General features: G+C 38.7%; 53 protein-coding genes. 25 read left to right on the plus strand and 28 right to left on the minus strand.

Annotated features, from left to right (window positions below):
- Positions 1-105 precede the first annotated feature (105 nt).
- The 4 genes from H6G68_RS15835 to H6G68_RS15850 all read right to left on the minus strand — a co-directional run bounded on the left by H6G68_RS15835 (position 106) and on the right by H6G68_RS15850 (position 6,115).
- Positions 106-1,872, minus strand: a complete 1,767-nt coding sequence (locus tag H6G68_RS15835; RefSeq protein ID WP_190907504.1) for a DEAD/DEAH box helicase — start codon at positions 1,870-1,872, stop codon at positions 106-108.
- On the minus strand, positions 1,865-3,181 hold the full coding sequence (locus H6G68_RS15840; RefSeq protein WP_190907505.1) for a hypothetical protein: 1,317 nt from the start codon (positions 3,179-3,181) through the stop codon (positions 1,865-1,867). Before H6G68_RS15840 ends, H6G68_RS15835 begins: the two co-directional genes overlap by 8 nt.
- A 15-nt stretch (positions 3,182-3,196) precedes the next feature.
- Complete coding sequence (locus H6G68_RS15845; protein WP_190907506.1) at positions 3,197-4,897, minus strand: hypothetical protein; 1,701 nt, start codon at positions 4,895-4,897, stop codon at positions 3,197-3,199.
- 441 nt (positions 4,898-5,338) lie between these two features.
- Complete coding sequence (locus tag H6G68_RS15850) at positions 5,339-6,115, minus strand: ABC transporter permease (RefSeq protein ID WP_190907507.1); 777 nt, start codon at positions 6,113-6,115, stop codon at positions 5,339-5,341.
- Between H6G68_RS15850 and H6G68_RS27645 the strand changes: the two genes are divergently transcribed.
- The gene (locus H6G68_RS27645) at positions 6,114-6,236 is read left to right on the plus strand and encodes a hypothetical protein (protein WP_277925533.1); all 123 of its coding nucleotides are present in this window, start codon (positions 6,114-6,116) and stop codon (positions 6,234-6,236) included. The genes H6G68_RS15850 and H6G68_RS27645 overlap by 2 nt on opposite strands.
- Positions 6,237-6,391: 155 nt before the next feature.
- The gene (locus tag H6G68_RS15855) at positions 6,392-7,540 is read left to right on the plus strand and encodes a DegT/DnrJ/EryC1/StrS family aminotransferase (protein ID WP_190907508.1); all 1,149 of its coding nucleotides are present in this window, start codon (positions 6,392-6,394) and stop codon (positions 7,538-7,540) included.
- A gap of 55 nt (positions 7,541-7,595) precedes the next feature.
- Here H6G68_RS15855 and H6G68_RS15860 read toward each other — a convergent pair whose 3' ends face one another.
- Complete coding sequence (locus tag H6G68_RS15860) at positions 7,596-8,342, minus strand: DUF561 domain-containing protein (RefSeq protein WP_190907509.1); 747 nt, start codon at positions 8,340-8,342, stop codon at positions 7,596-7,598.
- A 217-nt stretch (positions 8,343-8,559) separates the two neighbouring features.
- Here H6G68_RS15860 and H6G68_RS15865 point away from each other — a divergent pair, with 217 nt between their 5' ends.
- Positions 8,560-9,753, plus strand: coding sequence for a DUF4336 domain-containing protein (locus H6G68_RS15865; RefSeq protein WP_190907510.1), 1,194 nt, complete (start codon positions 8,560-8,562; stop codon positions 9,751-9,753).
- Between the two features lie 194 nt (positions 9,754-9,947).
- Here H6G68_RS15865 and mnmE read toward each other — a convergent pair whose 3' ends face one another.
- Entirely contained in the window at positions 9,948-11,360 is a 1,413-nt protein-coding gene (gene mnmE, locus H6G68_RS15870) for a tRNA uridine-5-carboxymethylaminomethyl(34) synthesis GTPase MnmE (protein ID WP_190907511.1), read from the minus strand.
- Positions 11,361-11,530: 170 nt separating this feature from the next.
- Between mnmE and H6G68_RS15875 the strand changes: the two genes are divergently transcribed.
- From H6G68_RS15875 to H6G68_RS15885, 3 genes are all read left to right on the plus strand, one after another.
- On the plus strand, positions 11,531-11,731 hold the full coding sequence (locus tag H6G68_RS15875; protein ID WP_190907512.1) for a hypothetical protein: 201 nt from the start codon (positions 11,531-11,533) through the stop codon (positions 11,729-11,731).
- A 210-nt stretch (positions 11,732-11,941) separates the two neighbouring features.
- Positions 11,942-13,030: an AAA family ATPase gene (locus H6G68_RS15880; protein ID WP_190907513.1), complete on the plus strand. Its 1,089-nt coding sequence runs from the start codon at positions 11,942-11,944 to the stop codon at positions 13,028-13,030.
- A complete protein-coding gene (locus H6G68_RS15885) occupies positions 13,023-13,709 on the plus strand; it encodes a DUF3226 domain-containing protein (protein ID WP_190907514.1) in 687 nt (228 codons plus the stop codon). Before H6G68_RS15880 ends, H6G68_RS15885 begins: the two co-directional genes overlap by 8 nt.
- 69 nt (positions 13,710-13,778) lie before the next feature.
- On the opposite strand, the gene H6G68_RS15890 is transcribed toward H6G68_RS15885, so the two are convergent.
- The 8 genes from H6G68_RS15890 to H6G68_RS15925 form a co-directional block, all read right to left on the minus strand.
- The gene (locus H6G68_RS15890) at positions 13,779-15,407 is read right to left on the minus strand and encodes a mucoidy inhibitor MuiA family protein (protein WP_190907515.1); all 1,629 of its coding nucleotides are present in this window, start codon (positions 15,405-15,407) and stop codon (positions 13,779-13,781) included.
- 156 nt (positions 15,408-15,563) lie between these two features.
- Positions 15,564-16,487 (minus strand): LysR family transcriptional regulator, encoded by a 924-nt coding sequence (locus H6G68_RS15895; RefSeq protein ID WP_190907516.1) that lies wholly within the window; start codon positions 16,485-16,487, stop codon positions 15,564-15,566.
- Between the two features lie 245 nt (positions 16,488-16,732).
- Entirely contained in the window at positions 16,733-17,527 is a 795-nt protein-coding gene (locus H6G68_RS15900) for a beta-carboxysome assembly protein CcmO (protein WP_190907573.1), read from the minus strand.
- Positions 17,528-17,579: 52 nt separating this feature from the next.
- Complete coding sequence (locus tag H6G68_RS15905) at positions 17,580-18,344, minus strand: beta-carboxysome scaffolding protein CcmN (RefSeq protein WP_190907517.1); 765 nt, start codon at positions 18,342-18,344, stop codon at positions 17,580-17,582.
- 247 nt (positions 18,345-18,591) lie between these two features.
- A complete protein-coding gene (locus H6G68_RS15910; RefSeq protein WP_190907518.1) occupies positions 18,592-20,253 on the minus strand; it encodes a beta-carboxysome scaffolding protein CcmM in 1,662 nt (553 codons plus the stop codon).
- 125 nt (positions 20,254-20,378) lie between these two features.
- A complete protein-coding gene (locus H6G68_RS15915; protein ID WP_071188696.1) occupies positions 20,379-20,681 on the minus strand; it encodes a beta-carboxysome shell vertex protein CcmL in 303 nt (100 codons plus the stop codon).
- A 6-nt stretch (positions 20,682-20,687) separates the two neighbouring features.
- Positions 20,688-21,032, minus strand: a complete 345-nt coding sequence (locus tag H6G68_RS15920; RefSeq protein ID WP_016950894.1) for a carbon dioxide-concentrating mechanism protein CcmK — start codon at positions 21,030-21,032, stop codon at positions 20,688-20,690.
- A 114-nt stretch (positions 21,033-21,146) separates the two neighbouring features.
- The gene (locus H6G68_RS15925; RefSeq protein ID WP_015209255.1) at positions 21,147-21,455 is read right to left on the minus strand and encodes a carbon dioxide-concentrating mechanism protein CcmK; all 309 of its coding nucleotides are present in this window, start codon (positions 21,453-21,455) and stop codon (positions 21,147-21,149) included.
- Between the two features lie 658 nt (positions 21,456-22,113).
- Between H6G68_RS15925 and H6G68_RS15930 the strand changes: the two genes are divergently transcribed.
- From H6G68_RS15930 to H6G68_RS15940, 3 genes are all read left to right on the plus strand, one after another.
- Positions 22,114-23,970: an NAD(P)H-quinone oxidoreductase subunit F gene (locus H6G68_RS15930; RefSeq protein ID WP_190907519.1), complete on the plus strand. Its 1,857-nt coding sequence runs from the start codon at positions 22,114-22,116 to the stop codon at positions 23,968-23,970.
- Positions 23,971-24,064: 94 nt separating this feature from the next.
- Positions 24,065-25,564 (plus strand): NADH-quinone oxidoreductase subunit M, encoded by a 1,500-nt coding sequence (locus H6G68_RS15935; RefSeq protein WP_190907520.1) that lies wholly within the window; start codon positions 24,065-24,067, stop codon positions 25,562-25,564.
- Positions 25,565-25,665: 101 nt separating this feature from the next.
- Positions 25,666-26,796 (plus strand): CO2 hydration protein, encoded by a 1,131-nt coding sequence (locus H6G68_RS15940; RefSeq protein WP_190907521.1) that lies wholly within the window; start codon positions 25,666-25,668, stop codon positions 26,794-26,796.
- 310 nt (positions 26,797-27,106) lie between these two features.
- On the opposite strand, the gene H6G68_RS15945 is transcribed toward H6G68_RS15940, so the two are convergent.
- The 3 genes from H6G68_RS15945 to H6G68_RS15955 all read right to left on the minus strand — a co-directional run bounded on the left by H6G68_RS15945 (position 27,107) and on the right by H6G68_RS15955 (position 30,532).
- Positions 27,107-28,174 carry a fatty acid desaturase gene (locus tag H6G68_RS15945; RefSeq protein ID WP_190907522.1) on the minus strand — a complete coding sequence of 356 codons (1,068 nt, stop codon included), beginning with the start codon at positions 28,172-28,174 and terminating at the stop codon, positions 27,107-27,109.
- 218 nt (positions 28,175-28,392) lie between these two features.
- The gene (locus H6G68_RS15950) at positions 28,393-29,445 is read right to left on the minus strand and encodes a fatty acid desaturase (protein ID WP_190907523.1); all 1,053 of its coding nucleotides are present in this window, start codon (positions 29,443-29,445) and stop codon (positions 28,393-28,395) included.
- 271 nt (positions 29,446-29,716) lie between these two features.
- A complete protein-coding gene (locus H6G68_RS15955) occupies positions 29,717-30,532 on the minus strand; it encodes an acyl-CoA desaturase (RefSeq protein ID WP_190907524.1) in 816 nt (271 codons plus the stop codon).
- An 88-nt stretch (positions 30,533-30,620) separates the two neighbouring features.
- Here H6G68_RS15955 and H6G68_RS15960 point away from each other — a divergent pair, with 88 nt between their 5' ends.
- Complete coding sequence (locus H6G68_RS15960; RefSeq protein ID WP_190907525.1) at positions 30,621-31,850, plus strand: methionine gamma-lyase family protein; 1,230 nt, start codon at positions 30,621-30,623, stop codon at positions 31,848-31,850.
- 41 nt (positions 31,851-31,891) lie between these two features.
- The gene (locus H6G68_RS15965; RefSeq protein ID WP_190711856.1) at positions 31,892-32,269 is read left to right on the plus strand and encodes a GxxExxY protein; all 378 of its coding nucleotides are present in this window, start codon (positions 31,892-31,894) and stop codon (positions 32,267-32,269) included.
- 35 nt (positions 32,270-32,304) lie between these two features.
- Here H6G68_RS15965 and H6G68_RS15970 read toward each other — a convergent pair whose 3' ends face one another.
- A complete protein-coding gene (locus H6G68_RS15970; RefSeq protein WP_190907526.1) occupies positions 32,305-33,498 on the minus strand; it encodes a Coenzyme F420 hydrogenase/dehydrogenase, beta subunit C-terminal domain in 1,194 nt (397 codons plus the stop codon).
- 234 nt (positions 33,499-33,732) lie between these two features.
- Here H6G68_RS15970 and tcmP point away from each other — a divergent pair, with 234 nt between their 5' ends.
- The 7 genes from tcmP (at position 33,733) to H6G68_RS16005 (ending at position 41,368) form a co-directional block, all read left to right on the plus strand.
- Positions 33,733-35,031, plus strand: coding sequence for a three-Cys-motif partner protein TcmP (gene tcmP, locus H6G68_RS15975; RefSeq protein ID WP_190907527.1), 1,299 nt, complete (start codon positions 33,733-33,735; stop codon positions 35,029-35,031).
- A gap of 44 nt (positions 35,032-35,075) precedes the next feature.
- Positions 35,076-36,020 carry an SPL family radical SAM protein gene (locus tag H6G68_RS15980; RefSeq protein ID WP_190907528.1) on the plus strand — a complete coding sequence of 315 codons (945 nt, stop codon included), beginning with the start codon at positions 35,076-35,078 and terminating at the stop codon, positions 36,018-36,020.
- A 204-nt stretch (positions 36,021-36,224) separates the two neighbouring features.
- Positions 36,225-36,470 (plus strand): UPF0175 family protein, encoded by a 246-nt coding sequence (locus H6G68_RS15985; protein ID WP_190907529.1) that lies wholly within the window; start codon positions 36,225-36,227, stop codon positions 36,468-36,470.
- Positions 36,467-36,964 carry a PIN domain-containing protein gene (locus H6G68_RS15990; protein WP_190907530.1) on the plus strand — a complete coding sequence of 166 codons (498 nt, stop codon included), beginning with the start codon at positions 36,467-36,469 and terminating at the stop codon, positions 36,962-36,964. Before H6G68_RS15985 ends, H6G68_RS15990 begins: the two co-directional genes overlap by 4 nt.
- Before the next feature lie 87 nt (positions 36,965-37,051).
- On the plus strand, positions 37,052-37,570 hold the full coding sequence (locus H6G68_RS15995) for a hypothetical protein (protein ID WP_190907531.1): 519 nt from the start codon (positions 37,052-37,054) through the stop codon (positions 37,568-37,570).
- A 203-nt stretch (positions 37,571-37,773) separates the two neighbouring features.
- On the plus strand, positions 37,774-39,489 hold the full coding sequence (locus tag H6G68_RS16000) for a DnaJ domain-containing protein (protein ID WP_190907532.1): 1,716 nt from the start codon (positions 37,774-37,776) through the stop codon (positions 39,487-39,489).
- Positions 39,490-39,919: 430 nt separating this feature from the next.
- The gene (locus H6G68_RS16005; protein WP_190907533.1) at positions 39,920-41,368 is read left to right on the plus strand and encodes a glycoside hydrolase 100 family protein; all 1,449 of its coding nucleotides are present in this window, start codon (positions 39,920-39,922) and stop codon (positions 41,366-41,368) included.
- Between the two features lie 54 nt (positions 41,369-41,422).
- On the opposite strand, the gene H6G68_RS16010 is transcribed toward H6G68_RS16005, so the two are convergent.
- Entirely contained in the window at positions 41,423-42,064 is a 642-nt protein-coding gene (locus H6G68_RS16010; protein WP_190907534.1) for a hypothetical protein, read from the minus strand.
- A 409-nt stretch (positions 42,065-42,473) separates the two neighbouring features.
- Here H6G68_RS16010 and H6G68_RS16015 point away from each other — a divergent pair, with 409 nt between their 5' ends.
- A complete protein-coding gene (locus tag H6G68_RS16015; protein ID WP_190907535.1) occupies positions 42,474-43,826 on the plus strand; it encodes a 16S rRNA (cytosine(967)-C(5))-methyltransferase in 1,353 nt (450 codons plus the stop codon).
- 57 nt (positions 43,827-43,883) lie between these two features.
- Positions 43,884-44,306: a tellurite resistance TerB family protein gene (locus tag H6G68_RS16020; protein ID WP_190907536.1), complete on the plus strand. Its 423-nt coding sequence runs from the start codon at positions 43,884-43,886 to the stop codon at positions 44,304-44,306.
- A gap of 72 nt (positions 44,307-44,378) precedes the next feature.
- Here the strand turns inward: H6G68_RS16020 and psb35 are convergent, their stop codons facing one another.
- Entirely contained in the window at positions 44,379-44,573 is a 195-nt protein-coding gene (gene psb35, locus H6G68_RS16025) for a photosystem II assembly protein Psb35 (protein ID WP_127054427.1), read from the minus strand.
- Between the two features lie 130 nt (positions 44,574-44,703).
- Positions 44,704-47,007: a transglycosylase domain-containing protein gene (locus H6G68_RS16030; protein WP_190907574.1), complete on the minus strand. Its 2,304-nt coding sequence runs from the start codon at positions 47,005-47,007 to the stop codon at positions 44,704-44,706.
- 346 nt (positions 47,008-47,353) lie between these two features.
- On the opposite strand from H6G68_RS16030, the gene folK reads away from it, so the two are divergent.
- Together folK and H6G68_RS16040 are read left to right on the plus strand one after the other, a co-directional pair.
- The gene (folK, locus tag H6G68_RS16035) at positions 47,354-47,887 is read left to right on the plus strand and encodes a 2-amino-4-hydroxy-6-hydroxymethyldihydropteridine diphosphokinase (RefSeq protein WP_190907575.1); all 534 of its coding nucleotides are present in this window, start codon (positions 47,354-47,356) and stop codon (positions 47,885-47,887) included.
- Between the two features lie 74 nt (positions 47,888-47,961).
- Complete coding sequence (locus H6G68_RS16040; RefSeq protein ID WP_190907537.1) at positions 47,962-48,510, plus strand: NUDIX hydrolase; 549 nt, start codon at positions 47,962-47,964, stop codon at positions 48,508-48,510.
- A 120-nt stretch (positions 48,511-48,630) separates the two neighbouring features.
- On the opposite strand, the gene H6G68_RS16045 is transcribed toward H6G68_RS16040, so the two are convergent.
- Positions 48,631-49,071, minus strand: a complete 441-nt coding sequence (locus tag H6G68_RS16045; protein WP_339327869.1) for an RrF2 family transcriptional regulator — start codon at positions 49,069-49,071, stop codon at positions 48,631-48,633.
- A 359-nt stretch (positions 49,072-49,430) separates the two neighbouring features.
- Between H6G68_RS16045 and H6G68_RS16050 the strand changes: the two genes are divergently transcribed.
- Positions 49,431-50,240 (plus strand): prohibitin family protein, encoded by an 810-nt coding sequence (locus tag H6G68_RS16050; RefSeq protein ID WP_190907538.1) that lies wholly within the window; start codon positions 49,431-49,433, stop codon positions 50,238-50,240.
- 82 nt (positions 50,241-50,322) lie between these two features.
- Here the strand turns inward: H6G68_RS16050 and H6G68_RS16055 are convergent, their stop codons facing one another.
- Positions 50,323-50,772 carry a DUF7980 family protein gene (locus H6G68_RS16055; protein WP_190907539.1) on the minus strand — a complete coding sequence of 150 codons (450 nt, stop codon included), beginning with the start codon at positions 50,770-50,772 and terminating at the stop codon, positions 50,323-50,325.
- A 322-nt stretch (positions 50,773-51,094) separates the two neighbouring features.
- On the opposite strand from H6G68_RS16055, the gene H6G68_RS27650 reads away from it, so the two are divergent.
- Positions 51,095-51,220 carry a hypothetical protein gene (locus H6G68_RS27650; protein WP_277925534.1) on the plus strand — a complete coding sequence of 42 codons (126 nt, stop codon included), beginning with the start codon at positions 51,095-51,097 and terminating at the stop codon, positions 51,218-51,220.
- Between the two features lie 36 nt (positions 51,221-51,256).
- Here H6G68_RS27650 and H6G68_RS16060 read toward each other — a convergent pair whose 3' ends face one another.
- The 4 genes from H6G68_RS16060 to H6G68_RS16075 form a co-directional block, all read right to left on the minus strand.
- Entirely contained in the window at positions 51,257-51,814 is a 558-nt protein-coding gene (locus H6G68_RS16060; protein ID WP_190907540.1) for a DUF1634 domain-containing protein, read from the minus strand.
- 2 nt (positions 51,815-51,816) lie between these two features.
- Positions 51,817-52,653 carry a sulfite exporter TauE/SafE family protein gene (locus tag H6G68_RS16065; protein WP_190907541.1) on the minus strand — a complete coding sequence of 279 codons (837 nt, stop codon included), beginning with the start codon at positions 52,651-52,653 and terminating at the stop codon, positions 51,817-51,819.
- Between the two features lie 406 nt (positions 52,654-53,059).
- On the minus strand, positions 53,060-53,698 hold the full coding sequence (locus tag H6G68_RS16070) for a cadmium resistance transporter (protein WP_190907542.1): 639 nt from the start codon (positions 53,696-53,698) through the stop codon (positions 53,060-53,062).
- Between the two features lie 95 nt (positions 53,699-53,793).
- Positions 53,794-55,254, minus strand: coding sequence for an APC family permease (locus H6G68_RS16075; protein WP_190907543.1), 1,461 nt, complete (start codon positions 55,252-55,254; stop codon positions 53,794-53,796).
- Between the two features lie 643 nt (positions 55,255-55,897).
- Between H6G68_RS16075 and H6G68_RS16080 the strand changes: the two genes are divergently transcribed.
- On the plus strand, positions 55,898-56,551 hold the full coding sequence (locus H6G68_RS16080) for a hypothetical protein (protein WP_190907544.1): 654 nt from the start codon (positions 55,898-55,900) through the stop codon (positions 56,549-56,551).
- Between the two features lie 187 nt (positions 56,552-56,738).
- Here the strand turns inward: H6G68_RS16080 and H6G68_RS16085 are convergent, their stop codons facing one another.
- On the minus strand, positions 56,739-57,503 hold the full coding sequence (locus H6G68_RS16085; RefSeq protein WP_190907545.1) for a phosphatase PAP2 family protein: 765 nt from the start codon (positions 57,501-57,503) through the stop codon (positions 56,739-56,741).
- Positions 57,504-57,671: the final 168 nt, after the last annotated feature.

A 57,671-nucleotide genomic window follows, 5' to 3' on the forward strand; every position in this document is an offset into this window, starting at 1 on the left:
GGCATCTCTAACGCTTATTTTAGCGTACCAGCCAGCTACCTTTGCATTGGGGCATCTCACTTTTAAAAGCAGTGGCAGTAACACTTTAGCTATTTCCGGAGATGTCTAATCAAGAACACGAGAACCACAACCACAAGTTAGACGATGTTTAGCATGAATAGCACCAATTGTTGGGGAATCATTTTGTCTTTTAGTGTGATCAACTTTTGTACAATTAGGATTACAACAAGCCCATAAACTTTGTAAATTATGAAAGAATAAATGTCCGCGCACAGGTTGGGGTGATCTACCATTGTCTAATTTAGACATTCCCAAAGCTAACAACAAACCCCGCATTGATTTATCACCACGTTGCGAATTTGGGAAAATTTGCTTTTGTAAATCTTCCACTTTTGTAGCGCGAACACTACCATTTACATTCTGACAAGCATCACGCAAAGCTTCACCAGCATCAATATTTTCTAAAGATTCTCCTAATTGTCTTTCTAAACTTAATGATGAAGAACTTACATAACCTAAATCATTGGTTAAAGTTGATATAGCATTTGCTACATTCTGATCATTTATATCAGGTTGTCCCATTGATTCCAAGGGATTTGATTGTACAGAATGAGCAAAATTAGCAAAAGCATCTTGATGATTTATCAAAGATTTTCTAGCATTTACCTTTGGTGGTTGTTGCGGTTGAGAGATAAAAGCAAATTGTTTTTCGTCGCGTCCAAAAAATTCTTGTAAAAACTTTTTACCTTCTGCATTTTCCTCTAAACTTGCAGTAGTTGTAATAATTCGCAATTTTGGTGAATCAGGTGTTAAACCCAACCGCGAAAATAGCAATCTTAAAATATAAGCAACTTCTGTTCCTGGTGTACCTCGATAAGCGTGTAATTCGTCAATAATTAAGAAAAATTGTCTTTCTGGATGATTAGGTTCTGCTAACCAATCTTTTGTCTTTTCAAAAATGTCTTGTTCAATGCTTCTCATTAACATAATATTCAGCATTGAATAGTTAGTAATTAAAAGATCTGGTGGAGTATCTTGCATATCCCAACGTGACCACATTTCTCCACCATCAACACGGGGAAAATAATAAGGTAAATCAGGATTCACAGATAAATTAGCTTTACTAATCTTGTTTTGCTGTTGTTCCCACTCTGCTAATTCTTGTCTGAGTTTTTGTAATTTTTGAGGAGTTTCATCACCTGGAATTGGTGTTTCTCCAGTATAACGACCAAAGGTAATCCGATTTTTACCTCTTTTTTGATCTAACCAATTATGTATTTCTGGTGCTTCTAAGGTTTTTCTCAATCGTCTTAATTGATCTTCTACTAATGCGTTAAGAGGATAAAGTATTAAACCCCGTAATGCTGGTTTACGAGTTATATGTTCCTTCCATTGAGATACTCGGTTATTGTTATTATGCCACCAATGATGATTATTTGGTTTAGGCTTACTAGGTGACCAAGTGCTAGATTCCCATGCTAAATGAGCAAGTAAAGGTAATAGAAAACACTCTGTTTTACCTGAACCTGTACCAGTTGTCACAACTAAATCTTTCTGGTTAATTAAAACTTCCTGTAAACTTTGCCATTGATGATCATAAAGTTCAATCCCATTATCAAATAGCATTTTTCCTAATTGTGCTAAATCATGATATTTACTAGGTAATTGTTTAGCAGCAGCTTGTAAATCTAATCCTGAAGAGGGATAAATGGGGACAGGTTCAATTAAAGGTGGTTGACTTAAAATCTCTGGTTTTTGTAATATCTCTTCTCTTTCCGCAGCTAAAGAACGATAACGCAAGGGAAAGGCACTTTTGATATACAAATTGTAAATATGGCTAAGTCTTTGATATGCTCCGATTACGTCATGCACAGCTTAATTCCTCCTGATAATTTGAATTAAAGTTTACATTAAGTTTTTCACTTAATAAATAGGCAATTTCCTCACAGATATTTTCATAAATTAGCCATGAATTTTGATAAGTGGGGAGTTTCCCAGATGCTAAAACTAAAGCACGTTCATAAATTTCTGGCCAACGTTGATTAATTGGAATTGCTAAACTTTTATTAGCAGTGTTGTAATAATATTGACAAGCAATTCCTTGAGAGTGTAAAGCCAAAAATCTTAAACCATACCAATCTCCTTGATGCCAAGTTTTAGTTTCTTGGTTATAAAAAAGGGTGTAACGAGGGTTGAGATTTTCATCGCACATTTGAAACATCCCTGTTTCATGAGGAGTACCACAACTTTCAAAATCATTACCGTTAAATTGTTTCCATTGCTGCATACTTGGTACAAGTTCTAAACGAGTTAAATTGTGTTGCCAAGTTGTAATTTCTGGCAAGATTCCAGCTAATTTTCGTGATGCTTCACCTGCGTTAATAATCGGTAATTTGTTGGTAATGATATCAGGATTATTAACTACTAAACGCAGACAAGCGGGTGCTTCTCCTCTAGGTTGATAAATAATATCAGTAATAATACCTGATGATTCTAGCTGATTAATTAAGTTGATATTACGTTGACCACATAAGATAAATTCTGGTTGTTCGGATTCTATTTTGACAATTGTTGTTGGTGCAGTTGACCATTTAGAACCGTTTGCAGAAGTTTCCAAATGTCCTAATAATCGCAATCTTCTTAAAATCCGTTTTGGTTCTTCTAGTTGGAGTGTCTGACAACTTTTTCTGAAGGTTTCCCATGTTCCATTACCAAGAATTGATAACCAATATAATAAGCGATTACTTTTTTCAGAGGTTTTCACCCAATCAGTATAATTAATTGATTGTAATGATGTTAATTCTAAGGGATTATCAACGGTAATTTTGACTTGTGGGTTGTAAGGAATATTTGTGGTGTAATTATAAACATCATGAGCTACACCCACCATTGATTTTATTTGTTCATAAGTAAAGATATTTTTACCAGGAACTGGACGCTGAAAAAAAGATAATGGCAATTGTAGTAAATTGGTTTTTACTTCTGATGATATTTCTCCCAATTGTTCACTTTCAATTGCTAGAAAAAAATAAAAGTTTTTACCCGGATTTTTCTCTACTCTCAAAAGTGGTATTGATTTACTGAGATTATGTCTTTGTACTTGCTCAGAAATCTGTTTAATCATTTCTTGTGGGTTTCCGCGATAACTAAATCCTGTATACCATCTTTGTACTTTTGGCATAATGCACCCTACCTTTTAAAGTTTTGATATATTTTCTTGAATAAGACTTCCACAAATGTTGTAATTAGAATTCAAATTTATTATCTGATATTCATAATGGTTTTCTAAATCAACATTTTGCCAAGCTACAATTTTTACTAATCTTTGAGTTGATTCACCAGCAACACTGGCTATAATCAGATAATCACCAGGATGAGAGAAATCAATCTTTAGAGAAATATTTGTTGTCTGAGTTTTTTCTAACACTTTGGAATTATCAGATAAGCGAATTACTTGTAAATCTACAGTTGGATAAAAACCAAAAACAGTAATTTCTGGACTATTATCTATTACCCAAGCACCCATTTTTGGTACTCGCAAACCACCCGATAAACTAATTGATAAACTGACACTTGGTTGCAAAGCATCTTTTAAACCTTGATTTTCTATAAAGACTCCATCCCAAGCTGGAGAAATCACCATACATTGTTGAATTTCTACCCAATCAGAATTAGTAGATAACGGTTCTGGTTCACCATTCCACTGTAATAAATTCTCATCTTTTAAACGTTGAATATCTGGCAATATTGCTTTTTTGGATAAGATGATAAACTCACTTCCTAATGATGGATTTTCCCAAGATGCGTAAACTCCCGATTCAGAATTTTCTGGATCAGATATTAATATCCAAAAATCACGATTTGGCAAAATTAAATAATCTAAATTATCAGGTTCAATAATTTGATATCTATTACCTTGTTCTAAGTCTTTTTCATTTACTTGAGAATCTAATGGAAAATACCATCCAGGACGCTCTTCCATTAGTTTCTGGTGATTATCACCTAATTTAACTGTAACTGAATCTAACTTTCTACCTCGTTGTTGTTTAGGATAAAGATAATAATCAACTTCTTCTAAAAATGGATCTTCTGTACGATATAAACCGCAAAAAATATGACTGCTAAAACTGCGATAATTGAATTTATCAGCAGATGGACATCCTTGAGATTGCCATTGTTCATAAATTTGATGTATGGCTTCTGTTACAACTTCATAGCGTTGCCTATTTTCGGTGAGTAATTTTTGTAAATGTTTGCTTAAATTGTTAATTTCTTTACGTATATAAACCGATAATGTTTGAGTATCCCATTGTCCTTTCCATTTTTTATCTTGAAATAATTGCCGTAATTTATCTTTATCAGTACGACGCAATAAACATTGAGAAATAGGATAATTAATATATTTAGTTGGTCCACCTTTTCCCTGCTGGGCTGAGGGTAAAAATCCCTGTTCCATTAACCAGAGATTCCATTCTTGCCATAAAGGTTCTTCTGCTTCTGAACCAACTTTCATTCCTGCTGGACGATGAAAACCAGGTAAGGTTAAAATTTCTCGTAAGCGTTGAAAATAATCTTTTTCTGAGATTTTTTCTTCTTCTCCCATGAGAGAAGCTGCAAGTACACTAGCACATAAAAAAGCTACTCCTTGAGGAAATCCTTGGGTATCTCTCCCTTTTAAGCGTTTTAAATCAACCTGTTCATCAACAATTACTTTTCTTCTAACTGCGCTGTTGAAGTCATCAATCAAGTTAGTATCTCTAAGTGATGAGTTTATGAAGTTGTAACCAATATGTTCAATGATGTACTCATCAACATTGAGGTAAACTTTTGTATTTCGTGGGACACCACTGATAAAGTAGTCAATTAATGCCTGATTCCAATCTGTATAAGTTGCCATTACGAGTAAATTGCTGTGCCTGTCAAATCGCTACACTGGGTAATCAGGTTTTCAATTTAGTGCTAAAAACTCTAAGCTTGCACCTGCTTCTTTTAAGCTGAAAAAGACTAGCTATGTGGTTTCTTGCTTAAGTATTATTGTTTGATTTAATATCTATTAAACCTGATATAAAAGAAAAAATACATACGTAATTCTACCGAAAATAAACTTTTGTTTGTCTGGACATATAGCTATAGCAACGGACAAGGCGCTTAGGACATTAACCAATGCTAAAACTTAGACAATAAACGGCTTCTAGCACTGTCACCTGCTATAGATGCTGGCTGGAGCTAGTTTTAAATTTAATTGTCATTAGTAGATAAGGTTTTAGCAGCAGTTAAAAAGCCACTTTTGATGAGGTGGAGTACTTTTAAAATAGTAAGTAATTAATCGAACATCTTCTTACCTCACCAACTGCATAGCATCATTAAAAAACTGACGACACAATCCTTTGGTAACTAAAAGTGTTGTCAGCAAATTTGCGAAAACAACCATAAACATAATCACAATTTCATAAGATACAGCCTCTAAAGCGGTGACTCCAGCTAATAATTGTCCACTGGTGAAAGCTGGTATTGTTACCATGCCTATTAGCATCATTTGATTCAGGGTAGGAAGCAATGCGGCTCTAATTGCATCTTTGCGGTATTGACTTACAGCTTGCTGGGGAGTAGCACCTAAACTTAAATGTGTTTCTATTTCTGTGGGAAATTGGTTAATAGCACTTACAAGCCTTTCTCCAGCTACTGCTGCGGCATTCATACCATTACCGAGCAAAATACCTGCTAAGGGAATGATATAACGTGGCTCGTACCATCTGTCTGGTTGGATAATCAAAAAGTTGGTGTAAAGCAATGTTAAGGCTGTACTGGCAAAAATTGCTCCCCAGACTAAAGGGAGTACGAGAGGAATTTTTTGGCTGATGCGATTTCGTGCGACAATCGCCGTAATTGTCAGCATGATTGTTAAAATCCCCAAAACAGCCCAAACGTTGTTTACAGCAAAGATGAAGTCTAAAACGTATCCTAAGACGATGAGTTGGAGGATGGTTCTACCGGTAGCTAAAGCTAAGTTTAACTCTAGTCCTAACTTTTCCCAGGCAGATAAACCAATAGCGATCGCTATTAATGCCACAGCTAAAGCTAAATCCACAATATCCAGTTTAATCAAATCCGGCATGGTTTCTCTACTTCCGGGGATTGTTTGCTTAAAACAGCCTACACAAGAACTATTCAAAATTCTAAATCGTCTGCATTTATCATGGCAGTTAGCAGTGATTTTGAATATTGAACAAATTTGAGAGGTTCCATCATTTATCTTCCGGTAAATTCAGTAAAAACCCTGAACAAATGAGTATTTTGAGCGATGGCGCTTTTCAGGCTTTTGGGAAAAATTTAATTAGCTAACAGCGCCCGTAAAAGTGTATCTTTTGTATCTGCATTAAAATAAAAACTTATGATCCAAAGCGTAAATTCCATCCCTGCCTTTGATATCAAGCAGCAATATGCCACCATTGAGGCAGAAGTGAGTACTGCTGTTTTAGAAGTTCTGACTTCTGGGCGTTATATTGGTGGGCCGGTTGTTGAAGGTTTTGAGCGCCAGTTTGCTGCTTATCATGGGGTAAGTGAATGTGTAGCTTGTAATTCTGGTACTGACGCGCTTTATCTGGCGCTACGGGTTCTAGAAATTGGTGCAGGTGATGAAGTTATTACCACACCTTTCACCTTTTTTGCAACGACGGAAGTCATCAGTGCAGTGGGTGCAAAACCGGTTTTTGTGGATATTGATGCAACTACGTTTAATTTAGATGTAGAGCAAGTTGCAGCTGCAATTACACCCAAAACCAAAGCTATTATGCCAGTTCACTTGTTCGGACTACCTGTGGATATGACAGGATTAATGGCGATCGCACAGGCTCACAATTTAGCAGTAATTGAAGATTGCGCGCAAGCCACAGGTGCAACTTGGGATGAGCAAAAAGTTGGCAGCATTGGACACATTGGCTGTTTTAGTTTCTACCCAACCAAGAATCTGGGTGGTTGTGGTGATGGTGGAGCAATTACAACTAATGATAGTGCGATCGCAGCCAAGTTGAGAGTATTACGGGAACATGGCAGTAAAGAAAGATATATTCACGAAGAAATCGGTGTGAATAGCCGATTAGACTCTATCCAAGCTGTAATTCTGCAAATCAAACTGCGCTATTTAGATACTTGGAACAAACAACGACAACAAATCGCAGCTTATTATTATCAATTCCTCAGTCAAATTCCCGGTATCGTCGCACCCCAAGAATTACTAGGAGGAGTAGGTGTCTGGAATCAATACACCATTCGTATTTCTGGTGAAGGCAGAAATGGTGCAAGTGCTAAATATCGGGACTGGGTACGGAGTCAATTACAAGATAAAGGAGTAAGCTCCATGCTTTACTATCCTCGTCCTTTACATTTACAGCCAGTTTATGAAAATTTAGGCTATCAACCCGGACAATTGCCCATATCTGAGCAAGCCTGTCATGAAGTCATATCTCTGCCTATGTTCCCAGAACTGAGACAAGAACAGCAAGATCAGGTGATTTATGCTTTGAAGGATTGTTTATCTTAAGATGTGGGGCGGGGAATTTAGGAATTTAGGGCGGGGAAGCCCCGCCCCTACCAATCTATGCAAATGTACGCACGTTTGCGGTTGCTAGAGCTTCCACCAAGCCACGGACTGCGGCAATCATAGCAATATCGCTATTAAGTTGGTTGATAGCAGAACCGACACCAACACCTGCCGCACCAGCTGCGATCGCTAAAGGTGCAGTAACATTAGAAATGCCAGAAGCACATAATACAGGCACGGAAACCACACGGGAAATTTCATAAGCCGCAGCCAAAGTAGGAGCAGCCTTTTCAATTAATCCCAAAGTACCACCGTGAGAGGGTTGACTGCTAGTACCGCCTTCGGTTTGGATGATATCAGCACCAGCTTTTACCAATTCTTCAGCTAGTTGTACCTGTTGGTCTAATTCCAGGATGTGAGGAACGGTAACAGATAGGGTAATTTCAGGTAACAAGGCGCGGGTTTGGCGAGTTAGGGCTAAAACTTCCTCAGCTTCAAATCTACGACCTTGAGCGTAAAAAGAATCGAAATTACCGATTTCAATCAAATCAGCACCAGCAGCTACCGCTTGAACAAATTTTTCAGGTTCTACAGCTGAAACACAAACTGGTAAACTTGTTAAACTTTTAGCTAATTTAACCAAAGCTGCATCAGCAGCAATATCTACAAAAGTTGCACCACCCAACTCAGCCGCTTTCACAGTAGCAGCAACACTTTCAGCGTTGAAATTATTCAAACCGCTAATTACTTTCAGGACACTGCGGTTAGCAAAGGCACGTTGCAAATTAGAATGCATAGTCATAATTCTTGTTTTGAGCCTATTGAGGTAGGAATATTTTTACACTACATAGATACTAGATGCTAGTACCGCAGAATGAAATTAAAAATTAAAAATTAAAAACTTAGCCTTCTGCACTAAATCAGCGTTACTATGATGCCCATCCTAGACAACTCAAAATTTTTCAGAAATGATTTAGGATTTCTGTAGAAATGGGAAAGACACATTTGATTAAACAACAATGAACGCCCAGGAAAGCATAAATCAGCGAGATTGGTCATGGCCTTTTTGGCCTGTACTACCACTTTATCCCTACGGTAAACGACGAACAGTTCGACGGGAAATAGTTAAGGATAGCGTTTGGACATTTGACCAATTACAAGGCATCCTCTATACCATCGTACCAATTCGCATGACCGTCATCAAGCTGCAAGCAGGAGGTCTTTTAGTCTATGCACCTGTCGCACCCACAGGAGAATGTATTCGTTTGGTTCAAGAGTTGGCAGCAAGGCATGGTGAAGTTAAATATATTCTCCTACCTACCAGTTCTGGTTTAGAGCATAAAATCTTTGTTGGCCCCTTTGCCAGAAAATTTCCCCAAGCTGTAGTTTATGTTGCACCTCATCAGTGGAGTTTCCCATTTAATTTACCACTGAGTTGGCTTGGCTTTCCTCAAAAACGAACTTTAGAACTAACGGAAAATATTCATCAAAATCCTTTTGGTGATGAATTTGAATATAAAATTTTAGATATAAATTTAGGAAAGGGTGCTTTTGTGGAAGTGGCATTATTTCACAAACCATCGCGCACTCTCTTGTTAACAGATACTATAGTTTCAGTCAAAGAAGAACCACCAGAAATTTTACAATTAGAACCATATCCTTTATTATTTCACGCCAGAGAACATGGACAAGAGATTATAGAAGATAATCAAAAAAATCGTCGTCAAGGATGGCAGAAAATATCTTTGTTTGCAATTTATTTTCGTCCCAGTGCTTTAGAAATTATGGGAATGAGAGAAATGTGGAAAGATGCTAAAAAAGCTCCAGACCATTCTTCCAAAGCTTATTTTGGTTTATTTCCTTTTCGCTGGCGAAATAATTGGCAACAGTCTTTTGATGCGTTGTGTGGAAATGGTCGCCCTTTTGTCGCACCGATTTTACAAATTCTCATTCTTCCCCAAGCACCAAAACAAGTATTAGACTGGGCTGATAAAGTTGCAATTTGGGATTTTGAGCAAATTGTTGCTTGTCATTTTCATTCACCAATTAAAGCTAGTCCTATTCAATTCCGTCAAGCATTTACTTTTTTAGAAAAAGAACCATTATTAAATGATGATTATCCTTTATTGGTTGAAGATTTGCGATTTATTCATGAACTAGAAGCGGGTTTGGTGAAGCGTGGTATTGCGACACCTGTTAAGGATAAGGTTTAATTGACAGAATCAGGATTTCCAGGATTAAGACTGGGATTTGATCACAAATTACCTATTACCCATTACCAGCCTCAACTAGATGCAAAGCCTGTCTCCGAGGCTCGAAAACATTGATTTTATATTAGTCCACGCAGGTGGACTTAGTTTTTATAGCCGCGACTTCTAGTCGTTCGGAATTGGTGCAAAATGTCAGTTTATTTCCCAATACAAAACCTACTAAAAATCCGATCTAAAACTGATTCCGTCACCTCTTCCCCAGTAATTTCTCCCAATGCATAAATCGCTCCTCTTAAATCAATTGTCCAAAAATCTAAGGGTAACTGTTCGATAATTGTTATTTGCACTTGTTCCAAATCAAGCTTCGCTTTTGTTAAGGCTGCGGCTTGTCTTTGATTAATTGCTAAATCCATATCAGCAGCTTGCACCTTTCCCGCTTGGACTATTTCTAAAATCGCAGTTTCTAAACCATCAATTCCTTGATTTTGCGCTGCTGCGGTTTTTACAACTTGGTTAATACTTGTTGGATATTTCAAGTGTAGAGACTTTGCATGCAACGTCTCTACATTATGTGTTTCTACAAGATCAATTTTATTAATTACCAAAATCACCGGACGGTGTTTTACTTGTTCATAAATTTCTTGATCTGCTTCTGTCCAACCTGCGGAAGCGTCAATAGTCAATAATACTAAATCAGCAGCACTCGCAGCACGACGCGATCGCTCTACCCCTATTTTCTCTACCTGATCTGCTGTTTCCCGAATCCCTGCTGTGTCTAAAACCTGGATAGGAATCCCCCCCACAACTAGCTGAGATTCAACTACATCGCGGGTTGTACCGGGTAAATCTGTGACAATAGCGCGATCGCTCTGACTCCACGCATTCAATAAACTCGATTTTCCCACATTGGGACGACCAACAATCGCTACTTTTAACCCAGTTCGCAATAATTCACCTTTATCTTTTGTTGCTAATAATTTAGTAATTTTCAACGTAACTTGATCAATTTCAGAAATAATTCTTTGCTCATCTAACGGTGGTAAATCCTCCTCAAAATCAATCCGCGCTTCAATTTCCGCTAAAATATCCAAACATTGAGCGCGTAAATTCCGTATAGGATGAGCTAATTTACCTTGTAACCCAGCTAAAGCCGTTTGCGCTGCTTGGGGAGATTTCGCACCCACTAAATCTGCGATACTTTCTGCTTGGGTTAAATCCAAACGTCCATTTAAAAACGCTCTTAATGTAAATTCCCCCGGTTGCGCTAATCTCGCACCATTTTCTAAACATAGTTGCAATACTTGTTGTACAGCCATAATTCCCCCGTGACAATGGAATTCCACCACATCTTCACGGGTAAAAGAACGGGGTGCTTTCATAATCAACAACAAAGCTTCATCAACAACTTGCTTAGTTTGGGGTTGACGGATGTAACCATAGAGAATGCGGTGACTTTCCCAAACTTGTTTTCCAGGTGCAGAAAATAGAGTTTGTGCGATCGCTATCGCATGATCACCAGAAATCCGCACAATCCCCACACTACCTTGTTGAGGGACAACAGCAGTAGCTATAGCAGCGATCGTTCCAGTATTAGCTAATAATTCTGACATAGGAGTGTAGTAGGGGTGGGATTTCCGCACCGATTTAAGATTTTTGTAGGGGTATTAGCAGTGCTAAACCCCCACAGCAGTTAGATAGTAATATTAGTTAATAACCTATTACCAATAATAGTAAAATTTATTTGAAGGGTAAAACGCCCGAATGTAGAGAGGAGTTCACTGTGGAGCAGACAATTAACTGCGCTGAAGCCTGCGTCAACGGGTGCGTTTTAGGCGATAAATGTCCCAATATCGAGTCTAGAGAAGCAACCTCAAAGTTTATCGAAGAGACTTCTTTAGACAAAATGCTAGAAATGGCTGAAGAAAGATTGCGGAAAAAAATGACGGAACCTCCAAAATGGGTGTTTCCAGAAGATACTTAATTAAATCGCATCTGGATCAATACCTATATTCTTATAGACTAATTTACGCCAGAGGATGAGTCGGTTACGGTACAACTCTGGCAACAAACTCTTCAGAAAGCAATAAATTACCGAAAAGCTTTTCTTGATACGTTCATTTTGTTGATAACTATCTGGGTGGTGAAAGATATAAGGTAATGTAAGTGAGTAAGTTTGTATCTGGAGGTTACAGTGATTAAGAATATTGAGATTAAAAATTTTAGATGTTTCCAGAATTTAAAAGTATTAGGTTTTGAGAAAATTAATTTAATTAGCGGAAAAAATAATGTTGGTAAAACTGCATTATTAGAAGCATTATTCCTCAATAGTACACCAAGACCAGATACTATTTTTTTGTTGCGACAAGTAAGAAGAGAATCATCAAAGTTAAGTAGAGCTTTGCCTGAAAGAACCTGGAACAACTTCTTTTTTCAACAAAATAAGAATAGTACACTAGAGATTGACGCTACCCTTGAAAGTGGTTCTTATAAAAAAGTTGAAGTATTTGTTGATGAATCTGTGAAAGATTTAGAAGATACCTATCAACAGGATGATGATAATGATAACGAGAAAATCATCAGTCTTTTTTCAGGAAGTGAGTCTGTATTATCTGTGATGCACCTGAAAACCAGGATTAATAATGGAGATGATTTTGAAACATTAATCATTTCCAGTGCTAAGGGTGTAATAGCCAGAGATATCAAAGTTCCTGACATAAAAAATGCTTTTTTTATCCCCTCTTTTTTGAGAGTTTCTAGTCGAGAATTGACAGAAGAGTTTGACAAAGCCCGTTTGAATGAGAGAGACAATGAGCTTCTAAGAGCCTTTCAGGCTATTGATTCTTCCATTATTGGTGTAGAGAGCTTTAGTATCGGTGAACCAAATCTTTATGTTAAGAGAGAAGGTGAAAGTAGATTACCTTTGTCCTTGTTTGGTGATGCAATTAATCGCATCGCCGATATCATTTTAAGAATTGTGAATAATGAAAATAGTATTTTGCTAATTGATGAAATAGAAAATGGTATTCATCACTCTAACCAAGCTGCTTTTTGGAGTATTCTTTACAGATTAGCTAGTGAATTAAATGTGCAAATTTTTGCTACAACACATAGCTTAGAAATGATAGAAGCTTTCATAAAAGCTGGCTCTGAGTATCAAAATATAGCTGCTCATTTTGAGCTAACAAAACATCTAAAAACAGGCAAAATAGTTGCTATAAAGCGAGATTTAGATACTTTAGAGTATGGCATAAGTCACCATAAGGAGGTGAGAGGTGAGTAGTAATATTTTGATTGTAGAAAGTAAAAATGATCAATTTTTCCTACAGGCAATTATCCGTTACCTCAATTTCAATATAGAAGTTGCACCTCCGATTCTGCTTTCAGAAGATGATTATATGTCGATGAATGGATTAAATCCAACAAAGCTAAAGGATGCTCTCAAAGATTTAAAAGCAGATATAGAAAAGGGTAAGATTGAAAGAATAGGTATAGTTATTGATATTGATGACCAACAAGAAGTTAAGAGAATTAATTTGATAAATGAATGTATTCAAGAAGTTTTTCCTAAATCACCATTTATTGAAGAAGTTAAGAAGTTTATAAATATAACGGTTGAGGATATTAATATCCAACTGGCTTGTTACTTTACAAATGTTGATGGAACAGGAGAACTTGAAACAGTTCTAAAAATGATTAAGAGTAAAAATTCTGATTATGCTGATTGCTTAGAGAGTTGGAAAGATTGCTTGAAAAATTACGGAAAAGAAATAAAGATTAAGGACTTTGATAAATTCTGGGTTAACACCTACATACGATATGATACTTGCTCGAAAAAAGAAAGTAAGCAAGCATATAAGAAATGTACTTTTGAATATGCCATGAGTGAAAAAGCGTCGATTTGGAACTTTGAACATCCTACCTTGAATGATTTGAAGAAATTTTTGCAGATGTTTTGTTAATGCCACTAAACAAGAAAGCATTATTGTTGTTAATTCTCCTAGTAGTGTGATCATCCCCAATCCCCCAATTCAAATATCCAATCCCAGCACTGTTAATTCCGGCGGATGCTCAACAGTAAACTGATAATATACCTCCTGCTGTTCCTGCGCTGCCAGCACAATATCCCACTCCAAAATTCCGATTTCACTTAATTGAATTTGTGGCTGAGAACGAGAAAGACGCACCTTAATTTGCTCGTTGCGACTAACTGGTAATTGTTCAGTTAATTTTAAACTTGCTTCTTGATTTAATAAATTAGTAATTACCAGCCGATAAGCATAGGTAACTCGGCGTTGACTACTCATCAGTTTCTTATCTACCTGACGTTCAACTAAATCACGTTCAATTTTTAAACCTTCATCTATACCCAAATTAATTTTAAATTCCTGTCCTGGAGCAATATGTTCTAATTGAGTTGCACCGACAAAGATACTGTCCCGAAAAATATTTGCTTTCCCTGGTAATAAAGTTGCACCATCAGGGCTATTTTTTATAGTAGCTTGTAAATAAGCAAAACTAACTAAACGTGGCATTCCTACATAATTTAATTTACAAGGATAATCATCTTGAAAAATTGTGGTTTTATGAGGTGCGCCATCACTGGGAATATTACCACCACTATTTAGTTTAAAAGTAACTACGCTGCCTTGTTTAGATACTTCCGTTACGACTGTTTCAGCACTGATGAAATTTTCCTCTTCTTCCTTTTTTGCAGCCTTTGGCGCATTATTAGGAGGAGGCATCAGCACAGCCATAGCAGGTGGAGGAGACATTGAACGCTGCATAGTCAGAGAATCATCTGCGCGTGTAGGTGGTGTATCAATATACCAGGGCTTCAACTTCGGTGGGATTGTACCTAATCCCGGTTTAGCGGTAGAAAAAGTCAGCGCTACACCAAGCCAATCTTCACCTGTAGTTTGGGTAACTTCTGCCAGGTAGCTCAGATATAATATATTGCTACTACTATCAACCCGCAAGTCATAAAGCGGCTTCCAGTTAGCACGATTCACCAAATAAGACATCTCTAGCTCAAACTCACCTTCCCCCGCAACTTCCACACCGACAATCACACTCAAGCTTTCTTTAGGGTGTGGTGTTTGGATTTTTTGCAATGCGGTGCGGAGTGGTTGTAATTGCTTTTCTAATTCTTGCTGTTGGGTTTTGCATTCCCCAGAAGCGATCGCATATTCGCTATACTGACTACCAATAAAGTTGAGAAAATCTAATGTTTCACTCAAACTGAGATTTTTCCGTGACAGGCTCTGAGCAAAGGGTTCTTCGGTTTTTTCCCCCAAGCCGGCAATAAAATGAGATTGTAATGCCAAAGCATCTATTTGAGCTTGTAAATGGCGTTTTTCTGCTTCTAGTTGTTGAATTTGTCTTGTCAACTGCGCCACTCTTTCAGCCACAGGTTCGGTAGTATAAATGCGATCGCTGCTCACTCCCAGCAACCGCACCCCTAGCGTACCAGTACCGCTTACCCTCACAGACTCAGTTTCTAGAGTTACAGGCAATGGTGTAATTAACAACTCTCGTTCTTCTCCCGTTAAGGATATAACACCTCGTCTTGTAACTAAAGCTTTGTCACCATAGACAGTGACAGCAACAATCTGGCTTTCTACTGTTTTGCGCCAAGATAATATTTCCGGGTTCACCATTGCCAGTTTTTTCCCATGTTTATCAATTATCAGTTAAAACAGATGTCAGTTATCTCTATGAAGAGTTTCCTGTTTCCTGGTTTAATAGTTCTGCTGGTTAATTGTCAATGGTTTCCGGTTTCAGCGTCAAGGGTTCTGAGGTATTGAATGTCAAGTTTATTGTGGAACTGAAGTAATCACTTCTTGCTCCACAATCTTCTTAGCCGCCTCTAGTAGATACTCATAATAAGTACGAGCCACAATCGATAACTGTTTACCAGATGGGTAAACCATATACCAAGTGCGCTTCATGGGAAAGTGCTGCACATCCAAAATGCTGAACTCAGAACTATCTGTCAATAAAGTATGACGAGATAATACCGAAATTCCTAAACCCCCGGCTATTGCTTGTTTAATCGCCTCATTACTCCCCAATTCCAGTTTCACCTTCACCTTGATGCCATGTTCCTCAAAGAGAGATTGCACCGCACGGCGCGTACCTGAACCAGGTTCGCGCATGATAAATGGTTGATCTGCCAATTTTTCTATCGGGATATTTTTTTCCTGTGCTAAAGGATGATTCACAGGTGCAAAAACTACCAAAGGATTTTCTAAAAATGCCTTGACATGGACATCTAAATGCTCTGGAACCTGGCTCATAATATACAAGTCATCCATGTTACCAACCATGCGTTCCAAAATCCGTTCATGATTAGTGACTTGTAGGGAGATGTCAATTCCAGGGTAAAGTTGGCAAAATGGACCCAACAAACGCGGGATAATATATTTTGCTGTTGTAATCACAGCCAAGCGCAATTGCCCTTGTTTTAGCCCTTTTAAATCTGCCACTGTCATTTCAAATTGAGCTATAGTCTCAAAAATCTGACGACAAGTAGTAAATAGTTCCCGTCCGGCTTCCGTCAAAAATAAGCGTTTTCCCACCTGCTCAAATAATGGCAATCCTACCGATTTTGTTAGTTGCTTGATTTGCATCGATACGGTAGGTTGGGTGAGAAATAATTCCTCAGCAGCACGAGTAAAGCTACCGTGCCGTGCCGCAGCCTCGAACACCTTCAACTGGTGCAACGTCGCTTGGTTCAAGGTGATTCTCCTCTAATCGCAATTCGTAGATATAAATCTAGTATCACTTAACACTACCCCTTGTTGTAATGTTACTCATACAAAGTTATGAGGGTTAATATAGGTAAAAATCTATGTTCGCTATCAGAAGTGCAGTATTGGACTTATGGAGTTAAAAAGTTATCATCAAAAAACAAGCAAGACAAAAAATGCCTTCCAACTCAAGATGAATGCTGAATATTGAATAATTTATTATTTAGAATTCATCATTCATCGTTCCATAGTTCTTCCTTAATTTTCATAGGCAATTTAGCTAAATCTGGCAACTCCACAGCTTCCGCGTCCACAATTTTATCCCTGATATTTAAAGGTATATTTAATGGTTCACGTTCTTCTATCCAACAACTGGCGATAGGCAAGGTTAGCTCCATTTCATCCAATGGACGAGGAATCACCATCACCGCACTCAATTCCCCAATGCGTTCTGCTTCAAACATTCCCGCTTCTACTGCCACGGCAACATTAGCTACAGAACCACGAATAATCGCTGTACACAAACCCGCACCAATTTTTTCATAAGCTGCCAAATGGACATCAGCCGATTTGAGCATGGCATCACAAGCGCCTACCATTGCTGGAAAACCCCGCGTTTCTACCAAACCAATTGCTTGATTACTCAATCGGCTGTAACTGCCTTCCTCCATCAATTTACTGATGCGGTTAGTAATAGGCAGCACAATGTCTAGATTGGGATAAGGTCTGGGAATCACCAAACTAGAAACCAACTGACCAAATTGTTCAGCAGTTTGTACACCAGCTTCTACAGCCAAGCGTACATCAGCAATACCACCTCGGATAATTGCCGTACAGTGACCACTACCAATTTTTTCATAACCCACTAAATGAACTCCAGCCGATTTCAACATCATGTCAGCTGTTCCAACTATGGCTGGAAAGCTAAGAGTAGATACTAAACCCAAGGCAGTATCCTTGAAGTTGTCTCGATGACGGCGACGTACAGGCTGGATAGTGGTAAGAGACCGTTGATTAGATGTTTCCATCATGAATTCTCCAGGATACTCACAAAACTCTCCACTTAACAATTAACACTTACTACGAGGAATTGTCAGAGTGTTTGTCGTTCAAGGATTGTCTATGGGGAAACAATGTGATCAAAAGCCGATTGATGCTACCTTGTCCGTAAATTTGAGTCCCAAAAGTATTATGGGCTTTAGTTTCATCTGGGCTGGTAGCTGATTCTGGATTACTGATTTCGGTAGATTCTGGGTGAGTAGGTTGCTCTTGGTCAGAGGCAGCAACCTGAGCCTGTTCCTCCACTGGGGGAGATTGGCTTTTAGGAGTCGGAGAAGGCCCAGAAACGGAATGAGGCTGGTGTTGGAACTCCACAAAGGCTGAAGCCGAGAAATGAGTTGAAGAAATTACCGGTTCTTCTGGCTTTTCCTGTTGAACTTTTGTGGAAGTGGAATTATTGGTGGATGGTTCGAGTTGTTGGGTTGTGCCAACTTGGCGACTAGTGTCTCCCAAAAGAGAACCGGGTGGAACTACTTCTCCAGATGCGACAGAACAGTTGAATACTGTAGTTGCTGCACCAATACAAGCATTAGTGCCAATTGTGCCTTGACCAACCATCAAAAACCCGGCTCCCAGGTTCACTCCTGCTTCTACTTCTAGAATACCTTCATTGACTTGGAGAATTGACCCCATGCCAATACAGACACCAGGTCCGATAATAATTTTGCTGTTGGCAGCTGCTTGAATGATTACCCCTGGTGCTAGTACCGCACTGGGATGAATATTCACCTCACCACTAATGTGAGAATCAAAACTGTTGCCCAGGCGTAGCAGCGGCACAGACATGGAATTTGTCACCTTGGAAGCCGGAAAAATGAGTATTGAGAATAATTTTGAGTTGGGGAGGTGGGGAGAAAATTAAGAATCACCGAATTTTAGATTTTAAATTTTGAATTTTGGATTGAAGATTCAAAATCCAAACAGGTCTGAACGCGATAGTGTCTCGTAGAGAAGCCCCCGACTTCACTGCTGGGGTCAATCTAAAATCTAAAATCTAAAATCCAAAATTGTGTTACCTGTTCCCTGTTCCCTATTATGGACGTTGGATAATTGCTTCCAATACCCGGCGCTTGGCTGTGGCATCAATACCAATTAAGCGCACATATTCTCCTGGATATTCAGAGAGATATGCTTCCAACGCTGCGATCGCATCTCGTTCAGATTTAGCCTGAATTTGACCGCAACTAGCCCAAGTACCTGTACGGAAACGGCGTTGGTCTACGTGTTCTAGGCTAATTTTAAATCCACCAGCCAATAATTGCCGCAGTTGATCTATTATTTCTGCGCTCAACCGAGTGCTGGTAACTGTTGCCGTGGCAGTAGCAGATCCAGAAGATGCACTTGCAAATGATTTGGTGCTACCAGATGGGGCTACTTGACCATTTGGACGTTGGATAATGCTTTCTAGTACCCGGCGTTTGGCTTTGGGGTCAATCCCAATCAACCGCACATACTCGCCTTGATGGTTGTCTATACACTCTTCTAACGCGGAAACCACTTCTTTAGCAGAAGTTGTTTCAATTGGCTTACAGCTGTTCCAAGAACCTGTGCGGAACCGGCGCTCATCTACGTGTTCTGTACCGATTTTGTATCCGCCTGCTAAAAGTTGACGGATTTGGTCTACTGTTTCGGCGCTGAGTTTACTGCTACTGGTGCCGTTACCATTACCATTGCCGTTGTAGCTGCCATTGCTGGAAGCCGCAGATGGCTTAAAGGTGGATGTACTAGCAACTACACCATCTGGACGTTGGATGATGGTTTCTAATACTCTCCGTCTACCATTGTCAATACCAAACAGACGGACATACTCGCCACTGTGGTCTACCAGACAACTTTCTAAAGCTGCGATCGCTGCTTCTAAAGACCTGGTTTCAATGGGCTGACAGCTTTGCCATGAACCTGTGCGGAACCGTCTTTGATCAACGTGTTCTGAACCGATTTTATACCCTTGTTGTAGTAGATAACGCAACTGATCTACCGTTTCTGCACCCAAGCTATTGCTCGCCACTTCACTACTCCTTTCCAATTCTTCAACAACAATACTTGTATAAGATTTAGCCCCAGAAAGATTAAGTTCATCCCGAATGGGTGCAATACACTTGCTATCCGCAGCACAGCGATAACCAGTCCGCAATGCCTGATTAATACCGACTACATGATGAGCAAACTGCTGATCTTGAGCTTGTACATCTGGTAATCGGTCAGCTTGCTGCTGGGTAGTAATTATCGCTCCCGAAGGGACATATTTACCTGGGGGGATTTCTACATCTTGAATTAAAGCGTGCATCATCACAATGCAACCTGCACCCACCTTGGCATTAAATACCGTAGAGCGAAAGCCAATAAAGGAGTGATCCCCTACATAAGCTGGCCCATGAATTAGAGCCATGTGGGTAATAGAAGCATCTTCACCAACCCAGACCGAGTATTCTTGTTGATCATCACCAATTACTCGACCTTGCTCCAAGCCATGAATGACTACACCATCTTGAATATTAGTGTTTTCACCAATATAAAAGGGTGTACCTTCATCGGCTCTGATTGAAATCCCTGGAGCAATGATGACATTTGCACCTATCAATACATCCCCAATAATGTTGGCAGAAGAGTGTACAAATGCAGTTTCATGGATTTTGGGTTCAGCTAAACTCCTTGACCACGGGGTTGGGGGGGCCGCCGTGCTGCGGACTACCATTGGGACATTCCTCCTGAATTAAGCTTTTTGTTAGTAGTCGGTTGCTACGCTCCAATTCAAAATTCAGCGTTCAAAACAGTCAATCAATTTTGAATTTTGAATTTTGAATTCCCCGTCAGGGGTGACTATCTATATTGTTCTTTTTTGCTGTAGATGAGGCGATCTTCAACATGAATGGTGTCTATTATCGCCACTACTGCTGCATCTAACGGACGTTGTTCATTGCCTAGAACTTGACGAGCGGCACCGTTACGACTGACCAGTACCCACTCTTCCACTCCTGCACCCACACTATCGGCTGCTACCTCGTATTCTGGCAGGAGGTTTCCGTCTTCATCTACTAATTGCAACAGCAGTAGTTTGACACCTCTAAGACTTGGATCTTTTTGCGTGCTAACTACTGTGCCACGAACTTTGGCAATTTGCATTATAAATTACGGTCTTCTACCGAAAGGACGAATTGCGTTTACACCTTCCCGGAATTGTTCTACATCTTCGGTATAACGAATTGGTAGGACATATTCCAAGTTTTCGTGAGGACGAGCAATGATGTGAGTAGACAGCACTTGTCCACCATTGACTCGTTTTACATTTTCAATCCCTGCTGCTACTGAAGCTTGTACTTCAGAAACGTCGCCCCGAACGATGACTGTCACTCTGCCGCTACCGATTTTTTCGTATCCTACTAGTGTAACGCGAGCGGCTTTCACCATCGCATCAGCAGCTTCTACTACTGCTGGAAAGCCCAGCGTTTCAACCATTCCCACTGCAATTGACATTAGTTTTCATCCTTAAATTAAGTTTATGGCTTGCGCCACGCTGGTCTTGTTCAGACCGGGCAAAAATTTCCACTCAAGCAAGCAACCCCGTTAATCACTTTGTTTAAACAGTTTTTAAGTCCGGAACTGTTCTACTGCTTCTGTATACCGAATCGGTAAGACGTATTCTAGGTTTTCGTGGGGACGGGCAATGATGTGTGTGGATAACACTTCACCACCGTTGACTCTTCTAGCTGCTTCGACACCAGCCGCTACTGAAGCTTGCACTTCAGATACATCTCCCCGGACAATCACGGTAACACGAGCGCTACCGATTTTTTCATATCCTACTAGGGTAACGCGAGCTGCTTTCACCATCGCATCAGCAGCTTCTACTACTGCCGGAAAGCCTTTCGTTTCAATCATTCCAACTGCAATTGGCATCGCAGAACTCCTAAAAAATTAATTCAATCTGTACTATGGGTTGAAATTTTTGACGGGGATGCTCATCTTGAGCGAAGAAAACACTTCTAAAATTAAGCATAGGAAACCTTGGCATCCCTGGCAACATAAATTACTATAATAGTTTGTAATAAAAAAGTTTTAAAAAACTTAACAAAACTTAATAGCCCCTCTCATGAGATCAAAGTTCACGGATTCCTAGAGGGGACGCTTATGCTTTATAATTTCTTTATTACATTTAGAAAATAACATTCATAACCAGGGCTAATCCTATCGGATCTGGGGCATCCAGAGGCTGTATATTATACTGTCTCAGTCTTTTTTCATGTTTTGCTATCTGTACATAGACTAATTAAAAGATATATAATTTTTTTTAATATATTCTATAAAATTCTTTGTTCAGAGTAGAAATAGAAATTTACAACCAGAGAATTTCTGAAAACATATAAAAGCATTTAAATATGTAAAGTTATATTTAACTGCCATTTAATAACGGAGGCTAAAGTAAAAATGCTCATTTAAGTTTATGGTAAAAATAGTTAAGAAAAACTTGATTTTAGCAAAATTAATTTTTTTTTAGCGAATGATGGTTTTAAGGCTATTTAAGAAACTAAAGGTTGAGTGATCAAGGAAAATCTAAATGAATGAGTTTTTATATTTTACAAGTTGGTTTGTGCCTTTTTATAGCTTATTAGGTGCTATTTTAACCTTGCCGTGGGGAATGGGAATAATTCAACGTACAGGGCCAAGACCTGCGGCCTACTTCAACTTGTTGACGACTCTTTTGGCTTTTTTCCATAGCTTATTTGTATTTAACGATATATGGGAGAGAGAACCAAAAACCTTAGTAGTTAATTGGTTCCAAGCTGCGGATTTCAATTTATCATTTGCGTTGGAAATCTCACCAGTCAGTATAGGGGCAATAGTTTTAATTACAGGATTAAGTCTGTTAGCCCAAATTTATGCCCTGGGTTACATGGAAAAAGACTGGTCGTTAGCACGCTTTTTTGGACTGCTAGGATTTTTTGAAGCCGCACTGAGTGGTTTAGCGATTAGCGATTCTTTGTTCCTCAGTTATGCCCTATTAGAAGTTCTAACCCTTTCCACTTACTTACTGGTGGGATTTTGGTATGCTCAACCATTGGTAGTCACAGCAGCGCGAGATGCTTTTTTAACAAAGCGGGTGGGAGATTTGTTACTGCTAATGGCTGTGGTCACACTTTCTACTTTAGCAGGTAGTTTGAACTTTTCCGATTTGTATGAGTGGGCGCAAACTGCTGAGTTAAATCCACTAACATCAACCTTGTTAGGTGTGGCTTTGATAGCCGGACCTGCGGGTAAGTGCGCTCAATTTCCCCTGCACCTGTGGTTAGATGAGGCAATGGAAGGGCCTAACCCAGCGTCGGTAATGCGAAACTCACTAGTGGTAGCTGGTGGGGCTTATGTGTTATACAAGATTCAACCATTGTTAGCACTATCGCCAGTGGCACTGAATGCCTTGGTAGTTATGGGTACGGTGACAGCGCTAGGTGCAACATTGGTATCACTAGCCCAAATTGATATTAAACGGGCTTTATCTCACTCAACCAGTGCCTATATGGGATTGGTGTTTTTAGCAGTGGGCTTAGAACAAGGGGGCGTGGCTCTCATGTTACTGTTAACCCATGCGATCGCTAAAGCATTATTATTTATGAGTTCTGGTTCAATCATATATACCACCCAAAGTCAAGACTTGACAGAAATGGGTGGTTTGTGGTCACGAATGCCAGCTACTACCACCGCCTTTGTTGTCGGTTCAGCAGGAATGGTGACATTGCTACCACTGGGAAGCTTTTGGGCAATGTTAGGATGGGCTGATGGCTTAGTGAAAGTTAGCCCTTGGGTAATTGTGGTTTTAGTGTTAGTCAATGGCTTGACAGCATTAAATTTAACTAGAATCTTCCGCTTAGTCTTTTGGGGAACACCACAGCCGAAAACCCGCCGCGCCCCAGAAGTAGGTTGGCAAATGGCCTTCCCCATGGTGACATTGACTATATTGACACTACTATTACCCCTGATGCTTCAGCAATGGTATTTACTACCTAGCTGGGAAAGTATTGATTGGTATATATTATTGTCGTTACTAGCTTCTACCTTATTGGGTGTGGGTATTGGTTCGACAATTTATCTGCACAAAGCTTGGTCAAGATCAAGAATTCTGGCTTGGAGATTTATCCAAGACTTGTTAGGTTATGACTTTTACATTGACCGAGTTTATCGCCTCACTATTGTCAGTGCAGTAGCTTTATTATCCAGGATTTCTGCATGGAGCGATCGCTATTTAGTAGATGGTCTGGTAAACTTAGTCGGCTTTGCGGCAATTTTTAGCGGGCAAAGTCTAAAGTACAGCATTTCTGGTCAATCCCAAGGCTATATGTTGACTATTTTGGTAGTGATTAGCGTCCTGGGTTTTGTCATCAGTTTGTCATTAGGTTTATTCGATAAATTACCTTTTTAGGAGGCTGGAGGCAGTCTTGCTGGAGATAATGATGATTTTTCTCATCTTCCCACCTCCCTATCTTCCCACTTTCCCATCTTCTTAACACTTGCTTATGCTGAGTACGTTGATTTTGCTGCCGTTGCTGGGTGCAACTCTAATAGGTTTCTATCCTGCTACTATGAGTGGGAAACTTTCCCGCAGATTGGCTTTAGGCTGTGCTGTAATTACTTTCTTATGGACAGTTTTTCTAGCCATTCAGTTTAATCCAGGGGAAATTGGACAACAGTTTCCTGAGTCACTGCCCTGGGTAGATGCTTTAGGCTTAAACTATAATTTAGGAATAGATGGTTTATCATTGCCACTGGTATTGTTAAATGGACTTTTAACCTGCATTGCCATCTATAGCAGCGATGAATCTCTTCAACGTCCCAGATTTTATTATTCCTTAATCCTACTGTTAAGTGTTGGGGTAATTGGAGCCTTTTTATCACAGGATTTATTGTTATTTTTCATATTTTACGAGTTGGAACTGATTCCCCTCTATCTGCTAATTGCAATTTGGGGTGGTGAAAGACGCGGTTATGCAGCGACTAAATTTCTGATTTATACTGCTGTTTCCGCCATCTTTATTTTAGCCAGTTTCTTGGGAATGGTTTGGCTGAGTGGTTCTCCTAGTTTTGGACTAGGGACTTTGAACGCCCAAAACTTATCTTTGGCCACACAACTGTTGCTACTAGGAGGAATTTTGGTGGGTTTTGGCATTAAAATTCCCCTCGTTCCTTTCCATACTTGGTTACCAGATGCCCACGTCGAAGCTTCCACACCAATCTCTGTACTGTTGGCTGGAGTATTGTTGAAATTAGGAACTTACGGTTTATTGCGGTTTGGGATGAACTTGTTACCTGAAGCTTGGGCATATGTAGCCCCTTGGTTGGCAACATGGGCAGTGATTAGTGTGCTGTTTGGTGCATCTTGTGCGATCGCGCAAACAGATATGAAAAAAATGGTAGCCTATAGTTCTATCGGACACATGGGCTACGTCTTGTTAGCCGCTGCTGCTGCCACACCTGTAAGTGTATTAGGTGCTGTCATGCAAATGATTAGTCACGGCTTAATTTCCGCCCTGATGTTTCTGCTGGTGGGAGTTGTATATAAAAAAGCAGGTAGCCGTGATTTAGATGTGCTTCGCGGGCTGCTAAACCCAGAACGGGGAATGCCTGTGATTGGTACTTTGATGGTTTTAGGAGTTATGGCCAGCGCAGGTATACCAGGAATGGTGGGGTTTATTTCCGAATTCATCATTTTTCGGGGTAGTTTAGCCGTTTTCCCCATCCAAACATTGATATCAATGCTAGGTACAGGTTTAACTGCCGTTTACTTCTTAATTCTGCTCAATCGTGCCTTTTTTGGGCGTTTATCTGCACAGGTGAGCAATTTACCCAGAGTATATTGGAGCGATCGCATTCCTGCATTTATCCTAGCTCTATTAATTGTCATTTTCGGTATCCAACCCTCTTGGTTAGTGCATTTAACTGAACCTACAATCACAGCAATGGTAAACACACCAAACCTAGTTGCAACTGTGTCAGTAGATAAACCTGGGAAAACTTAAAAAGTGTTGGGTTTGTAGTAGTGCTTAATCTCTACTACAATCTCATCTGTCACTTCCTTTCCCTCAACCTTATTTATTTTTAATTGTCTGGAGAAATAGTAATGCTTAATGTTAAAAATAGACCTGTAAATCACCCTTTATCGGAATATATTAAACGCTTAGAAAATGGAGAAGCATTACTTAAAGATACTCCAGAAAATGTTTTGGAAGTAGTTGGTATTCTCAAAAGCTATGGTGTAGTTTTAGATGCTTATTCCCAAAACCTCATTTACATAGCTGAAAATCAGTTTTTAGTAATTTTTCCCTTTTTTAAATACTTTAATGGAGAAGTTTCTTTCTCAAAATTACTCCATCACTGGTGGCATGACAGAATTAATTTTGAGTATGCTGAATATTGCATGAAAACCATGATGTGGCATGGTGGCGGGGGATTAGATGCATATCTAGATACAAAAGAATTTCAAGAATTAGCTAAAGCTGTTATTACTGCTAAATTAACAAATGATCCCTTAATGCAGGGACTGAATCAACTTTTTCCAGACTTTTTAATAGAACAGTTACGCGTCTCTGCTTATTACACTGGTTTGGGTCAATTTTGGCGGGTGATGGCAGATATGTTTCTGAGCCTATCAGATCGTTATGATCAAGGCGAAATTACATCAATTCCCCAAGTTGTAGATCACATTAAAACAGCTTTGGTAGCAGATGCAGTTAAGCCAATTACTTATGCAGTCAAAATTAGGGATAAAGTCTATGACATTATTCCCAAATCAGCAGGTTTAACTTTTCTTGCCGATACAGCAGTACCTTATGTAGAAGCTATTTTCTTCCGAGGAACTCCTTTCATGGGCGTAGTGTCCTACAATGCCCAAGCATATCAAATTCCACCAGATCAATCTCGATTTGAGTATGGTGCATTATACGCAGATCCTTTACCTATTGGTGGTGCAGGTATTCCCCCCACCTTGTTAATGCAGGATATGCGCCATTACTTACCAGAATATTTACATAATATTTATCGTCGCAGTCTTCGGGGTGAAGATGATTTGCGGGTACAAATTTGTATGAGTTTTCAAAAGTCGATGTTTTGCGTAACTACAGCAGCGATTTTAGGATTATTACCTTATCCGCTAGATACTCAAGATTTAGATGAAAAAAAAGCAAATAGAGTTTATTTACAAAAGTGGTTAGATAGATTAAAGAATTCGCAGATATTGACAGTGAATAAATAATATGCTGTCCGATTGACTACTTATAATTAGACATCTGGTGGAAAATAATGTAGAGCCGAGAATCCCTACCCATGTAACGTCTCTACAAGGGTTCTAGGAAACGCACATTTAATTTTCACTCCTATGTCTATTAGGGAACCGCGCGGGGAGGCTGAGAGTTTTTTGATAAGCAATTAACCGGACTTGATATAAGAGGATTCCCAGATTTCAACACCTAAAGTAGACAATTTTAAACAAAAAAAAGTCCGCCGGGGCGGACTTCATTTATATAAACCCACACTTCTAGTCTGTAGGGAAATTGGAAGACAATTTACTGATTATGTGAAGTGTAATAAACCTTGCTTCCTGTATCTGCAACAAAATGACAACTGACAGCAGAACGCCATAAAGACTTCCAAACAGGCTCTTTTGATTCGTGGAAGTACTCACCCATAATTGGTTTAATCGCCTCAGTTGCCTTCAACAAATTGTAGTGAGGCATATTGAGGAAGATATGGTGAGCAACATGAGTACCAATATCGTGATGGATATGATTGATAAAACCGTAATCTCTATCAACACTAGAAATTGCACCTTTTAGGAAAGTCCATTCTTCCCCACGATACCAGGGAATTCCCGGCTCAGTGTGGTGTAAAAATGTCACCAAATCCAGCCAAATGATAAACCCAATGTATGGACCAGCATAGTATTTTAACAACCACATCCAACCCCATTGATAGGTGAGGAAACCTAACAAAGCTACAAAGCCAATCCAGAGTGTGGTGCTAGTAATGATATCCCATTTTTCCGAAGGCTTGAAAAGCGGACTACTGGGTGAAAAGTGAGACCCTTCTTTACCGGGAGAACGCTTAAACAAATACACTGGATAAGCCAACAAGAACACATAAAAACGCCCTATTTTTTGTAATAAGGGCATCGCATTGTACTCTGATTCAGATATGGGATACCAGCTTTCATCATTCTCCAAGCTGCCAGTATTTTTGTGGTGAGTTCTGTGACTAATTCGCCAACCGTGATAAGGAACTAGAATGGGAATATGGGAGAGATGACCAACTAAATCATTCAACCATTTATGCTTAGAAAAAGATTGGTGTCCACAGTCATGACCAACTACAAACAAAGCCCAAAACATTGTTCCTTGCATTACCCAGAAAATTGGCCAAAAATACCAAGAATCTAGATAATTAGCAACTGCATAAAGCAGACCAATAATCAAGATGTCACGAAAAAAATAATAGAGTGATTTGGTCACGCTAGGCTGAAAACATTCAGCAGGAATTGCAGCTTTTAAATCCTGAAGAGTAAAGGGTAACTTAGTAGTTTCCTCAGATGATTCAGAGCTATCTGATTTGTTGAGATTGATTGTATCTAGTTGCACTGGATTTGGTAATTTGATGTAAAGCGAAACTTATTTCGTTGGTAATTGATATTACCTTAATCTATGCCAAATTGGGGAAATTTTTAAGACTTGCCTAACTTAAAATCAGGTGAAAGATGGCAATTTCCCTCAGACTATTTCTGCGTGGAGAATTGCCATAAATAAATTCAAGAGGATAAAAGTTAAATTCCTAACTATCATCCTGAATTATTAATTTATTAACCTGCGTAATGTTCTGAGAAAGTCTTATAGCCCACATCAGTTGTGTAGAGTTGACATTCGTCTGTAATTTGCTTCATCAAAGACCAAGAAAACTTACACTCATCATGTAGATAAATGCTCCAATTTTCTTTAATACTGCTATAAGCCAAGCGCAAATTATAAGAAGGAATAGCAGTAGAAATATGATGGGGAACGTGAACGTTGATATCGTGGCAAAGAATTTCTACCCACCGAGGATAATCACAGTGAATTGTACCAAATAGCTGCGCTAAAGCTTCATTCCACTTATCAGCTGTTGTAAAGGGAACATCTGCGGTTGTATGGTGAACGATTGTGAATGTACTCATCCAGAAATGGTAAACCATCCAGGGTATAAACCAGAATTTTATAAATCCCCAAATACCAGTTGTAGCAATGAGTGTGGGGAAAACAATTGCTGCAAATAGCAAAACCACAGTTACAGAAAGCTTGACGCTAGATTGGTCTTTTGGTTGGAATTTTCGTGCATCAAAATGTACAACTGCCCAATGTCCAATAGAACCTACCCACCAGAGGCGTTTCTCCATAAATAATACAAACGCAGACTGTCTGGTTTTATCCCAACTTTGAAAAACTTCAGGTCTGATAGGATGCCAAGCATTATCTTCATCCAGCTTGTTTGTATGTTTATGGTGATAATTATGTTTAATGCGCCAACTATGGAAGGGATAAATTAAAGGCATCATAAAGAAATGCCCCACTAAGTCATTTACCCAACGACGTTTAGCAAATGAACGATGACCGCAGTCATGTCCGATCACAAAAAAACCTGTTAAAGCAGTTCCTGTAAAAATCCAGGCTAGAGGTAAGAGGAACCACGGAGAAATTGCTAGAAAGAAGTAGCCTAAGCCAGCCATGAAGAGGCTAAGTATGGCTTGTGTCCAAGCTTTGCGACGATTTTTCTGAAAACATTCTTTTGGCAGACTTTTGATAATATCTTTAAGTTTCAGTTGGGAATTACCAAAGTCAGTAGAGACGTTATTTATCTGGCTGTTAATTGTTGTAGTCATGAATACCTGAAAAAGAACAAAATCCCCTACAAAGTCACTAAAAAGTAACTAGTCGCAAAGTTTTGTAACATTAATTCTTCGGATTATAGCAAGCTAAGTTACCGTAACGCACGGACAAAAAAAATTTGCTAAAAATTTCCGAAATGAAGAAAAAATTTTGTAGTGTCTGGAGAAAATGAATTAATCTCCACAAGCCAACAGTCAATAATCGCCAGTCAATAAATAATTAACCGTATGACTATTGACTATGTGACTATTTAATAGTATTGAGTTACTGCTTTCTGTCTGCCAGCTTTACATTTGTAGCTAGGCCCAGTAATTGCAGTAATTGAATTGTCATCCAAGTCATATCAATTTCCCACCATTCTAAGCCATGACGGGCTGAGTATTGAAAGGCGTGGTGGTTATTGTGCCAACCTTCACCAAATACTAGTAGGGCTACCCACCAGCAGTTAGTGGATCTATCACCAGATTCATGACTGCGATAGCCAAATTTATGGGTAGCACTGTTAACCAACCAGGTACAGTGGTAAACCCAAACAATACGAAAGAAAATTCCCCAAACAACAAAAGACCAGCCACCTAAGAAAAATAGTGCTAAACCCAAAGCAATTTGTAAGAAAATGAAATTTTTCTGTAAAAACTGATAAACTGGGTCATCGATAATGTCTTTGGTGAAACGGGGAACTTCATCGTGAGCCGGAGCGAAATGAATCATCCAGCCCATATGGCTCCACCAGAAACCTTTATTTGAATCATGGGGATCTTTTTCTGTATCCGAGTGCAAGTGATGGATACGGTGTGTACCTACCCACTCAATCGGTCCGCCCTCACAGGAGAATGTCCCAAAAATAACTAGGACATACTCTAACCATTTGGGTGTTTGAAAACTACGGTGGGTAACAAGACGGTGATATCCGAGGGTAATGCCTAAACCACCAGTCACCCAGTAGAGAAATAATGCAACACCAACGGCGTTCCAGCTAAAGTTACTAGGAACTAAAGCGAACAGAGCGCCGACGTGGAGTCCAACGAAAAATAGGGTGTTAACCCAGTTAACTTGAGGTTTAGAAGTAGCAATTGTCATGCAGTAACCTGAATAGAAATTGTTCAGCCTAATCTGCGCGATCCTAAAATCCGCATATTTATATTTTATTTTTTTGGATGAGGAAACGATGAACAGCTTAGAGCAGCTGCGGCAAGCAGAACAGGCACTATTAGAGATTTTTTCTGGTATTGACGCTCAGGTCAAGCATAATCTTAAACGAGTATTAGATGCCTTTCGTCATCACCGAGTAGGCGCACACCATTTCGCAGGCGTAAGTGGCTACGGACACGATGATTTAGGAAGAGAAACCTTAGATAAAGTATTTGCCGAAGTGATGGCTGCCGAGGCTGCGGTGGTGCGAGTGCAGTTTGTTTCGGGAACTCATGCGATCGCCTGTGCGCTGTTTGGTGTACTCCGTCCTGGGGATGAAATGTTAGCAGTGGTTGGTTCTCCCTACGATACACTAGAAGAGGTGATTGGCTTGCGAGGACAAGGCCAAGGTTCCCTTATTGATTTTGGCATAAATTATCGACAATTGGAGTTAAGTTCTCAAGGAACAGTAGACTGGCAAGCATTAAACACTAGCGTTACTGATAATACTAAGTTGGTGTTAATCCAGCGTTCCTGCGGTTATTCTTGGCGGCCTAGCTTGTCGATTAGCGATATTGAAAAAATAGTCCATATAGTCAAACAGCAAAATCCCAACACCATTTGCTTTGTAGACAACTGCTACGGCGAATTCATACAGACCCAAGAACCCACAGCCGTAGGTGCTGATTTAATGGCAGGGTCATTGATTAAAAATCCTGGGGGGACAATAGTTAGTGCTGGTGGTTATATTGCCGGTCGGGCTGACTTAGTAGAAGCAGCAGCTTGTCGCCTAACCGCACCTGGTATTGGTAGTGCTGGAGGTGCTACCTTTGATCAAAATCGCCTCTTATTTCAAGGGTTATTTTTAGCACCCCAGATGGTAGGTGAGGCCATGAAAGGAACTTACCTCACAGGTTATGTATTTGACAAACTTGGTTATCCAGTCAATCCTGCACCTTTAGCACCCAGAGGAGATGTTATCCAAGCGATTAAACTTGGTTCTGCTAAAAAGCTAATTGCCTTCTGTAAAGCCATCCAACAGTCTTCACCCATTGGTTCTTATCTAGACCCCATACCCGATGATATGCCGGGGTACGAGAGCCAGGTAGTGATGGCTGGGGGGACATTTATTGAGGGGAGTACGTTGGAGTTATCGGCAGATGGTCCATTGAGAGAACCTTATGTGGTTTATTGCCAGGGAGGGACGCATTGGACTCATGTATCTCTAGCTTTACAGGCAGCTATTGAGGCTGTGGGGGAGGCATGAATTAAGATTTTTGCACGCAGAGGCGCAGAGGCACAGAGAGTATGATTGAGAATGAGATTTCGGGAGTTATTGTTGATGTGGCTTACAAGGTTCACACTTCTTTAGGGCCTGGTTTGTTGGAGTCGGTGTATGAGACGGTGATGGATGTTGAGTTAAGGAGGCGAAAGTTGGAGGTGGAAAGACAGGTAATTATTCCCATCATCTATGAGGGTGTGGTTTTGGAGGAGGGTTTCCGGGCTGATTTGATAGTTGAAGACAAGGTGATTGTCGAACTCAAATCAGTGGAAACTATCCATCCTGTACACAAAAAGCAACTATTAACCTATCTACGCCTTGCTAATAAGAAAGTCGGACTACTAATCAACTTTAACGTCCCACTCATCAAAGACGGCATCACACGAGTAGTAAACGGTCTCTAAAAACTCTCTGTGTCTCTGCGCCTCTGCGTGAGAATCTATTCCGGTAACTTATACTGTCCCACTATCCGTTTCGCAAACTCCGGTACGTGGGCTGCCAACTTCTCCCCATGATTCCGCTTCACATATAAGTAATTTCTCGCAAAGTGGGAATCTATGGAAAATCTCGCATATTCCAGTCCTTTGGGTCCAATTTTATCTATCACTACTCCCATCAATTTTGCTGCCCACATCGGTAAGGTAACGGCTTTGTCATAAGCTGGTATGCTTTGTTGTACAGCGGGTTTGCGATCGCCTTGAGACATAACTGGCTGGGTATCAAGTTGGTCTTTCACCAGTTCCAGCATTTCTTTTCCTGTATCATTTCTGACTACTATCCATTGCCATTTGTAGGGTGCGCCCATATACCCAACGACTATATCCGCTAGGGAGTTGACGTAATCGAAGCAACTCATACAAGATGGGGCGAAGATGTCTTTAAGGACGTTGGTTTTTAAGCCAAAGAAGGGTACTGTTTCTTCTGAACCGTCTTCGTGTTTGAAGTGGACTCGGAAGTCTTGCATGAATTCGTAACTGACGACTGTTTGGGGGGAACGGCTGGTGGTTTCTAGGAATTTTTGCAGTCCAGCGCGGGTAACGTTATCTACGCATGGTGTTCCGAGGACATAGAGTTTTTCTAAACCGAGTTTTTTCTCTACGGCGCGTAATGCTTGGATTTGACAACCTACACCAATCACTAATAACCGTTTCATTCCTGATTTTTCTATCTGTTCTAATACGGATAGGTTGGGGGATAGGGTAGGTTTATTTACTTTTGCTGCTAGTATTTCTTCGGTGGTTCGCGCGATGATGGGCATGGGTTGAAAGCGGTCTTCTTTGGTGTTTTGGACACAAACTACGCCTTCCACTAAGCCACGATTAAGCATTTCTATGGCTATGCTGCTAACTATACCTGTCCATTGTGCGCCTTCTATGGGTTGTTGTTTTCTGGCGGACATCATTTCTTGATGAACACCGAAATATAGTTCGTTTTCGTCTTCTAGGTTGCGGGGGCGGTTATGGGTGGTGGTTTCTAGTTCGTCTATTCTTTGGGTGATGAAGGCGCACGCTTCTTTGACGTAGTGGATATAGTAGGTGTCGCATAGTCCGCATTCGCTACAAAGTTCTTTGGCGGGGCGCACGCTTCCGGGTTTGAGGGCTTTGGCTTTTTTGTGGGATTCTATGGATGTCATTTATTTTGTTTATTTTTACTAAATATGGCTTTTATTACCTTACCGTTAGGGATGTGAAGTTGGCGTTTTGAGTTGGATAAGAGTTTTTTTATATAAAAGTACAAATATGTAAAAAAAGATGAATACTATTACTTTTTATACACATTCAATACTAGAACTTGTATAATTATGTCTTAAAAGATCGCAAATAACTTTAAACCAAATTGTACTAATTGTAAAAAAGGATAATCAATTGTGAGTAATTCTGATACCAAGTGGTCTGCTAATGGTGAAGAAATTCCTGATGTGGAACAACACACAAAAACTAAACATCTACTAACAGAGCAATATGTAACCGATTTAATTTATACGCTTTACGGAACAGGTCAGCGAGGCGTTACAAACTTTACTTTCATTGATGGTTTTTGTGGAGGAGGTATTTACAATGACAAGGACTCTCATAGTCTTTGGTTTGGTTCACCTATTCGTTTAATTCAAGCTGTTCGAGAAGGTTATTTAAAATCAAAAAGAACTTATCCTTTAAATATTAAGTTTATCTTTATAGATAAGAAAAAAGAACATTTAGAATGTTTAAAAAATATTGCAATGTCTCAAGCAGAATTAGAACAATTATCGGATGAAAAACAACACACGTTTAAAAGTGAATTTGGTGAATTGATAGAACAGTGTGAGTTTATTAATGATGAATTTGAGAGTCAAGTGAATTATTGTGTTTTTCAAGCTGACAACAGAAAGGGTCATTCTCTATTTATTCTTGATCCCTTTGGGTGGTCTGATGTTTCTATGAAAAGTTTTAGAAAAATCAATAGTCTCAAAAAATCAGAAATTATCTATACATTTATGGTTGATTTCATTAAAAGATTTATTTATGATCCAAAATGGCAAGCAAGAGAAACTTTTGCAAAAATCTTAGAAACAGATGGCTATTTTGATCTTGATCACTTTCAAACATTAAATACATTTGGAGAACAAGCAGAATTTAGAAATGAATTCATGAGACTATTTAGAAATAGAGGTAATGCTAGAAAAATCATTAGTTTTGCTATGATGCCTAATAATAATGATAGAGTTTTATATTATTTATTTCATATTTGTAGTCATTTAAGAGCTTTGGAAGTAATGAAAGATGGTAGCTGGAAATTTAATAATTTAAACTATCAATATCACTATGATATTTATGGATTTGGATTTAAAGCAGCATTATTTTATGAAGATAATCAGTTGGATTTAAAATTAGATATTAATCAAGATAGTCAAACAGCTTGCATCAATAGATTAAGTAAAAATTTAGATAAAATTATACATAATAATCCAGATGGGATTTCCTTTAAAGATTTATGCAATAAAACAATGGAAATAAATCCAGCAACTAGACAACAATATTTTGAATATCTTAGTTTATTAAGAGAAGCTAAAGAGATAGAAGTCATTAGGAAAGGAAAAAAAACAAATAGTCAAAAATTAGAAAATGGGGATATAATTAAAATATCACCACAACCAACTCTATTTAATATGCGTGATTATATATCATAAATAATTTTTAATACACAACTTAACATATAACATATAATAAAATCATGATTACTGGAACGGAAAAAATAATTAATCCACTGCAAAAAAGTGCTTTAAACAAAAAAAGTCTATGTGACTATGTTGTTAATATTGCTTCTGGTTGTTTACATGGATGTACATTTTGCTACGTTCCTTCAACACCAAGTATTAGAACTCAACAAAAAAAATTACGTCAAAAAGGTGTCGAAAATCCTCAATTAGACTGGGGTAAGTATCTATTTATTAGAGAGGAAGTTCCTGAAAAATTAGATCAAATATTAACAAGAAAAAGGAAATGGGAAAAAACACCTTCCGGGAAAGGAGTAATTTTACTTTGCTCTGGAACAGATCCATATCAAAATAAAAAAACAGCAGAAATTACTCGTAGAACAATAGAAGTTTTAATTAAACACAATAAAAACGTAAGAATTTTAACTCGTGGCTTGTTATGGCAAAATGATTTGGATCTTTTGACTCATCCAAACATTTCTATAGGAATGAGTATTCCTTGTATAGATGATGAACTACTAAAAAGAATTGAACCACAAGCACCTTTATCATCGGATAGATATAAAGCACTGCAAAAAGGATATGAAGCCAAATGTCGTTTATATGTAGCTATGGCTCCAACTCCTCCTATGATGACTTTAGAAAATTTTAAGTTTAATTTAGATCAATTTATGAAAATTAACCCAGAAGTAATTTTTTGGGAACCAATTAATGCTAGAGGAACAAATGGCAAAAGAATGTTAGCTGCTGGTCTTGATTTTGCTAAATCGATTATGAGTAGACAATCTTGGGCAGATACTTTTATTAAACAATGGAATGATATTGAAATAGCTGCTCAACAGGTTGGGTGCTTGGATAAACTACATATTTGGCCAGATCCTTCTTTGAAAGGTTTTGTTAGTGAAGAAAAACTTAATAATTGGTTATATAGACCAACTATAGAGAAATGGAATAGCAAATAGAAATTTGATAAAAATATCCTGATGAATAAATAATATTCTATTAAATGAAAGTATGTAACAATTGTATATCTTAAAATAGATTGCATAAATATCAATATTCATTCAGCTAAAGCTGAATTTTGATATTAGCTATGAAATGAATTTCTTGGCGGTCTTGATTTATTAAAATAAATTATAATAATAGTGGTTTAGAGGATTATAAATATGAGCGTAGTCATTCCTAATGAAATATTAACCACAACTCGCATGAATGAAGAGGAAATGAAGCGAGAAATTGCGATTATGCTCTTTCAAAAAGAAAAGTTAACTCTTGCTCAAGCTAGTCGCTTTGCTGGTATGAATCGTATAGCATTTCAGCATTTACTCGCAAGTCATCAAATCCCAGTGCATTACGGAGTTGAGGATTTTGAACAAGATATCAAAAATTTACAGGAGATGGGTAGATTGTGATTATTGTCAGCGATACTTCACCTATCAATAATCTTGCAGCTATTAACCATCTTCACTTGTTACAACAGCTTTACGGAACAGTCCTAATTCCTGAAGCTGTTTATCAAGAATTAACTGATCCTGATTTTCCCGTAGCGGGTGCAAAAGAAGTACAAACTTTTACTTGGATTCAAACTCGTGCAGTTCAAGATCGGATAATGGTTCAAGCACTTAGTAGTGAACTTGATATCGGGGAAGCAGAGGCCATTGTTTTAGCTTTAGAAATGAAAGCAGAACAGGTTTTAATTGATGAACGTCGAGGCCGCATGATTGCTGCTAGACTCAATCTTAATTATACCGGAATTTTAGGAATTTTAGTAGAAGCGAAAAGTCAAGGTTTGATTTCTACTGTTAAACCTCTGTTAGATGATCTTATTAATAAAGCAGGATTTTGGGTTGCTGAACCTTTGTATAAAAGTGTTTTACAGCTAGTTGATGAAACAGAAATAAAGTAAAATTTGGTATTGTATTTTATCATAAAACCGTAATCTTTGAAAAAGTATTACACCGCAAATAAACTTACAAACACATTTAATAACTCCATGCGTAATGTTCCCACCCAATCTTTAACCATAGGAACAAGTATTCTTTTACTTTCCCTATTTCCTTCCTTTAACGTCCAAGCGCAAAAGGGAGCAAATAAAATCGAACTCAAAGTTTATAGTGAAAACGAGCAAAAACATAGTTGTCCACAGAAAGTTATTGCTACTGAAACTCCCCAACCTTATCGAGAAGGTGGTTTTGCTACCGACGGCTTTGTGAATTTGAGCGAATATGCCAATAATATTTCTATCAGTGCAAATAATAGCTTTAGTACTACATGGGTAGGAACATTAAAACCAAAATATGCCAAATGCTTTGCATCTGCTGGAATAACCAAAATTGATGGAGAAAAATATACTGGAAATACTAATTATCTAAGGCTGCATTTTGTTAAGGGAAAAGTTTATTTTATTCTTGATTTAGCGGGTGGTTCTGATCCTAATGAATATCCCTTAATAGTTCTCAAACAGGGAATAAAAAAAGGTAATCCCGTGTGGACTTGGGGTGGAACTGATTAATAAAAAGTTCAGAGAATGATAATTATCTAAACTCCATTTATAAATAGTAACTATCATAGTGAGTTTTTGTGAAGTCCGGTGTTTTCTGATTTTTACATATTTACTAGGTAAATGCTATCATCAGAAATGATAGATTATTAGATCACAGATATAAACATCCTGTAAATCCTTAAATCCTATAAATCCTGATTCTGATAATAAGCATGAAACCAACATCCCAAACAGGTGCAGCATTCATCACCACTGGAACGCTAACAGGTGCGGGTATTTCCTCCATAGTTGGTGGAATCGGAATAGCTGGAAGCTTTGGCGGTGTGGGAATAGGTGCTGCTTCTGTAACCGCTGCGGGTGCTGTTGTTGGTGCTGCTGCTTATGGCGCTTTTCAAGGAATCACGGAAGGAGATACAGTAGCCTTTGGTGCAATGGGTATAGGTGCTGTTGGTAGTGTTGGCGTTTTCAGTGTTGTTGGTGGAATAGGATTTGTTGCGCCTAAAATTGGTTTAGCTTTTGGTATTGGTACAGTACCAATGGCGGGAATTGGTGCGGTTTTAGGACTTGCTGCTTATGGTGTGGCTAAATTATTAGATGATTCTGAATTTAAAGAAACTCCCATGCACCTTTTTGAACGCATGGAGGAAAAAGTTTTACAAAATGATTACTATAATGAAGCATTACTAGAGTTATCTGGTGATGATCTTAATGCCAAATTCACAGCTTTAGAAGTTGAGGAGGAGTTAAAACAATTAAAAGCTAAAATAAATGTTGAACCTCCACAAATTAAACCAAAAATATTAACGATAACTCCTCAAATAACGGGAATTTGGCAATGTGTAAAAACTTTGAAGGGACACACAGCCACAGTTAATGCTGTAGCTATTCATCCTGATAACAAAACGTTAGTTAGTGGTAGCAATGACAGACAAGTTAATTTATGGAATTTGCAAACCGGAAAATGGCTTTATACTTTTTCTGGACAAGCTGAAGCTGTGTTATCTGTGGCTATTAGTCCCGACGGAAAACAGATAATTAGTGGGAGTGTAGATCGCAAAATCAGCAGTTGGCTATTAGAAACAAAAAAATATAACTGCACGTTCTCTTATTTAAGTTCTCCCTATAGTCATAATGGGTTTGTCAATGCAGTTGTTTATAGTCATAATGGTAATATTATTGCTAGTGCTAGTACAGATAAAACTATTAGAATTTGGGGAAGCTACACAGGATCAGTTAAACGCACTTTAAACGGACATACGGATGCAGTTTTATCTGTTGCTATTAGTCGTGATGGTACAACCCTTGTTAGTAGCAGCGCTGATCAAACTATCAGGATTTGGAATTTGCAAACTGGTGAAAACCGCTATATTATTAATCAGCATTTAGCAGCAGTAAATACACTAGCAATTACTCCAGATAATCAAACTCTAATTAGTGGTAGTGCAGATAAGACAATTAAATTATGGAAACTCCAGACTGGGGAATTACGCTGCACTCTGAAAAGACACTCAACGGCTATTTCTGCTATTGCTATTCACCCAGATGGTAAAATTATTGCTAGTAGTAGTCAAGATGGAATTATTAATCTTTGGAATATCAAAACTGGGGAATTATTAGAAACTCTTTCTGGATTTAGTCCCCTAGCTTTTAGCGCCGATGGTAAAATGTTGATTAGTGGCGGTAAAGGTGGAACTATCAAGATTTGGCGACAAGTTCAAAGCGGTGATAATTTATCCTTAACAGGAGAATGGTGGGAAATTTTAGGTGTAGAACCCAAAACTCATCCTAAAGACGTAAAACTTGCCTACCTGAGATTAGCCAGATTATATCATCCTGATATTAACAGTTCTGTCAGTGCTAAAACTGCCATGCAAGCAGTTAATCAGGCATATCAAAAGTTTCAGCAGCAATTAAGCACACCTAATTGATCAACAAAGCAATAAAGATTTTAGGATTTTGCTACTATAAGCTCTATTTTGAAATAGCTATTAGTGTAGTATATATATACCTTCATCAGTATTAATCCCCCATTGTTTAACCGTTTATATTGCATATTCGTAAAAAACGTTATAAATTGTTAGTCTGTAGGGGAATAATATTTTTTTTCATCTCAATAGCCAATCCCTGATTAAGTATATATACTATACTCTAGGAGAGTATACACACAAGGTTGTGTATTTTTAGTAATTGAAAAAGCTGCTGAATATTACGCAGTCATGCCTTGATATTGCCTGAGTTTTAGTATTTTGACTGCATTGATATTTGCTATTTCAAAGTTATGATGAAAATGGCATAAAGAATAATTAAAGGTGCATCTACTCCCAACAAATGTACTATGTAAATGGAGTTAGTCTGGTAATGCAACTAAACAAATTAGACACAAGTAAAAATATAGAAAATGAAGCATGGCAAGCATTAGAGAATTCAATTCTCTACTATAAAGGTCTTCCAGTAGGTACTTTAGCTGCTTATGATCCCTCTGTAGAATCTCTTAATTATGACCAATGCTTCGTCCGTGATTTTGTCTCTTCCGCTTTAATTTTTTTGATTAGAGGCAGAACAGATATTGTCAAAAATTTCCTAGAAGAAACATTAAAGTTACAGCCTAAAGAAAAGGCATTAGATGCTTATAAACCTGGTAGAGGATTGATTCCAGCTAGTTTCAAAGTAGTTTCTGTAAATGGGGAAGAATTTTTAGAAGCTGATTTTGGTGAACACGCTATTGCGAGAGTCACACCTGTTGATTCTTGTTTATGGTGGCTGATTTTATTGCGTGCGTATGTAGTCGCTACTAACGATTCTTCCCTTGCTTATCAACCTGAATTCCAAACAGGAATTAGGTTAATTATGGATATCTGTTTGGCTAATCGTTTTGATATGTACCCAACGCTATTAGTTCCTGATGGCGCGTGTATGATAGATAGACGCATGGGTATTTATGGACATCCTCTAGAAATTCAAGTTCTATTTTTTGCGGCTTTACGTGCAGCCAGGGAACTTCTAATTTGTAAAGGCAATCAAGATATAGTTGAAGCCATTGATAATCGATTGCCTCTATTGTGTGGTCATATTCGTCAGCATTATTGGATAGATATTAATCGTCTGAATGCAATTTATCGCTTTAAAGGTGAAGAATATGGTAAAGCAGCCGTCAATCTTTTCAATATTTATGCAGATTCTTTGCATTATGATGAATTAGACAAATGGCTACCCAAAAAAGGCGGCTATTTCGCTGGAAATGTCGGTCCATCACAGTTAGATCCTCGTTTCTTTACTCTGGGAAACTTGATGGCGATAATTTCTGATTTGTCTACTGAAGAACAGTCTCAAGCAATTATGAATCTCATTGAAAAACGATGGGATGATTTAGTAGCAGATATGCCGATGAAAATCTGTTATCCCGCTTTACAAGGTGAAGAATATAGAGTTGTAACAGGATGTGATCCGAAAAACATACCTTGGTCATATCATAATGGTGGTAGCTGGCCTGTTTTGATGTGGATGTTAGCAGCAGCATCTGTAAAAACCAAGAAACCACATTTAGCAGAAAAAGCTATTGAAATTGCTAAAGCCAGACTGAGTGAAGATGAATGGCCAGAATATTATGATGGCAAAAAGGGGAGACTAATTGGTAAACAAGCCAGGAAATATCAAACTTGGACAATTGCCGGTTTTTTATTAGCGCAGGAATTGACAAGTAACCCTTCTTATTTACCCTTAGTCAGTTTTGATAAATTACCCCTAGAAGTAGTTTCTAGAGCCTGTGAGTTTGAACTCAACAGTATAGACCCTTATATGAATCTTTAAAACACCTCCCGGCTTCTGAGGGAAGTCGGGAATCTGAAAAAATTGTCTAAAAAACTACCAATCGTCATAGTCAGTAATATCAACAATATTTCCGGTTTTAGTATCTTGAACTTTGATAGAAAAACCTGTTGCTCCCATACTCACTTGTCCAAATTGATAAATATATCTTGATGTTAAAGCTTCTTCATCTACCCAGTTTTGCCATTGTTTTAAATTTTCATATTCTTGATCAAAAATTTTACAGATAAGTGTTTGGTTTCTTTCACCAGTCCAAGGTTGTTCTAGTGGTTCGTCAGTGACGTATGGTAAAATTGAAAACTGAATTTCTGTCTTTCTTACCAGAGGTTCAATAGGGTCTAATTTCTTGATTTCTAAATCAAGAACTAAAACTTCACCTGCTACTGAATGGCGCACTTGAAAGTTACATTTATCATCTTTGATTTGAAAAGAATAAATACAAGCTCCACTACTTCCTCCGGCACCATAATAGGGCATAATTTTTCCCTGTTCTTGTGCCATCTGCATCATCTGTAAAATAGCTGGACTAACTCGAAATTTACCTTTAAAAGAACCTGTTTCTAATTGTTCTTCAAATACGAGTTGATCTATAGAATATTCCCATTCTTTTACTTGTTCAAAAAGATTAAATGGTAATCTAAATCCAATTTCAGTTACTGATTTTTTGACTTCGATCATAGCCAATAAATAACAATTTTGGGAATTTTAACTTCATGCCATAGCGTGTTAGACTTGACAAGTCTCAATACAAAAGAAAAGTCTACATAGGGCTTGCTGATTAAATCTAAAACTTAGATATATCAAGAGTTTGAAGGTTAAAAAGGTGAATCAGGTGCAAGGAATAAGCGTTGGAACTACCAAAAACCTATTACTTGACCAGATTCAAGACTATTCTTCTCTTCTTCTAATTCTTCCTCCTGACTCCTGACTCCTGACTCCTGACTCCTAGCCCTAACCAAAAGACTTTTTCAGCAAGTCCTACATAAGTAAAACCGTGTTGATGCATGGTTTTTAACTTTTATTTTGTACTTAAGTTACCTACAATTCGCTGTATTTTTAATATTCTATTCTTGAATCTATCATAATCATGACAAATCCCCGTCAATTAGCTTTTATTGCTCTCAGAGAGGTTCACAAAGGTGCTTATGCTGATGTTGCACTAGATCGTGTGTTGCAAAAAGTAAAGTTACCCGATCATGACCGTCGCCTGATGACAGAATTAGTCTATGGCAGTGTGAGAAGACAACGCACCCTAGATACTCTGATTGACCAAATCGCTACCAAAAAAGCCCAGAAGCAACCACCAGACCTCCGTACTATCTTACATCTTGGTTTTTATCAACTACGTTATCAACAAAGAATACCGGCTTCTGCGGCTGTGAATACTACCGTTGAACTAGCAAAAGAAAATGCTTTTTCTGGACTCACAGGTTTTGTCAATGGGTTGTTACGTCAGTATTTACGTCTTGCTGAAACATCACCAGACCCTTTGAAATTACCAGAAAATCCGGTGGAACGGTTGGGTATTTTATATAGTTTTCCTGACTGGATAATTGAGGTGTGGTTAGAACAATTGGGTTTTGAGGAGACGGAAAAACTCTGTGAATGGATGAATCAAACGCCAACTATTGATTTGCGGGTAAATATTCTTCGCAGTTCCTTAGAAGAAGTCGAATCAGCATTTAATTCTGCTGGTGTTTTGGTGAGTCGCATTCCCCATTTACCTCAAGCTTTACGGTTAATTGGTAATACTGGCGGAATTCAAAATTTACCTGGTTTCCGTGAAGGTTGGTGGACTGTCCAAGATAGTAGCGCTCAATTAGTTGGTCATTTGCTTGACCCAAAACCTGGTGATGTGGTGATTGATGTTTGTGCTGCACCAGGAGGTAAAACCACTCATATTGCTGAGTTAATGGGAGATAGGGGCAAGGTTTGGGCTTGTGACAAAACTGCTTCTCGGCTACGCAAACTTAAAGAAAATGCTCAACGTCTGAATTTACAATCTATTGAAATCTGCACTGGTGACAGTCGTAATCTACCACAATTTTACCAAACTGCTGACCGTGTATTACTAGATGCCCCCTGCTCTGGTTTGGGAACTATGCACCGTCATGCTGATGCGCGTTGGCGACAGACACCAGAATCTGTCAAGGAACTCTCGCAACTCCAGTTTGGTCTTCTATCACATACATCTAATTTTGTCAAATCAGGTGGATTTCTGGTTTATGCAACTTGTACACTGCATCCTACCGAGAATGAGGAAGTAATTTCCAGGTTTTTAGCTGATTATCCGGCTTGGCAAATTGAGCCTCCTACTAAGCTGGAGTTACCATACTCTGCCTATAGTAGGCCTTCAGGCTGTTTGAAAGTCTGGCCTCATCAACAGGATATGGATGGCTTTTTCATGGTGCGCTTAAGAAAAACCAATAATTCAGAGTGAATACTGCTAACGATTGTACGATTTGATTGAAGCCGCAATCTACCAGAGGAGGCAGCAATGGTTACTCATTCTAATGTAAAAAACTTAGTTAAAATCCTGATTGGAGCCGCTTGGATTGATGGCAGAATCCAGCCAGAAGAAAGGCAGTATTTACGGGAAATAGCCCAGGCTAAAGGCTTGGCTAACGATCCGGAAATTAAGCCTTGGTTGTATGAATTAGTTCCAGTACAGCCAAAAGAGTGTTATAAATGGGTCCGGGAGTATCTAGGCGATTGCCCTAGTTTGGAAGATTGTGAAAATTTAATTGAAGCCATCAGTGGCTTAATTTACAGTGACGGTGAAGTAGGAATTGAAGAAGCCAGACTGCTAACAACCTTGGAGGAGTTAAGCAAGTCTCATGAGTCAAGCCACTCGGCTCATATGGGGTTGCTTAGACAAATTCAAAAGCTTTACCGTCGTTGGGTTGAGGTTCAAAATTAAGGTAATGGGTAAATAGGTAATGGGTAATAAATTTTTCCCAATTACCTATTACCTATTACCAATCACCAAACCTTACTCTTTGTCAATTTTGGGTACAAAGTCAGGACGATCTTTGCTTTCCCAGCCTGCGGGACGTTTTGAGTTGTACCAAGCAATTGAGCCAATGGTGACAGCAGCAATAAAACCAACTACATACACCAAAGTAAAAGCTAATGGGAAATGTGGGCCTGCGGCAGCAGGCGCTGCTGATTCAAGTAATAAATGCACGAGTATATTCTCCTACTTTGAGGTAACACTTCTTAACAAAGTATAAAACGAGCTTATCACTTACATCCCCCTCTAGCTGGAAATACTTGACATTTGAGGGTGGAAAAAGATGTTGAGGGGGATATTTTAATTATTCAGAAGAAGAAGCACCTGGTTTAAGTCTCTCCCGCCAAGAAGGTTGAGAGGAAGAAGAACCATTATTTACCGCAGGTGAAGAATTAGAAGCACCATTATTTCCGCTTCTGTTGCGCCGACGTGAACGAGGAGATGATTCTGAAGAAGAATTACTGGTTGATTCTTGAGAGCGATCGCGTCTTCTTCTAGGAGTGGTATCTTCTTGTTGTTGTTGGTAACGTCTTCTGCGTCTTGGGGTATAGTTCGATGACTGCTCTTCTACTTGAGTATCGCGTCTTCTGCGTCTGCGTCTCCTAGATGAATCAGAATTGCTGGTATTATCCTCATCTGCTTTTTCATCGTTATTAGAAACCGAGACATTGACAAGTTTTTTCGGTTTGATGGGCTTGGCTGTAATTGTCCCTTTGCGATCTTCCAACTTGGGACGAGCAGGAAACTTCTCTACAGACATACCCTCCACCGCTTTTTCCATAAATTCATGCCAGGTATAAGCGGCGCTGCTACTGCTACCATAGGTAGGGCGGTTATTATCGTTACCTAGCCAAACCCCTGCTACAACTTGAGGAATATAACCAATAAACCATAAATCACGGGATTCATCGGAAGTACCTGTTTTCCCAGCAACTTGTCTATCATCTAATTGGGCTGCGGCACCAGTTCCCTGTGAGACTACGTTGCGTAGCATCCAGGTCATAATGGCGCTACTATCAGCATCCAAGACCTGTTTAGAAGGGAAATCAGCAGACCAAATTACCTGACCTTGACGGTTCAGTATCCGACGAATGCCATGAACTTCTGTATGTAATCCTTGGTTGGCAAAAGAACCGTAAGCACTGGTTAATTCCAGGAGATTAACTTCATTTGAACCGAGAGCCAAAGAATAAGTCGGCTTAAGTTCGGATTTAATTCCCATCTCATGGGCAAGTTTAATGGTTGGATCAAATCCTACATCGATTAATACCCTGACTGCAATTGTGTTGATGGAGCGAGTTAGGGCATCTCTGAGGTTCATCCAGCCATAGAATTTTTCGTTGTAGTTTTTTGGTTCATAACCATCTACTACCAAAGGTTGATCTAAGTAGCTGTCATAGGGACTCTTACCTGTAGCGATCGCAGTCGCATAGACAAAACCCTTAAATGTCGAGCCTGGTTGCCGTTGTGCTTGAGTAACTCGATTAAACTGGTTTTTACTAAAGTCTTTACCACCCACCATTGCTTGGATTTCACCATTGCGGGGATCTATGGCTACTAAAGCTGCTTCTTTAAAATTCTCCCATCTACCTTGATTTCTTAAAGTTTTGGCAACTGCCTCTTCGGCTGCTTTTTGCCAATTGGGGTTTAAGGTTGTTTCTACTACTAACCCTCCTCCTGCTAATACATCGGCAGAAACATATTTAGGCAATTCCTGCTGAACGTAGGTAGTAAAGTAAGGGAAATCGACTTGCAACCGTTTGGGTAAACTACTGTTAACAGTCAGTTGTTCTTGAATTGCAGCCTGTCTTTGTTCTGGTGTAATTACCCTATCTTCCTGCATCCGCTGCAAAACCAAATTTCGCCGCTCTATTGCCGCTTTGGGATTCTTATCTGGGGCGTAGATGTTGGGAGCGGGGGCTAGTCCGGCGATGGTTGCCATTTCTGACAAAGTAAGTTGATCTACCGATTTACTAAAATATACCCAGGCGGCATCTCCCACACCGTAGGCTCCAGAACCCAAATAAACCAGATTCAGGTAACGTTCTAAAATTTGGTCTTTGGTTAATTCTTGCTCAATTTTTTGAGCCAAACGGACTTCTTTGAGTTTGCGCCAGAGAGTCCGTTCTTGGGTGAGGAAGAGAATTCGCGCTACCTGTTGGGTGATGGTACTACCACCTTCCACCACATTTTGCGATCGCAAATTATTCACAACGGCTCTGATAATACCTTGAGTATCTACCCCGCTGTGCTGTGTAAATCTTCGGTCTTCTGAAGCAATAAAAGCTTTCTTTAAGTTATCTGGTATTTGTTCTAGCTTCAGTTGTTCCCTCGTCGCTTCTCCTTGCTGTTGAAGAATAGTGCCATCACCAGCTTTAATAGTCAGTGTTTGCTCTCGCACTACCGCATTCAGTTCAGCTTTATCGGGTAAAGAACGATCTATAGAACCTATCCCGTAACTAAAAGCAATAATTCCGCCACCTAAACCCAAACCTGTCCAAAACCAAATCCGACGATAAAAGGGTTTATCGCTCCTACCAATCCTGGCAACCATCTCAGATGATATGTTTGTCATCTGGCTCAGTAACTGCTTTGCTTTCACCAACATGGTCTGTGGTAAGTTGTCATGTCTGGACTCCTCTTTTTTGTGATGATTCCCAAGTGGCAAAAGCAGTTTCTCCTCGTCACAGTTATTTGTATTTGTTGACTGTTGCTCAAAGTCGTTGCCACATACATATCATGACCTGATTTGGCGTTAGCCTCAAACCTTAGTGCTAGTATAATATCCCATAAATAATCAACTTAATTCAGTACTGACTTCTGGTTTTTTCGCAACCTGTTAGTTAACGTGCTTTCTTCCGATTATTAAATAATTTCGGGGAATATAAAAACCATTGGAAACACCTGCAACCAATAAACAAACAGCGATCCCCGCCAACCTAGAGAGCGCAACTCTGTCTACAAAATTGTGGCGATTGCATAGCGTTTCTAAGAGAAGTGCTATTGCTCTTGGCAGTAACATGGGTGATACCCAAGAAATCTTAGAAGCATCTCTAGAGACTTTAGCCCAAACCCCAGGCATTATCCTCGAAGCCAAATCTAGTTGGTATACAACAAAAGCCATCGGTCCACCCCAACCGGATTACTTGAATGGCTGTGCCATCTTAAAAGTACAATTATTCCCTCAAGCATTGTTAGAGACTTTGTTAACAATTGAACAAAAGTTTGGGCGTGTGCGTCAAGAACGTTGGGGTCCTAGAACATTAGATTTAGATTTATTGTTATACGATGACATAATCGTAGATCAGCCAAATCTTCAGATTCCCCATCCCCGGATGTCCGAACGAGCTTTTGTCTTAGTCCCACTAGCAGAAATTGCCCCCGATTGGATAGAACCAGTTTCCCAACGGGTAATTCAAGATCTTCTCCAAGACGTAGACACTTGTGATGTACATTTAGTTAAGAGCAATAAGAATTACCATCCTTAAAAACAGAAAGATACTGATTACACAAAAAAGCTACAGTATATATTCTGTGTATTCGCAGACCATACAATCTTACTATGCCACTAGGTAGAGAATTACCACAGCTGCTGAAACAACGCTTGTTCCACAAAGGACGCAAGTTTAATTTTGAAGTCAATCGCTTGCGTTTACCTAACAAATCGGAAGGCGAGTGGGAGTGTATTCGTCATCCAGGTGGCGCTCTTGCTATTCCCGTTACCCCGGAGGGTAAACTGGTGCTTGTACGCCAGTATCGTTTTGCCATACAGGGCAGGTTGTTAGAATTTCCCGCAGGAACTCTAGAACCCAATGAAGATCCCTTAGAAACTATACAAAGGGAAATTGAGGAAGAAACTGGCTACCGCGCTCATAAGTGGGATAAGTTGGGAGAGTTTTTTCTAGCTCCTGGCTATTCCGATGAGATTATCTTTGCTTTTTTGGCACGAGATTTGCAAAAGTTGGAGATACCTCCAAAACAAGACGACGATGAAGATATAGAAACAGTGTTGCTGACTCCCGAAGAACTAGAAAAAGCCATTCGTGAAGGAGAACCAGTAGATGCTAAATCTATTGCTAGTTTTTTCCTGGCTCGTTCGTTTTTAATGTGATAGCAATATGCTGCGAACGTGGGCAAATTAACAAAGCCTCTGATGCTGAGGATGAGATAGTTTTGGCCAACGACTTGAGTCGATACGTCCAACTACACGTCATCGACTCAAACCAGGCAGCTAAATATGGTACATGGGTTGAATCTGTTGTACCTGCTGTCTTTTATCCCACATATCCTGTAAAGTATAACCTTCAAAAACTGCGATCGCTGCACCTGCCGCTTCTTCCCAAATTCCCACAATAATCATATTTTCCATAGTTGAAAACTCCGGTTTCTGAAATTTTTCATGAGTATTTATACCGTCTAAACAAGTCAAAATTTCTAACAGTGTGATTTGTTGTGGTGGTTTACTCAGTAGATAACCCCCTTTTGCTCCCCGTTGACTACGGACTAAGCCAGAACGCCTCAGTATCATTAAAAGTTGTCCTAAATAGCGATCTGGTATTTGCTGAACATTGGCAATTTGTTCAATTTGCAAGTACTCTCCCCGCTCGTAATATCTAGCTAGTTCTAGCAGCGCTAACAAGGCATATCTGACTTTAGAAGAAATTTCCATCATTCCAGGGCAAATTTAGCCGAATAAATACTATTGTTTTCCGATATAGTTAGTGAGGATAGAAAAAAAACAAAACTATCCTCTCCTTCAGCATGAACAAGTTGAGGCAGTAAGCTGTATACAAGCCGATTAAGTAATCCGTTAATCTGATCTGTGCCTTTAAGTGCTGATCTGGTTAGGCATGGTTATGAGATAATGTGATTTATGGTATTAAACCACATATTCCTATCAATTTTTCGTAGTTATATAAAAATCGCACAAAGTTAACTGATGGGGATATGTTTTAGCAGGGGTTGCGGCTTTAGATAAAAGTTAAATTTTATACATTATGGTAAGAAGCAATTAACCGCAGATAAACGCAGATGAAAAGAAATCAAACTATTAACAGTGCTGGTAAGCTGACTGCACTACTATTTCTAATTACAATCTTTCTCACACCATTTGTAATTGTTAATGCCGGAGAACGTGGTGTATTAATGGAATTTGGTAAAGTGCAACCTCAGATACTAGGAGAAGGAATACATATGATTATTCCTGTAGTCAATACTGTAAAAAAGTTAAGTATCCGCATACAAAAACAAGAAATATCTGCTGAAGCTTCTTCTAAAGATTTACAAGATGTTTTCACAGATGTAGTACTAAATTGGCATATTATTCCAGCGGAAGTTAATGCTATTTTTCAGCAAATTGGTGATGAACAAGAAATAATTAACCGCATTATTAACCCAGCAGTGGAAGAAATTTTAAAAGCCGTTATGGCTAAATATACAGCGGAAGAAATTATTACTAAACGCGGAGAAGTCAAAACAGGGCTTGATAATTTATTAACTACAAGACTAGAAGATTATCATATTCTAGTTGATGATATTTCTCTAGTTCATGTTCATTTTTCTGAACGGTTTAGAGAAGCAGTAGAATTAAAACAAATAGCCGAACAGGAAGCAAAAAAAGCCGAATTTATCGCTGTGAAGGCATTACGAGAAGCTGATGCAAAAGTAAATCTAGCTAAAGGAGAAGCAGAAGTACAAAGATTACTTCGTGATGGCTTAACTAGCGAAATACTGCAAAGACAAGCTATAAATAAATGGAATGGTAAATTACCATTAGTAATTGGCAAAGAAATCCCCAAGTCTTGGAATTTTAGCGAATTAATGAGAGATTTTAAACATTAAAAAATATCTCCAACTTATTGAATAAATTGGAGATATGAGCATTACTAAACTACAGTAGAATATGGTAGTTAAATTATGCTAATTAACCATTAGTAAATAAAATAGGAATATCAAGAATCTTCAAGTGGATTAATCCCACAATTACCAAAGTATAAACTGTTGAAGAAACTAAACCACTCAATAACTCTTTTTTCAGGTTTCGTTCTGATGGTTCCTTTTGGAAAATATCTTGAGATCCATATTGCATCAAGAGAATACCGACAACATTAGAAAGCCAGTAACCAATAATTGAACAGGGTAACAATAATTTTGGAGAAAACAGACTGCAAATATAACCAAAAAAATAAGCAATTGGCAAATTAAATAATAAGTCATTCCACCAACATAGTGGAGAAAGTAAATATCCGAGAACCAGCAAAAATACACCTCTGAGTTTTTGGATAATATTGATTTTTAATTCAGCAGGTGAACCTTGTTCTAACTTCTCAGAGATGCTATTGAAGATTTGATTCACTTTTTGCAGGTTTTGCATATAAGTCCGCCATCACTATCGACTTAGTGTAGTTTAACCTAAAAATCACAAATAAGTCTAGTGCAACGAAATTAAAATTCAAGAGTAGGTAAGAGCAATTCACTGAATTAAAGCTACAAATTAATCCTCTTATCCCCGTGTATGTCTATTGTTATCAACCTTAAAGTGAAACGGCATCAGGGGAATCAATGCTCACAGGTGTCAACTTAGAGAACTGCACAAAAAACATGATCCAATAGTAAGCGTGAAAATTTCCACAAACTATTTTCAATGTCATTCCCACAAAAGCGGGAATCCAGATTGTCTTATATAGGAATCATAAATGATATCTGATAAAATTTTAAGTCTTGTAGGGTGGGCAATGCCCACCGCAGCAATGGTTTGGTGGGCATTGCCTACCCTACGTATATTTCAAAAATCAAATATTATTCCTATAGAACATAAATAATTTCTGGATTCCCCTGAAGAGGAGAATGACATTTTATTAAAAATAAGCCCCTACTAGGCTATAAGTTAGACTAGCCAGCACTATAGAAGTGATAATGACATAGATAAATTCTCGCCTGATGAGAAAACTAAATAAAGAAACAATCACGCGTAAAATTGGGGTAGCAATTAATAGTAAAAGTCCCAATTGAATAATTCCACGCCGACTACCGGACAAAACCGCAGTAACTACACCTCCTGGGGAGTGAAACTCAGGTTGTGTACCTCGAAAAAACTGATATTCCGCAGGTTCAGAACCGTGATGAATCAAATATAATATACCCCCAAATAAAACCACAGCACTAGCAATTAGAACACCATATTTCAGCAAATTACTCAATAAATATTCTAATTCTTGCTCACTTTGGGTTTTTGTAAGTTTTTTATTACTATCCATCTCACAGTTATGATTTAACTGCCCCACATTATTGAGGCGATGTTCTTCTAACTGTTGAAGATCAGAATCTATATCTTCTGGAGCTAAAGCTAGGGCAAAAATTTCCCGTTCTGTCTCTGCTGTCGTCGTCCACCGAAAACCAGAATTAATTTTATACATAATTACAGTCCCCCTATTAGACTGTTGTAGACCATCTTCAAAGCCATTACCAACAATACAAAACTGAAGATAATTCTCAAAACTTGTGTTTTAGCGCCGATTAAAATTCTGGCTCCTAAAAAAGCACCAGGTAGCACCCCCAACATAACTGGCATAGACAAACCAGGATCTATGTAACCTCTTGTTAGGTAAACCCCCGCAGATGCTGCGGCTGTAACGCCAATCATAAAATTGCTAGTAGTGGTGGAAACTTTAAAAGGTAGACGCATGGCTTGATCCATGGCTAATACTTTAAATCCCCCTGAACCAATCCCCAACAAACCAGAAAGCACTCCAGCTAGTAACATGATGCTAAATCCGGCAGGTAAAGAATGTACCTGGTAAGGCATGAGTCCATCCGGGGTTGGATAAGTACCATTAAGGTGGAGATATTCTGCTAATGGTTCTACTGTCTCACTTTCAAAATGTTCTGGTCTAGGCCGTTGTGATAAATAGGCTGAATAAATTAGCACGACTGCAAGCACAATAGTCAGCATTTTCACTGAAATAAAAGTGGCAATTAAAGCGCCGACTATCGCGCCAATTGTTGTGGCTACTTCTAAAAACATTCCCAAGCGCAGATTCGTGTAGCCTTTCCTGATATATGTAGATGCTGCACCCAAAGATGTAGCAATAACAGATACTAGTGAAGCACCGACAGCGTAACGTATATCAACTCCAAAGACGGAAGTTAATAACGGAACTATCACAACTCCACCGCCTAAGCCAGTTAAGGCTCCAACCAAGCCAGCACTAAATGATCCCAGCCACACTAATAAAGAAAATTCAAGTATGTTCAAATTATATCCCTCTTTTTTTTACAACTTATCTTTATAACTCCCAGAAATTTTTGTCTACTTTACAGATGAATTAGCAGATTGAATTTTGGAAAGCAAATAACTAAGATAATTATTCATTACGTAGCCAGCTTGTGCAGGCTAAATATTTTTAGTAAAAAAAACTTAATTTTTCTCTACATTAACTAGTAAAGCGCGGCGGAAATAAAGCTATAATTCCAAATTAACTAAGAAGCACTCATCTCACAAGCTTTGTTACTTTTGACTTCAACCTTGGTTTAAGTTAAGCAAACATTAAAAATTACTAAAAGGCTTGTGTAATTTTATTTTTTGATTTTTAATTCCGCAAAGCATTACTAGCTTTAGGCAATGATTATTACTGCAATTGACAAGCATATTGCTAAAGGTGTCAATTCCATAAATGGAGCAGGCTGAAACTACCACTATCTAAGACAATAAAAGCACCTAATCCCATTAAGACAAAAGGCATAAATTTATTACCGTATTGGGTGAAAATATCAGCAATTGCTCGATTGTGAGTTAATTTATATGCCATGTAGCATAAAACCCCTACCAGAAGAAAAAATACTCCCAGAATGATTAGCAAACTCTGCCAACTACTGCTGGCAAATATTGGCACATAAATACTGATATTATCTGTCCCATTAGCGAAGGTAACAGCTGCCACAGTGTAAGTTTGCAGATTGAAAAATTTGGCTAAAAGTGATTGGGGAGAAACTTCTGCTACTGTTTCCACTTCCTCTGACTCATCTGCATCTCGGTTCAACAAACACTTGATACCAATAGCAATGGGTAATAAGCCAAATAACCCAATCCAAGGACGTGGTAAAATTAATCCTCCAAAAAAAGCCGGTAAACTGGCGAGTATTAAAGCTGAGAAACCTAAATACTGTCCAATCACAATATGCCAACGACGGAACTTTGAATTCACCTGAGAGAAAAATAACGTCAGGATAACTAAATCATCAATGTTTGTGGCACTGAAAGCAAATGACCCTGTACTAATTGCAGTAACTAACCCGCTCATATTAATTTGAGATTTTAGATTTTGGATTTTGGACTTTAGATTTTGGACTTTAGATTAGATGGGAAGCGCTGTACTTAAATAAACCAACTAAAAAACTAATGGCTGTTCCTGTCGGCAAATCTGGCATGAATATCTTCGATACCTTTACGCATACCTGCAACTAAATGTGGAGAACGTTGCCTTTTCAATGTGAACCAACCGCAAGTAGCAACTATGTAAAGCAAAAATAAGTAAGGAAAGAAGTTATAAGGAGCTTCCGGTGCTGGAAACATTGTACTTCCAGGAATTCCCACACTCCCGACAACTGGAATCATCATGAATGCTACCGCCAAAACTGAAAACACCACATCTCTAGTCCGGAGTTTTCTAATTTTGTGTAAGTACACAGGAGCCGCAACAGAAATCAGGATATAGACTGTTAAAAATCCATAACTACACATTGCTCCTAAATAACCCATACTCTCAAACAGTTTGATATCAAATAGAGACATCACCGCAGGTACGAGAAATGTCAGATATGAACACATCGTGACTGCAACGTGGGGTGTTCTGTTAGCTGCATGGGCATTACCTAAAGAGGCATGAAACAAACCATGACGAGCCATTAAAAAGGCTACTCTAGCTGCTGGGTTAATACTTCCCAGAATGCAAGCAAAGAAGCTGAACAATGCTCCCAAAGCTACCAATTCTCCTAAAAAACCAACTCCTGCTTGTTGGGAGAGGAAAGTGAGAGGTTCTTCACTGTTAGTAATGGATACGCCCGTACCGCTAAAGGCCATTACTTCTATATAAGTTGTACAAACGAAAAATAGACCTGCAAGTATTACACTACCCATAACGGCTCTGGGTATTGTCCGCAATGGTTTTTTGGCTTCGTCACCCAAGCTTGTCGCACTTTCAAAGCCAGAAAAACCAAACATTACCAATACCAGTCCCGTCGCTATGTTACCGGGAGTTACACCTGAAAGAGTCAATTGGGAAATATCGAGAGCAAAACCTTTGTGCGCCCAGATGATGATACATAAGACTGATATCAGCACAAGGGAAGCACCTTCTAACCACAACATTGCTACAGCTGAAAGTTGGATATCTTTATAAGCTGCATACCAGGAGATTCCTGCACCAATAGCTAAGAGTGTGATGCTGGAAGGATGAATGCCTAGATGACCTATTAACATTCCTGTGAAATTGCTAAATCCACACAGAACTGACATTCCAGTGAATAAATAAGCCAGTACGAGACTCCAACCGCAAATTACACCTGCTGTCGGACCAAGACCTTTTGTGATGTAAGAGTAGAGGGAACCTGGAGAAGCAGAACGACTAGCAAATTGGTTAATGTTAATGCTGACAAATAATAGTCCTACTAAGCCAATCAGAAAACTTAACCAAGTACCGTTTCCTGATAATGCCACAATCAAGCCAATGTTAGATGCTGGTATTGTTGTGGGCGCAATTACTGCAAAAGATTGGGCTAAGACTTCCGAAAAAGAAAGACAATCTGGCTTTAAGCCATGAATACTTTGATGGGATGAGGATGCAGTTTCTTGTTTCATGTTGGAATTTTTATCGTTTTCAAGGGTGCTTATAACTATAGGTTTATAGGAATTTATAGTTATCTGCGGGTCAAATATTCTGCTACATCAATCCTAAATTTTGGCTTCTAGATAGGGTATGTCTATGAAATGGTGCATCTATCCATAGTTGTATTTTTTAAGTCAGGTTTAATACTACCCTAGGTATTTTGATTAATCAAGCATTTGTTAAAAATAAAGCTTAAATCTTTTTAAATCATTTAATTTACAGTAAATGCATCGGATTAGTTCAAATTAATTGCTGTATTTTTAGCAGGTATTATTTAAGTAAATTCTAGAAATTTTATGTTGTTTAGAATACACTTTAAATGAATCGGAATTAGTTGCATTCTAGTTATGGAGAGGCATTAAACCTGTTCTATACAAGGCTTATTAGACTTAGGAAATTTTCTGACTTAAAAAATTTAGTATAAAAATAACAATATTATTTAGTATTGCTAACCTATGTTTTAAATGGTATTATTACGTGATAAATTACTATGCAAACGAATTTTAAGTATTGCTAAAACTTAATTTCTGAATCTTTTATTTTGTGGCTATGTATAATATTGACAATGACGAAAGATAGTCATAAGCTGCAAGTTGTAAAAGTTGAGACAAAGATATGAAACCCTTAAAATACGTTTTGATGGTGGCGGTATTGCTAGTAAATTTAATATTTACTGCACCTGTATTAGCCGATGCTCCAGAATTTCTCAAAAACCCTGATTACATAAATTTGAATCAAGAACTGAATCAGTTAAAAATTGCCAAAGCAACACAGGCTCAATTAGAAGGTGATACACCAGAAGCACTCGACCAAAAAATAAATGAATTAGAGTTGCAAAAATTTGCCTTTGAGTCAGGAATTGACTGGGGGCAATGTAGTAATCAGACTGGTAAAACTCTAGCGATATATGGAACAGAACCAGATGCAGAAGATGATAATTACTCCTCTGGTGCAGCATTGTATTTTCTAGGTGATGGTAAGACAACTAAAGATAAATGGAATTGCAAAGGCATTTATCTACCAACTGATGTCACAGCTATTGCTTTAGGTCAAGATGGACAAAATCAAGAATTAACTGGTGGCGTTGTGATTAAGGTTCCCAATGGCATAAATTTAGCCTTGAAGACCAATCCAGAAACTGGAGTAATTGAATTTAATCAAGCTGGAACAAAAATCCTCAACCCAGGTGAGGTGAACTGGTTTATCCCTAATGTATCGCAAGCGGTTGTAGATGCACGAGTTACTAATGCACCTACCAAAAAAGCTTAAATTAGGTAATTTTTGGGGATTAAATTCTAAAAATTACAGCCCTGGCGAATAGAATAGAGCCTGCGGTACGCCAAGGGTGTAGCTTACTGAGAGTAGGATACGCGGCTTGGCTCTATTTCAGTCAAGGTTTAAATCCCCTTCTGATCTGTTTCCGCGTCTCCCTATCTTGAGCGTCTCTTCCCTGAATTCAGTCTTCATCTATTACTTTTTTCTCTTCAGGTAGTAGGGAAGTTTCTTGTTGTGTGTTCGTATTTATGGCAGTTGCTGGTTGCCAATGAGGTTTGATAATTAAACTCACGCCAATAGCCCAGGCTAATGCAACCATCCAACCGGCGAGAATATCACTGGGGAAGTGAACTCCCAGATAGAGACGTGTCCAAGCAATAGCCAAGAGAAACAAACTACCAAACATTACTACTAACCAGCGCCAAGGGCGATTCCAATTTAAAATTACCAAGATTGCTACCAATGTCATACTTGTCATCGCATGGCCACTAGGAAAAGCATAATCAAATTCTGGCGCTTTAGACTCCCACAGATGGGGACGCATTCGATGCATTAATTGTTTAGCGGTGCGGTTGATGAGGATATTTCCGAATGCTGTAGTGACTAGATAAGTTAGAGATCGCCATCTTCGTTGCGTCAATAGTATCAGAGCGATCGCACTCAAAACAGGTAAAACAGTCCTAAATGACCCAAACTTTGTCAGCACTACCGCTAAAATATCCAGTTGTGGCTGTGCTGTAGAGTGAATGGCTAACAAAATCGGCACATCCCAGGGAAAGCCGCTCTCATTCTGCCATAACTTCACCGCCAAGATTTCAAAGACTTGCAAAGGTAAATAAACTCCCATAAACAGGAGTAACAGAGAACGCCAATGGGACAAAATTAGATTTTTGATAAACCTGCGTGGTGACTGACGGTCTGGATTGATGTTTTTCACCCAGTTCATTTTGATTGGTACTCACTTAATGGATGTTTGTTAGGTTTCTGTTTTAACGCGTGAACTTACTCATAATATCAATTCACCTGATTAAAGCTACAAATGAATCTCCGTGTATAACGTCTGTTTGTATCAACTTTAAAGTAAAACGGTATAACTTAAGTCACAGACACTAGA

This window comes from Anabaena catenula FACHB-362 (assembly GCF_014698735.1).
Classification (GTDB): Bacteria; Cyanobacteriota; Cyanobacteriia; order Cyanobacteriales; family Nostocaceae; genus Anabaena; species Anabaena variabilis_A.

Coding starts and splice junctions, on each gene's coding strand:
- H6G68_RS15890 (WP_190907515.1), bottom strand. CDS start 15,407: ATGGTGAACCCGGAAATATTATCTTGGCGCAAAACAGTAGAAAGCCAG.
- H6G68_RS27650 (WP_277925534.1), top strand. CDS start 51,095: ATGATATCTGATAAAATTTTAAGTCTTGTAGGGTGGGCAATGCCCACC.
- H6G68_RS15850 (WP_190907507.1), bottom strand. CDS start 6,115: ATGCCGGATTTGATTAAACTGGATATTGTGGATTTAGCTTTAGCTGTG.
- H6G68_RS16020 (WP_190907536.1), top strand. CDS start 43,884: ATGGTTACTCATTCTAATGTAAAAAACTTAGTTAAAATCCTGATTGGA.
- H6G68_RS15910 (WP_190907518.1), bottom strand. CDS start 20,253: ATGGTAGTCCGCAGCACGGCGGCCCCCCCAACCCCGTGGTCAAGGAGT.
- H6G68_RS15925 (WP_015209255.1), bottom strand. CDS start 21,455: ATGCCAATTGCAGTTGGAATGATTGAAACGAAAGGCTTTCCGGCAGTA.
- H6G68_RS16060 (WP_190907540.1), bottom strand. CDS start 51,814: ATGTATAAAATTAATTCTGGTTTTCGGTGGACGACGACAGCAGAGACA.
- H6G68_RS15950 (WP_190907523.1), bottom strand. CDS start 29,445: ATGACTACAACAATTAACAGCCAGATAAATAACGTCTCTACTGACTTT.
- H6G68_RS16010 (WP_190907534.1), bottom strand. CDS start 42,064: ATGATCGAAGTCAAAAAATCAGTAACTGAAATTGGATTTAGATTACCA.
- H6G68_RS15840 (WP_190907505.1), bottom strand. CDS start 3,181: ATGCCAAAAGTACAAAGATGGTATACAGGATTTAGTTATCGCGGAAAC.
- H6G68_RS15970 (WP_190907526.1), bottom strand. CDS start 33,498: ATGACATCCATAGAATCCCACAAAAAAGCCAAAGCCCTCAAACCCGGA.
- H6G68_RS16075 (WP_190907543.1), bottom strand. CDS start 55,254: ATGAAACAAGAAACTGCATCCTCATCCCATCAAAGTATTCATGGCTTA.
- H6G68_RS16070 (WP_190907542.1), bottom strand. CDS start 53,698: ATGAGCGGGTTAGTTACTGCAATTAGTACAGGGTCATTTGCTTTCAGT.
- H6G68_RS16015 (WP_190907535.1), top strand. CDS start 42,474: ATGACAAATCCCCGTCAATTAGCTTTTATTGCTCTCAGAGAGGTTCAC.
- H6G68_RS16085 (WP_190907545.1), bottom strand. CDS start 57,503: ATGAACTGGGTGAAAAACATCAATCCAGACCGTCAGTCACCACGCAGG.
- H6G68_RS15920 (WP_016950894.1), bottom strand. CDS start 21,032: ATGTCAATTGCAGTGGGAATGGTTGAAACGCTGGGCTTTCCAGCAGTA.
- H6G68_RS15845 (WP_190907506.1), bottom strand. CDS start 4,897: ATGGCAACTTATACAGATTGGAATCAGGCATTAATTGACTACTTTATC.
- H6G68_RS15960 (WP_190907525.1), top strand. CDS start 30,621: ATGAACAGCTTAGAGCAGCTGCGGCAAGCAGAACAGGCACTATTAGAG.
- H6G68_RS15865 (WP_190907510.1), top strand. CDS start 8,560: ATGAACGCCCAGGAAAGCATAAATCAGCGAGATTGGTCATGGCCTTTT.
- H6G68_RS16000 (WP_190907532.1), top strand. CDS start 37,774: ATGAAACCAACATCCCAAACAGGTGCAGCATTCATCACCACTGGAACG.
- H6G68_RS15900 (WP_190907573.1), bottom strand. CDS start 17,527: ATGGAAACATCTAATCAACGGTCTCTTACCACTATCCAGCCTGTACGT.
- H6G68_RS16005 (WP_190907533.1), top strand. CDS start 39,920: ATGCAACTAAACAAATTAGACACAAGTAAAAATATAGAAAATGAAGCA.
- H6G68_RS16055 (WP_190907539.1), bottom strand. CDS start 50,772: ATGCAAAACCTGCAAAAAGTGAATCAAATCTTCAATAGCATCTCTGAG.
- H6G68_RS15930 (WP_190907519.1), top strand. CDS start 22,114: ATGAATGAGTTTTTATATTTTACAAGTTGGTTTGTGCCTTTTTATAGC.
- H6G68_RS16040 (WP_190907537.1), top strand. CDS start 47,962: ATGCCACTAGGTAGAGAATTACCACAGCTGCTGAAACAACGCTTGTTC.
- H6G68_RS27645 (WP_277925533.1), top strand. CDS start 6,114: ATGGTTTCTCTACTTCCGGGGATTGTTTGCTTAAAACAGCCTACACAA.
- H6G68_RS15935 (WP_190907520.1), top strand. CDS start 24,065: ATGCTGAGTACGTTGATTTTGCTGCCGTTGCTGGGTGCAACTCTAATA.
- H6G68_RS16030 (WP_190907574.1), bottom strand. CDS start 47,007: ATGTTGGTGAAAGCAAAGCAGTTACTGAGCCAGATGACAAACATATCA.
- mnmE (WP_190907511.1), bottom strand. CDS start 11,360: ATGTCAGAATTATTAGCTAATACTGGAACGATCGCTGCTATAGCTACT.
- H6G68_RS15905 (WP_190907517.1), bottom strand. CDS start 18,344: ATGTCTGTGCCGCTGCTACGCCTGGGCAACAGTTTTGATTCTCACATT.
- H6G68_RS16050 (WP_190907538.1), top strand. CDS start 49,431: ATGAAAAGAAATCAAACTATTAACAGTGCTGGTAAGCTGACTGCACTA.
- H6G68_RS15955 (WP_190907524.1), bottom strand. CDS start 30,532: ATGACAATTGCTACTTCTAAACCTCAAGTTAACTGGGTTAACACCCTA.
- H6G68_RS15980 (WP_190907528.1), top strand. CDS start 35,076: ATGATTACTGGAACGGAAAAAATAATTAATCCACTGCAAAAAAGTGCT.
- H6G68_RS15855 (WP_190907508.1), top strand. CDS start 6,392: ATGATCCAAAGCGTAAATTCCATCCCTGCCTTTGATATCAAGCAGCAA.
- H6G68_RS15940 (WP_190907521.1), top strand. CDS start 25,666: ATGCTTAATGTTAAAAATAGACCTGTAAATCACCCTTTATCGGAATAT.
- H6G68_RS15995 (WP_190907531.1), top strand. CDS start 37,052: ATGCGTAATGTTCCCACCCAATCTTTAACCATAGGAACAAGTATTCTT.
- H6G68_RS16080 (WP_190907544.1), top strand. CDS start 55,898: ATGAAACCCTTAAAATACGTTTTGATGGTGGCGGTATTGCTAGTAAAT.
- H6G68_RS15860 (WP_190907509.1), bottom strand. CDS start 8,342: ATGACTATGCATTCTAATTTGCAACGTGCCTTTGCTAACCGCAGTGTC.
- H6G68_RS15985 (WP_190907529.1), top strand. CDS start 36,225: ATGAGCGTAGTCATTCCTAATGAAATATTAACCACAACTCGCATGAAT.
- H6G68_RS16045 (WP_339327869.1), bottom strand. CDS start 49,071: ATGATGGAAATTTCTTCTAAAGTCAGATATGCCTTGTTAGCGCTGCTA.
- H6G68_RS15915 (WP_071188696.1), bottom strand. CDS start 20,681: ATGCAAATTGCCAAAGTTCGTGGCACAGTAGTTAGCACGCAAAAAGAT.
- H6G68_RS15965 (WP_190711856.1), top strand. CDS start 31,892: ATGATTGAGAATGAGATTTCGGGAGTTATTGTTGATGTGGCTTACAAG.